Origin of the sequence: Acidocella sp. KAb 2-4, from assembly GCF_020567705.1 — a bacterium.
Classification (GTDB): Bacteria; Pseudomonadota; Alphaproteobacteria; order Acetobacterales; family Acetobacteraceae; genus Acidocella.
The window spans coordinates 1-50,147 of the sequence record NZ_JAJDJU010000020.1 but is presented as its reverse complement, the minus strand read 5'-3'; the positions used below and the strand labels follow the sequence as shown (position 1 = coordinate 50,147).

At 64.0% G+C, this 50,147-nt stretch carries 48 protein-coding genes and 1 tRNA gene; 35 read left to right on the top strand and 14 right to left on the bottom strand.

Annotated features, from left to right (window positions below):
• Nucleotides 1-10 precede the first annotated feature (10 nt).
• Nucleotides 11-1,018 carry a glycosyltransferase family 4 protein gene (locus LI953_RS12300; protein ID WP_370635802.1) on the top strand — a complete coding sequence of 336 codons (1,008 nt, stop codon included), beginning with the start codon at nucleotides 11-13 and terminating at the stop codon, nucleotides 1,016-1,018.
• Between the two features lie 41 nt (nucleotides 1,019-1,059).
• Here LI953_RS12300 and LI953_RS12295 read toward each other — a convergent pair whose 3' ends face one another.
• The 3 genes from LI953_RS12295 to LI953_RS12285 are packed head-to-tail and all read right to left on the bottom strand — an operon-like array spanning nucleotide 1,060 to nucleotide 2,863.
• Nucleotides 1,060-2,184 (bottom strand): 5-(carboxyamino)imidazole ribonucleotide synthase, encoded by a 1,125-nt coding sequence (locus LI953_RS12295; RefSeq protein ID WP_227076379.1) that lies wholly within the window; start codon nucleotides 2,182-2,184, stop codon nucleotides 1,060-1,062.
• Nucleotides 2,181-2,663 (bottom strand): 5-(carboxyamino)imidazole ribonucleotide mutase, encoded by a 483-nt coding sequence (purE, locus tag LI953_RS12290; RefSeq protein ID WP_370635801.1) that lies wholly within the window; start codon nucleotides 2,661-2,663, stop codon nucleotides 2,181-2,183. Before purE ends, LI953_RS12295 begins: the two co-directional genes overlap by 4 nt.
• Nucleotides 2,660-2,863 carry a YdcH family protein gene (locus LI953_RS12285; RefSeq protein WP_227076378.1) on the bottom strand — a complete coding sequence of 68 codons (204 nt, stop codon included), beginning with the start codon at nucleotides 2,861-2,863 and terminating at the stop codon, nucleotides 2,660-2,662. The genes purE and LI953_RS12285 overlap by 4 nt, the downstream gene beginning before the upstream one ends.
• Nucleotides 2,864-3,041: 178 nt before the next feature.
• Here LI953_RS12285 and LI953_RS12280 point away from each other — a divergent pair, with 178 nt between their 5' ends.
• Nucleotides 3,042-3,209, top strand: a complete 168-nt coding sequence (locus LI953_RS12280; protein WP_227076377.1) for a YdcH family protein — start codon at nucleotides 3,042-3,044, stop codon at nucleotides 3,207-3,209.
• Between the two features lie 60 nt (nucleotides 3,210-3,269).
• Here LI953_RS12280 and LI953_RS12275 read toward each other — a convergent pair whose 3' ends face one another.
• Nucleotides 3,270-3,851, bottom strand: a complete 582-nt coding sequence (locus tag LI953_RS12275; RefSeq protein WP_227076376.1) for a DUF1013 domain-containing protein — start codon at nucleotides 3,849-3,851, stop codon at nucleotides 3,270-3,272.
• 130 nt (nucleotides 3,852-3,981) lie between these two features.
• Here LI953_RS12275 and LI953_RS12270 point away from each other — a divergent pair, with 130 nt between their 5' ends.
• Genes LI953_RS12270 through LI953_RS12260 form a run of 3 tightly spaced genes read left to right on the top strand, consistent with a single transcriptional unit; the run spans nucleotide 3,982 to nucleotide 5,101 of the window.
• The gene (locus LI953_RS12270) at nucleotides 3,982-4,179 is read left to right on the top strand and encodes a DUF1192 domain-containing protein (protein WP_227076375.1); all 198 of its coding nucleotides are present in this window, start codon (nucleotides 3,982-3,984) and stop codon (nucleotides 4,177-4,179) included.
• Nucleotides 4,179-4,691, top strand: a complete 513-nt coding sequence (locus LI953_RS12265; RefSeq protein ID WP_227076374.1) for a Smr/MutS family protein — start codon at nucleotides 4,179-4,181, stop codon at nucleotides 4,689-4,691. Before LI953_RS12270 ends, LI953_RS12265 begins: the two co-directional genes overlap by 1 nt.
• Nucleotides 4,688-5,101: a helix-turn-helix domain-containing protein gene (locus tag LI953_RS12260; RefSeq protein WP_227076373.1), complete on the top strand. Its 414-nt coding sequence runs from the start codon at nucleotides 4,688-4,690 to the stop codon at nucleotides 5,099-5,101. The genes LI953_RS12265 and LI953_RS12260 overlap by 4 nt, the downstream gene beginning before the upstream one ends.
• Here the strand turns inward: LI953_RS12260 and LI953_RS12255 are convergent.
• A complete protein-coding gene (locus LI953_RS12255) occupies nucleotides 5,046-5,588 on the bottom strand; it encodes a nucleoside triphosphate pyrophosphatase (RefSeq protein ID WP_255643171.1) in 543 nt (180 codons plus the stop codon). The genes LI953_RS12260 and LI953_RS12255 overlap by 56 nt on opposite strands.
• A gap of 283 nt (nucleotides 5,589-5,871) precedes the next feature.
• On the opposite strand from LI953_RS12255, the gene LI953_RS12250 reads away from it, so the two are divergent.
• From LI953_RS12250 to LI953_RS12240, 3 genes are all read left to right on the top strand, one after another.
• Entirely contained in the window at nucleotides 5,872-7,278 is a 1,407-nt protein-coding gene (locus LI953_RS12250) for an APC family permease (RefSeq protein ID WP_227076371.1), read from the top strand.
• 89 nt (nucleotides 7,279-7,367) lie between these two features.
• Nucleotides 7,368-7,442: transfer RNA gene (locus LI953_RS12245), tRNA-Met, on the top strand.
• A gap of 349 nt (nucleotides 7,443-7,791) precedes the next feature.
• Nucleotides 7,792-9,339, top strand: a complete 1,548-nt coding sequence (locus LI953_RS12240; protein ID WP_227076370.1) for an acetolactate synthase large subunit — start codon at nucleotides 7,792-7,794, stop codon at nucleotides 9,337-9,339.
• On the opposite strand, the gene LI953_RS12235 is transcribed toward LI953_RS12240, so the two are convergent.
• Nucleotides 9,333-10,259: a LysR family transcriptional regulator gene (locus LI953_RS12235; RefSeq protein WP_227076369.1), complete on the bottom strand. Its 927-nt coding sequence runs from the start codon at nucleotides 10,257-10,259 to the stop codon at nucleotides 9,333-9,335. The two genes, LI953_RS12240 and LI953_RS12235, sit on opposite strands and share 7 nt — an antisense overlap.
• Before the next feature lie 79 nt (nucleotides 10,260-10,338).
• Nucleotides 10,339-11,115, bottom strand: coding sequence for an alpha/beta fold hydrolase (locus tag LI953_RS12230; RefSeq protein ID WP_227076368.1), 777 nt, complete (start codon nucleotides 11,113-11,115; stop codon nucleotides 10,339-10,341).
• A gap of 120 nt (nucleotides 11,116-11,235) precedes the next feature.
• Between LI953_RS12230 and LI953_RS12225 the strand changes: the two genes are divergently transcribed.
• From LI953_RS12225 to LI953_RS12130, 20 genes are all read left to right on the top strand, one after another.
• Entirely contained in the window at nucleotides 11,236-11,898 is a 663-nt protein-coding gene (locus LI953_RS12225; protein ID WP_227076367.1) for a GntR family transcriptional regulator, read from the top strand.
• Between the two features lie 62 nt (nucleotides 11,899-11,960).
• Nucleotides 11,961-12,923 (top strand): VOC family protein, encoded by a 963-nt coding sequence (locus tag LI953_RS12220; protein WP_227076366.1) that lies wholly within the window; start codon nucleotides 11,961-11,963, stop codon nucleotides 12,921-12,923.
• Nucleotides 12,920-13,831, top strand: a complete 912-nt coding sequence (locus LI953_RS12215) for an alpha/beta fold hydrolase (RefSeq protein WP_227076365.1) — start codon at nucleotides 12,920-12,922, stop codon at nucleotides 13,829-13,831. The genes LI953_RS12220 and LI953_RS12215 overlap by 4 nt, the downstream gene beginning before the upstream one ends.
• Nucleotides 13,828-14,271, top strand: coding sequence for a lipocalin-like domain-containing protein (locus LI953_RS12210; protein ID WP_227076364.1), 444 nt, complete (start codon nucleotides 13,828-13,830; stop codon nucleotides 14,269-14,271). The genes LI953_RS12215 and LI953_RS12210 overlap by 4 nt, the downstream gene beginning before the upstream one ends.
• Nucleotides 14,244-15,101 (top strand): alpha/beta fold hydrolase, encoded by an 858-nt coding sequence (locus LI953_RS12205; protein WP_304505192.1) that lies wholly within the window; start codon nucleotides 14,244-14,246, stop codon nucleotides 15,099-15,101. The genes LI953_RS12210 and LI953_RS12205 overlap by 28 nt, the downstream gene beginning before the upstream one ends.
• Nucleotides 15,064-16,242 carry an FAD-dependent oxidoreductase gene (locus tag LI953_RS12200; protein WP_227076363.1) on the top strand — a complete coding sequence of 393 codons (1,179 nt, stop codon included), beginning with the start codon at nucleotides 15,064-15,066 and terminating at the stop codon, nucleotides 16,240-16,242. The genes LI953_RS12205 and LI953_RS12200 overlap by 38 nt, the downstream gene beginning before the upstream one ends.
• Before the next feature lie 24 nt (nucleotides 16,243-16,266).
• Nucleotides 16,267-17,280, top strand: a complete 1,014-nt coding sequence (locus tag LI953_RS12195; protein WP_227076362.1) for an ornithine cyclodeaminase family protein — start codon at nucleotides 16,267-16,269, stop codon at nucleotides 17,278-17,280.
• Nucleotides 17,281-17,291: 11 nt separating this feature from the next.
• Complete coding sequence (locus LI953_RS12190) at nucleotides 17,292-18,311, top strand: dihydrodipicolinate synthase family protein (RefSeq protein WP_227076361.1); 1,020 nt, start codon at nucleotides 17,292-17,294, stop codon at nucleotides 18,309-18,311.
• A 10-nt stretch (nucleotides 18,312-18,321) separates the two neighbouring features.
• A complete protein-coding gene (locus tag LI953_RS12185; protein WP_227076360.1) occupies nucleotides 18,322-19,788 on the top strand; it encodes an NAD-dependent succinate-semialdehyde dehydrogenase in 1,467 nt (488 codons plus the stop codon).
• 41 nt (nucleotides 19,789-19,829) lie between these two features.
• Nucleotides 19,830-20,960, top strand: coding sequence for an FAD-dependent oxidoreductase (locus LI953_RS12180; RefSeq protein ID WP_227076359.1), 1,131 nt, complete (start codon nucleotides 19,830-19,832; stop codon nucleotides 20,958-20,960).
• Between the two features lie 2 nt (nucleotides 20,961-20,962).
• On the top strand, nucleotides 20,963-21,787 hold the full coding sequence (locus tag LI953_RS12175) for an SDR family oxidoreductase (RefSeq protein ID WP_227076358.1): 825 nt from the start codon (nucleotides 20,963-20,965) through the stop codon (nucleotides 21,785-21,787).
• Between the two features lies 1 nt (nucleotide 21,788).
• Nucleotides 21,789-23,144 carry a Rieske 2Fe-2S domain-containing protein gene (locus LI953_RS12170; RefSeq protein ID WP_227076357.1) on the top strand — a complete coding sequence of 452 codons (1,356 nt, stop codon included), beginning with the start codon at nucleotides 21,789-21,791 and terminating at the stop codon, nucleotides 23,142-23,144.
• A gap of 7 nt (nucleotides 23,145-23,151) precedes the next feature.
• On the top strand, nucleotides 23,152-23,670 hold the full coding sequence (locus tag LI953_RS12165) for an aromatic-ring-hydroxylating dioxygenase subunit beta (protein ID WP_227076356.1): 519 nt from the start codon (nucleotides 23,152-23,154) through the stop codon (nucleotides 23,668-23,670).
• A 28-nt stretch (nucleotides 23,671-23,698) separates the two neighbouring features.
• Nucleotides 23,699-24,235: a VOC family protein gene (locus LI953_RS12160; RefSeq protein ID WP_227076355.1), complete on the top strand. Its 537-nt coding sequence runs from the start codon at nucleotides 23,699-23,701 to the stop codon at nucleotides 24,233-24,235.
• Nucleotides 24,236-24,262: 27 nt separating this feature from the next.
• On the top strand, nucleotides 24,263-25,312 hold the full coding sequence (locus LI953_RS12155) for a VOC family protein (RefSeq protein WP_227076354.1): 1,050 nt from the start codon (nucleotides 24,263-24,265) through the stop codon (nucleotides 25,310-25,312).
• 194 nt (nucleotides 25,313-25,506) lie between these two features.
• Nucleotides 25,507-27,195: a DUF1302 domain-containing protein gene (locus tag LI953_RS12150; protein WP_227076353.1), complete on the top strand. Its 1,689-nt coding sequence runs from the start codon at nucleotides 25,507-25,509 to the stop codon at nucleotides 27,193-27,195.
• Between the two features lie 11 nt (nucleotides 27,196-27,206).
• Nucleotides 27,207-28,604, top strand: a complete 1,398-nt coding sequence (locus LI953_RS12145; protein WP_227076352.1) for a DUF1329 domain-containing protein — start codon at nucleotides 27,207-27,209, stop codon at nucleotides 28,602-28,604.
• A gap of 144 nt (nucleotides 28,605-28,748) precedes the next feature.
• A complete protein-coding gene (locus LI953_RS12140) occupies nucleotides 28,749-29,786 on the top strand; it encodes a YCF48-related protein (protein WP_227076351.1) in 1,038 nt (345 codons plus the stop codon).
• A 21-nt stretch (nucleotides 29,787-29,807) separates the two neighbouring features.
• Nucleotides 29,808-32,279, top strand: a complete 2,472-nt coding sequence (locus LI953_RS12135; RefSeq protein ID WP_227076350.1) for an RND family transporter — start codon at nucleotides 29,808-29,810, stop codon at nucleotides 32,277-32,279.
• Nucleotides 32,280-32,316: 37 nt separating this feature from the next.
• Nucleotides 32,317-32,634, top strand: a complete 318-nt coding sequence (locus LI953_RS12130; RefSeq protein WP_227076349.1) for a 2Fe-2S iron-sulfur cluster-binding protein — start codon at nucleotides 32,317-32,319, stop codon at nucleotides 32,632-32,634.
• Nucleotides 32,635-32,642: 8 nt separating this feature from the next.
• On the opposite strand, the gene LI953_RS12125 is transcribed toward LI953_RS12130, so the two are convergent.
• The 4 genes from LI953_RS12125 to LI953_RS12110 all read right to left on the bottom strand — a co-directional run bounded on the left by LI953_RS12125 (nucleotide 32,643) and on the right by LI953_RS12110 (nucleotide 37,899).
• Nucleotides 32,643-33,341 (bottom strand): hypothetical protein, encoded by a 699-nt coding sequence (locus LI953_RS12125; RefSeq protein WP_227076348.1) that lies wholly within the window; start codon nucleotides 33,339-33,341, stop codon nucleotides 32,643-32,645.
• Nucleotides 33,338-35,779, bottom strand: coding sequence for a Lon protease family protein (locus tag LI953_RS12120; protein ID WP_370635799.1), 2,442 nt, complete (start codon nucleotides 35,777-35,779; stop codon nucleotides 33,338-33,340). The genes LI953_RS12125 and LI953_RS12120 overlap by 4 nt, the downstream gene beginning before the upstream one ends.
• Before the next feature lie 80 nt (nucleotides 35,780-35,859).
• On the bottom strand, nucleotides 35,860-37,518 hold the full coding sequence (locus LI953_RS12115; protein WP_227076346.1) for a long-chain fatty acid--CoA ligase: 1,659 nt from the start codon (nucleotides 37,516-37,518) through the stop codon (nucleotides 35,860-35,862).
• A 177-nt stretch (nucleotides 37,519-37,695) separates the two neighbouring features.
• Complete coding sequence (locus tag LI953_RS12110) at nucleotides 37,696-37,899, bottom strand: cold-shock protein (protein ID WP_227076345.1); 204 nt, start codon at nucleotides 37,897-37,899, stop codon at nucleotides 37,696-37,698.
• A 326-nt stretch (nucleotides 37,900-38,225) separates the two neighbouring features.
• Here LI953_RS12110 and acs point away from each other — a divergent pair, with 326 nt between their 5' ends.
• Nucleotides 38,226-40,160, top strand: coding sequence for an acetate--CoA ligase (gene acs, locus LI953_RS12105; RefSeq protein ID WP_227076344.1), 1,935 nt, complete (start codon nucleotides 38,226-38,228; stop codon nucleotides 40,158-40,160).
• Between the two features lie 53 nt (nucleotides 40,161-40,213).
• Here the strand turns inward: acs and LI953_RS12100 are convergent, their stop codons facing one another.
• Nucleotides 40,214-41,233, bottom strand: coding sequence for a WD40 repeat domain-containing protein (locus LI953_RS12100; protein ID WP_227076343.1), 1,020 nt, complete (start codon nucleotides 41,231-41,233; stop codon nucleotides 40,214-40,216).
• 163 nt (nucleotides 41,234-41,396) lie between these two features.
• On the opposite strand from LI953_RS12100, the gene LI953_RS12095 reads away from it, so the two are divergent.
• The 6 genes from LI953_RS12095 to LI953_RS12070 all read left to right on the top strand — a co-directional run bounded on the left by LI953_RS12095 (nucleotide 41,397) and on the right by LI953_RS12070 (nucleotide 49,126).
• The gene (locus LI953_RS12095) at nucleotides 41,397-42,743 is read left to right on the top strand and encodes a hypothetical protein (RefSeq protein ID WP_227076382.1); all 1,347 of its coding nucleotides are present in this window, start codon (nucleotides 41,397-41,399) and stop codon (nucleotides 42,741-42,743) included.
• A 268-nt stretch (nucleotides 42,744-43,011) separates the two neighbouring features.
• Entirely contained in the window at nucleotides 43,012-44,388 is a 1,377-nt protein-coding gene (locus LI953_RS12090) for an aspartate aminotransferase family protein (RefSeq protein WP_227076381.1), read from the top strand.
• Nucleotides 44,385-45,752: a glutamine synthetase family protein gene (locus tag LI953_RS12085; RefSeq protein WP_227076342.1), complete on the top strand. Its 1,368-nt coding sequence runs from the start codon at nucleotides 44,385-44,387 to the stop codon at nucleotides 45,750-45,752. Before LI953_RS12090 ends, LI953_RS12085 begins: the two co-directional genes overlap by 4 nt.
• On the top strand, nucleotides 45,749-46,642 hold the full coding sequence (aguB, locus tag LI953_RS12080; protein ID WP_227076341.1) for an N-carbamoylputrescine amidase: 894 nt from the start codon (nucleotides 45,749-45,751) through the stop codon (nucleotides 46,640-46,642). The genes LI953_RS12085 and aguB overlap by 4 nt, the downstream gene beginning before the upstream one ends.
• Complete coding sequence (gene aguA / locus LI953_RS12075) at nucleotides 46,639-47,730, top strand: agmatine deiminase (RefSeq protein WP_227076340.1); 1,092 nt, start codon at nucleotides 46,639-46,641, stop codon at nucleotides 47,728-47,730. Before aguB ends, aguA begins: the two co-directional genes overlap by 4 nt.
• A gap of 10 nt (nucleotides 47,731-47,740) precedes the next feature.
• Nucleotides 47,741-49,126, top strand: coding sequence for an APC family permease (locus LI953_RS12070; RefSeq protein WP_227076339.1), 1,386 nt, complete (start codon nucleotides 47,741-47,743; stop codon nucleotides 49,124-49,126).
• 53 nt (nucleotides 49,127-49,179) lie between these two features.
• Here LI953_RS12070 and alkB read toward each other — a convergent pair whose 3' ends face one another.
• Nucleotides 49,180-49,806: a DNA oxidative demethylase AlkB gene (gene alkB / locus LI953_RS12065; protein ID WP_227076338.1), complete on the bottom strand. Its 627-nt coding sequence runs from the start codon at nucleotides 49,804-49,806 to the stop codon at nucleotides 49,180-49,182.
• A 7-nt stretch (nucleotides 49,807-49,813) separates the two neighbouring features.
• Nucleotides 49,814-50,002: a twin transmembrane helix small protein gene (locus tag LI953_RS12060; RefSeq protein WP_227076337.1), complete on the bottom strand. Its 189-nt coding sequence runs from the start codon at nucleotides 50,000-50,002 to the stop codon at nucleotides 49,814-49,816.
• Between the last annotated feature and the right edge of the window lie 145 nt (nucleotides 50,003-50,147).

Genomic DNA, 50,147 nt, shown 5'->3' with positions numbered 1-50,147 from the left:
GCCCACGCGCATTCTCATCATCTCCGACGCCTGGACCCCGCAGGTGAACGGCGTGGTGCGCACGCTGCGCACGGTGGCCGAGGAGCTGCGCGCCCTGGGCAAGGTGGTCGAGGTGGTGGGGCCGGACCGCTTTTGCACCGTGCCCATGCCAAGCTACCCGGAAATCCGTCTGGCGGTGCGGCCGGGCAAGACACTGGCGCAGATCATCGATGAATTCCGGCCCGAGGCGCTGCACATCGCCACCGAGGGGCCGCTCGGTCTCGCCGCCCGCGCCTATGCCAAGCGCCGCAAGATCGCCTTCACCACCGCCTTCCACACCCGCTTCGCCGAATATCTGAAGGCGCGTACCGGCATCCCCGAATGCATCACCTATGCTTGGCTGCGGCGCTTCCACGGCGCCGGGGCGGCGGTGATGGTCGCCACCCAGTCGCTGCGCGAGGAGCTGGCGGCGCGCGGCTTCACGCATCTGCGCCCGTGGTCGCGCGGGGTCGATCTCACCGCCTTCAGCCCGGTGCCGAAGGAGGAGTGGAACCTGCCGCGCCCGATCTTCCTCTATGTCGGCCGGGTGGCGGTGGAGAAAAACCTGCGCGCCTTCCTGGCGCTCGACCTGCCCGGCTCCAAGCTAGTGGTGGGCGACGGCCCGCAGCGGCGCGAACTCGAAGCCGAATTCCCCAACGCGCATTTCGTCGGCGCGCGGCACGGGGCGGAGCTGGCGCGGGCCTATGCCGGGGCGGATGTGTTCGTGTTCCCCTCGCGCACCGACACCTTCGGCCTGGTGGTGCTGGAGGCCCTGGCCTCCGGCCTGCCGGTGGCGGCCTATCCGGTGACGGGGCCGAAGGATATTCTGGCCGAGGCGGAACAGCCGGTGGGCGCGCTCGACGAAGATCTGCGCGCCGCCTGTCTCAAGGCGCTTGAGATCGACCGCACCCATTGCCGCCCCTTCGCCGAGACCTATTCCTGGCGCGCCTGCGCCGAGCGGTTTCTGGAAAATCTGGTGCCCGTGGGCGGACAGGCTTAAACATTGTTGCCGCCGCCTTTGCAAAAAACGGCGGCAAACTTTTAGTCTTCCAGCCTCAGCGCATCCTCGATGCCAAACGCGCCGGGCAGGCCGCCCTTGGGGAAGAGCCGGTTGAAATGCCCCATCTTGCGCCCCGGCCGGGCCTCGGCCTTGCCGTAATGATGCGGGATCAGCCCCGGCGTGGCCAGGATGCGCGGCCATAGCGCCATGTCCTCCGGCCCGATCAGGTTCTTCATCACCGCGTCGGAATGCCGGGTCGCCGGCGGCAGGGGCAGCCCGGCCACGGCGCGGATATGCATCTCGAACTGGCCGCAGGGGCAGGCATCCATCGTCCAATGCCCGGAATTATGCGGGCGCGGGGCGATCTCGTTCACCAGCAGCCGGCCATCGGCGGTCACGAACATCTCGACGCCCAGCAGGCCGACCAGTTCCAGCGCCTCGGCCACGCGCCGGGCGATGTCCTGCGCCTCGGCGAGCAAATAGGCGGGCAGCGGGGCCGGGGCCAAGGTAAGGTCGAGGATATGGTGCTTGTGGCGATTCTCCACCGCGTCATAGCTCACCACCGTGCCATCCACGCCACGCGCCACCATCACCGAGACTTCCGCCGCGAAAGTGACGAACCCCTCCAGCACCAGTGGCTTCGGGGCCAAGCGCGCGAAGGCCGGGGCCAGATCCTCCGCCGCGCGCAGCAGCGCCTGACCCTTGCCGTCATAGCCGAGCCGCGTGGTTTTCAGCACCGCGGGCAGGCCGAGTTGCGCCGCCGCCGCGTCCAGCCCGGCCTCGTCATGCACCGGCGCATAAGGGGCGGTGGGGATGCCCGCCTCGTTGAGGAAGGCTTTTTCCAGCAGCCGGTCCTGCGAGATGGCGAGGATGCGCGCTCCCGGCCGCACCGGCTTCAGGCTCTCCAGCAGGGCCAGGGAGTCGGCGGGCAGGTTCTCGAACTCGAAGGTGATGACATCCACCGCGCCGGCGAAACGGCGCAGCGCCGTGAGGTCGGCATAATCCGCCACCGTGCTGGCCGCGCTCACCTGCGCGGCGGGGCCGTCCGCCTCGGGGGAGAACACATGCACGCGGTAGCCCAGCCGCGCCGCCGCCATGGCCGACATGCGCCCGAGCTGCCCGCCGCCGATAATGCCGATCACCGCCCCCGGCGCCAGCGCGCTCATTCCACGGTCTCCGGCACGCTCTCGGTCTGCTCGGCGCGCAGCGCGGCCACGCGGGCGCGCAGCGCGGGGTCGGCCAGGGCGAGGATGCTCGCCGCCAGCAGCCCGGCATTGATCGCGCCGGGCTTGCCGATGGCGAGCGTGCCCACTGGCACGCCGCCGGGCATCTGCACGATGGAGAGCAGCGCGTCCTGCCCCTGCATCACGGTGGCGGCCACCGGCACGCCCAGCACCGGCAGGCTGGTCATCGCCGCGGCCATGCCCGGCAGATGCGCCGCGCCGCCCGCCCCGGCGATGATGATCTTCAGCCCCCGCGCCTCGGCGCCGCCGGCATAGTCATAGAGCCGCTTCGGCGTGCGGTGGGCTGACACCACCTTGGCCTCATACGGCACCCCCAGACGCTCCAGCATCTCGGCGGCATGCTGCATCACGGGCCAGTCCGAACGGCTGCCCATGATGATCCCGACCTGCGGCGCGCTCACGCCGTCCAGTCCGGAATCAGGCGGCTCTCCAGCCGCGAGATCTCATCCTTCAGCCCGAGCTTACGCTTCTTCAGCCGCTGCACCTGGAGCTGGTCGAGCGGCCCCAGATCGGTGATGCGGGCGATCACGGTGTCGAGATCCCGGTGTTCGCTGCGCAGCGCGTGCAGGCGGCGCAGCAGGTTGTCTTTGTCAGTCAGCATGGCCGAGCAATAATAGCATTTGCGCCGCACTGAAACCGTAATTTTCGCGCGCCGCGCCCGGAATTCGTGACGATTTTTCACGTGACAATTCCGTGGCGGCGGGGCTAGCCTGCAAAGTCCGGGCGGCTGCCCAGACGGGGGCAGCCCGGATACCGACGTTCATCGCCAAGGAGGCACTATGAACCTGCAATCGCGTCTCGATTCCCTGAAGGGGCGGCACGCCGACCTGGAGACCAAGATCATGGCGGAAGACCGCCGCCCCAGTCCGGACAGCGCCGCGCTCTCCCGCATGAAAATGGAGAAGCTGCGATTGAAAGAAGAGATGGAGCGGTTGAAGACCGGCTGAGACGCCGGACACGAAAAAGGGGGCCGGATGGCCCCCTTGCTTATTTAAGGACAGTTCACCTCAGGACAGCTCGGCGTCCTCGGAGGAAACCGCCGGCTCCGGCACGGTCTGCCCCTCGCGGGCCAGACGCTCATTGGCGGCGGCTACCGCGTCGTTCAGGTCGGACTGCTTGCACAGGCCCAGGATCACCGGGTCGCGCGGCTTGATGTTGGCGGCGTTCCAGTGCGAGCGGTCGCGGATTTTCTGGATGGTGTCCTTGGTGGTGCCGAGCAGCTTGATGATCTGCGCGTCGGTAAGCTGGGGGAAGTTGCGCAGCAGGAAGGCGATGGCGTCCGGCCGGTCGTTGCGCTTGGCCACCGGGGTATAGCGCCCGCCCTTGGGCTTCTTCTGCTGCATTTCCGCCGTCGCCAGCAGCTTCAGCCGCAGCGCCGGGTTGGCCTCGCAGCGCGCGATATCCGCCGCCGTCACCTGCTTGTTCGCCACCGGGTCGTAGCCATTGATGCCCTGGGCCACCTCGCCATCGGCGATGGCCTGGACCTCCAGCGGGTGCATCCCGCAGAAATCGGCGATCTGCTCGAAGGTCAGCGCGGTCTTGTCAATCAACCAGACTGCGGTAGCTTTGGGCATCAGGGGCAGGGGCATGGGTCGTGTTACCTTATTACCGTCGCAGGCGCATTGGCCTGGAACGCAGATAGTTTCGCGCGAGGGCCACGCAAGTTAAAAACTAGCGCGGGGTATGGAACCCGCGCTACCCTTCGGTCAAGATCGAACTATGACATTTCCTGAAGAAGACCTGCCTAAACCGCCGAAAAAGCTGCTCTCTCCGCCGGCGCTCGACCCGCTGGGGGTGGAGGAGCTGACCGCCTATATCGCAGAGCTGGAGGCCGAAATCAGCCGCGTGCGCGCGGCCATCGCCGCCAAACAGGCGCACGCCGCCGCGGCCGCCGCCTTCTTCAAGCCGCGGGATTGATGGCTGGCCGCAAGGGACTCTCGGAGGAGGATCTGCGCCTGTGGGCCGCGTATGGGCGCACGCTCACCCGGCTGATGCCCGGGCGCACCCGTCTGCCGCTGGCGCCCGAGCCGCCAGCCGACCCGCCGCCCAGCCCGGCCCCGGCAGCGCCGCCGCTGCCCCGGCTGGCGCAGCCGCCGCCGCATCTGGGCCTCAACGCCGCCCCTGGCGGGCTCGACAAATCCACCTGGAAGCAGTTCCGCACCGGGCGCATCCGGGCCGAGGCGCGGCTGGACCTGCACGGCCACACCGCCGCGCGCGCGCATCACGAGGTGCTGCATTTCCTGGAGCGCGCGCACGCGGCGCAGCTGCGCTGTGTCGAGATCATCACCGGCAAGGGCGAGATTTTGGCACGCGAGCTGCCGCACTGGCTCAACGCGCCGGGCCTGCGCCCGCGCATCCTGGCGCTTACGCATCCGCACGCGGCCAATACCGGCTCGGTGCGCATCCTGCTGCGCCGGGTGCGGGCATGACCCCGTTTGGCGAGAAACTGCGCGCCCTGCGCCAGGCCCGCGGCGTCACCCAGCGCGAGATGGCGGCGGCGCTGGAAATCTCGCCGCCTTACCTCTCGGCGCTGGAGCATGGCCGGCGCGGCGCCCCCTCGGCCGGACTGATCCACCAGATCTGCCAATATTTCGACCTGATCTGGGATGACGCCGACGAGCTGGTGGCGCTGGCCAAGCTCTCCCGCCCCCGGCTGAAGCTGCATGCGGGCGGGCTCTCGGCGGCGCAAACGGCGCTGGCCAACCGGCTGGCGCGCGAGCTGCGCCATCTCGACGAGCCGACCGTGCGCCAGATCCAGGCGCTGCTCGACCAGACCCGCCCCGCTACCCCGCCAGCACGCCCGCGCCGCGCAAAAACCCGAGCAAAGGCAGCAGGCTGAGCCCGAGAATGGTGAAATAATCGCCCTCGACGCGGGTGAAGAGCTGCGCGCCCAGCCCCTCCAGCCGGTAGGCGCCGACACAGCCCAGCACCGTCTCGCCCTCGGCGGCCAGATAGCGGGCGATAAACGCCTCGCTCAATTCGCGCATGGTGAGCGTCGCCCGCTCGGTATGCGTCCACAAAACCTCGCCGTCGCGCGCCACGCAGGCGGATGTGATGAGCTGGTGCGCCCGCCCCGAGAGGCGGCGCAGATGCAGCGCGGCCTCGGCCAGGTCGGCCGGTTTGTCGAACACCGCGCCCTCGCACACTAGGAGCTGGTCGGCCCCCAGCACCAGCGCGCCGGGCTGCGCCGCCGCCACCGCCTGCGCCTTGGCCGCCGCCAGGGTTTGCGCCAGCGCCTCGGGCGGGCCGGTGAAACCGCGTTTCAGCGCCGCCTCGTCCACGCCGGAGGGGATCGCGGCGAAGGCCAGCCCCGCCCGGCGCAGCATGGCCTGCCGCGCGGCGGAGGTGCTGGCCAGGATCAGCCGGCCCGGCGCCGAGAAACTTTCTTTACTCTCAGTCAAATTTGCCTCCCCGCTGAACAGCCAGCGTAAATTATCGCCAATCCGCGCCCAAAACCCGGCCTGGGCCGGCCCCGCCGTGCTTATTTCCCCGCCGCGCCAAGCACGCAAGACGCCGCTGCCCGTGCAAGCGGCAATCCAGGCACGCGGCTTGCTTCATTTGCGGCACCGGCCGCGCCGTTTGCGGCCCAACGCATGGAGACAGACAATTATGGTAGCCACCACCGATGTCGCCGCGCATACCGCGCCACAATTAAAACGCGGCGCGCTCAGCCGGCTGGAGACGCTCGGCCAGTCGATCGCCAATATCGCGCCGACCATGACCCCGGCGCTTAATATCACCGTCGTCGCCGGGCTGGCCGGCATCAGCTCCTGGGTCTCCTATCTGCTCGCCACCATTGGCTGCGTGTTTGTCGGCGCCTCCATTTCCAGCCTGGCCAAGCGCCACCCGGAGGCAGGGTCTTATTTCGTCTATATCGGCCGCAATTTCGGCCCGGTCGCGGGGGCGCTGGCGGGCTGGGCGATGGTGCTCGCCTATATCGCCACCGCCGTGGCGGTGCTGATCAGCGAGCCGCTGTTCATCAACAACGTGCTCGGCGTGTTCGGCGTCACCCTGCCTTATGCGGCGCAAGTGTTCCTGGCCTTTGCGCTGCTGGCGCTGGTGGTGCTCGCCGGTTACCGTGACATCCAGTTCTCCTCGCGCATGGGGCTGGTGCTGGAGGCCGTGTCCATCGGCATCATCGTGCTCATCACCGCGCTGGTGGTCGGCAAGCATGGCACGGTGATCGACCCGGTGCAGCTCAATTTCAGCAAGATCTCCTTCGGCGGCGTCGCCTCGGCCATGGCCTTCGCGGTGTTCAGCTGGGTCGGGTTCGAGAGTTCGGCCACGCTGGCCAAGGAATCCGCCAATCCGCAGAAGAACATCCCGTATGCGGTGGTGGGCTCGGCCGCCATTGTCGGCATTTTCTTCACCATCATGTCTTATCTGATGGTGATGGGGATGGACGACAACGCCGCCGCCATTGGCGGCTCCGCCTCGCCCTTTGCCGACATGACCAACAAGGCTGGGCTGCCCTGGGCCGCGGGGGTGGTGTATTTCGCCGCCATCATCAGCGCCTTCGCCTGCGCGCTGGCCTGCCTCAACGCCAGCTCGCGCATGTTGTTCTCCATGGGGCGCTACCAATTTCTGCACGGCTCGATGGGGCTGGTGCATAAGCGGCACAAAACCCCGCATATGGCGGTTTACGCCTCGGGCGTGATCGCGGGGCTGGCCATGCTGGCGCTGCTGCCCGAGGGCTTCCTCAACGGCTTCGGCCTTGCCGGCACCATCGCCACTTATGGCTTCGTGGTGGTGTATTTTGGCGTCTGCCTGGCCGCGCCGCTCGACCTCTACCGCGCCGGGGCGCTTAAGCCCACGCATGCGCTCTACGGGCTGATCGGCACGCTGATGATGGGCTTTGTCATCTATTCCAGCGTCTTCCCCTATCCGGCCGCGCCGTTCAACGTGCTGCCGCCGGTCTTCGCGGCCTATCTCGCGGTGGGGCTGGTCTGGTTCCTGGTGCTCAAGGTCAAATCCCCGCAGGTGCTGCGCAGCATCGCCACCGACATGGAGGGCTGAGCCGCAAAAAAGGCCCCGGATGCCATGCCGGGGCCTTTTTCATCGCATTGACTTCCGCGCGCCTTCGCGGTACCGGGCTGGCCAGCGCTGGCGGCGTAGCTCAGTGGTAGAGCAGGGGAATCATAATCCCTTGGTCGGAGGTTCAAATCCTTCCGCCGCTACCAGGTTATTCCTGGACAACGCAAAATTCTCAACGCGATTTCAATGGGTATATCTTGCCTCCGGAGCGCGGGCTGGCGCTTTGTGCGCTGATACGCGCCCCAATACGGCCGGTGCGGCGGGCCATGTTAAACCCGAGCTACGCATTCAGCACCGCCACCAGCCCCAGCACCGGGAAATGCATGGCAAGCTCGGTCACGATCTTGTCCTTGTATCCACCAAACCGTGAGCCACTCATGTCTTGGCGGCAATGTGTCGTTATAAAGCGCGCGTCGCGCGGGCTGGGCATGGGGCTTGCCGGGGCTGGCGCGGGGCGCGTAGCATCCTCGCATATCCGGTGCGCAGGAGGAAACGATGAACGGGGCGCAAACGCTGGTCGCCACCCTGGCGGACCATGAGGTTGAGATCTGCTTCGCCAATCCGGGCACCTCGGAGATGCATTTTCTGGCGGCGCTCGATGGCGGGCGCCTGCGCAGCGTGCTCTGCTTGTTCGAGGGTGTAGCCACCGGCGCCGCCGATGGCTGGTACCGGATGCACGACAAGCCCGCCGCCACGCTTCTGCATCTGGGGCCGGGGCTCGCCAACGGCCTTGCCAATATCCATAACGCGCGGCGGGCTAGTTCGGGCATGGTGAATGTCGTCGGCGAGCACGCGCTGGCGCATCTGAAATACGACCCGCCGCTGACCTCGGATATCGAGGGGCTGGCGCGCCCGCTCAGCCATTGGGTGCGGCGGGTGGACTCGGCCGAGAACATCGCCTGGGACGCCGCCGCCGCGGTGGCGCAGGCGAATGCGCATCCAGGGCGGATCGCCACGCTGATCCTGCCGGGCGATTCCTCCTGGCGCGAGGTGGGCGAGACCGCCGTGCCGCAACGGGCGTTGCCCGCGCCCCAGGCGCCCGATCCGGCGCGGGTGGAGGCGGTGGCGAAGGTGCTGCGCGGCGGCGAGAGCGTGATGCTGGTGCTGGGCAATAAGGCGACGCGCGGGCGGGCGCTGGAGCTGGCCGGGCGCATCGCCGCCGGAACCGGCTGCCGCCTGGCCTCGCAATTCTTCACCGCGCGCATCGAGCGCGGCGCCGGGCGCACGCCGCTGGAGCGCATCCCCTATGCGGTGGCGCAGGCGACGGCGTTTCTCAAGGATGTCCGCCATCTGGTCACGCTGGAGACGCGCGAGCCGGTGGCGTTTTTCAGCTATCCCGGCAAGCCGAGCCTGTTGAAGCCGGAGGGCACGCTGGTGCATCCGCTGGTGGAGGCCGAGGAGGACAGCGCGCTGGGGCTGGAGATGCTGGCCGAGGCGCTGGGCCTGCGCGCCACCCCGCCGCAGCGGCAGGAGCGGGTGGAGACCCCCGCGCCGAGCGGGGCGCTGAACCCGGTGAGCATCGCCCATGCCCTGGCGGCGGCGATGCCGGAGGAGTGTATCCTGGTCGATGAATCCCTCACCACCGGGCGCGAGACGATGGGCCACACCATGGGGGCGCGGCCGCATGATCTGATCAATAATATGGGCGGCTCCATCGGCTACGCCACGCCGGTGGCCACGGGCGCGGCGCTGGCCTGCCCGGCGCGGCGGGTGTTCTGCATCGTGGGCGATGGCAGCGCGATGTACACCATCCAGTCGCTCTGGACCCAGGCGCGCGAGGGGCTGAATGTCACCACCATCATCTTCGCCAACAACCAATATGCGATCCTGAAGGCGGAATACGCGAATATCGGCGCAGGCACGCCAGGGGCGCAGGCCATGGCGATGATCGATATCGACCGTCCCACCATCGACTGGGTGGCGATGGCGCGGAGCATGGGCGTGCCAGGGGTGCGCGTGGATCGCGCGGAGGATTTTCATGCCGCGATGGTGGCCTCGGCGCGCGAGCCGGGGCCACGGCTGATCGAGGTGAAGCTCTACTGAGTGGGCGGTGCGCCGCCGAACAGCTTGGCGGCGAGCGCGAGCAGCCGCTCGCGCAGCCAGCGGTGCGATGGGTCTTCGGTATTGCGCTGGGGCCAGATCATGATTTCGGTGATCGTGATCGGCGGGAAGGGCGGCTCCAGCAGGCGGACATTGAAATGCTGGGTGAAGCCGAGGCCCAGCCGCTCGGGCACCAGGCTGACCAGCCGGGTGCCGGGGAGCAGGAAAAACCCGAGCATGAAGCCGGTGGTGGCCTCGGTGTTCCGCACGATGCCCAGCCGGTCGAGTTCCATTTCTGCCACCGAGGGGAACAGCCCCGGCTGCGTGGCCAGATAGGGCAGGGATTCGAATTGGTCGAGCGTGAGGCGCTCGCCGATCTCGGGATGATGGGCGTCCGCCGCGCAGACATAGCGATCGGAAAACAGCTCTTGATTCGGGAAATCGATGTGGCGGGGGAAGGCCTCGCGCGCGGTGATCAGCAGATCCACCTGGTTCTGGCGCAGATGGTCGATAAAATCGCCGCTGATCGGGCGGATCTGCAGCTTGACGTTGGGGGCCTCGCGCGAGAGCGCGCCCAGCAGGGGCCGCAGAAACACGAAGGTCAGATAGTCGCTGGCGAAGATCGAGAAGGTCCGGTGGTCGGTGGCCGGGTCGAAGCCGCTGCGGCGGGTGAGCGTGGCGCTCACCAGGGCGAGCGCCTCGCGGATCGGCCCAACCAGGCTTTCGGCCACCGGGGTTGGGACCAGATGCCGCCCCTGGCGGATCAGGATGGGATCGTTGAACAGGTTCCGCAGCCGCGCCAGCGTGGCGCTCATGGCTGATTGGCCCACGAAAAGCCGCTCGGCCGCGCGGGTGACGCTGCGCTCCTCGAGCAGCACGTCGAACGCGACCAACAGGTTCAGGTCTATACGGCGAAGGTCCACGGCGCGGCGTCCATCGATCTCATTGATGCCAGTTTAGCCTAGCATCAACGAAATTGACAGCGCCGCCGGGGCGGGCGGCTTAGCGCAGAAAGCCGTCGAGCAGGGTTTGGACGGCGCCGGGGGCTTCGAAATTCACGATATGCCCGGCCCCGGCGACGATTTCGAACTCGGCGCCCGGGATCGCGGCGGCCATTTCGCGCATCGCCGGGACGGGGCCGCCGCCATGGTCATGCTCGGCGGCGATCAGCAGCGTGGGCACGCTGAGCGCGGGCAGGCGCGCTGTGAAATCCATCTCGATGAAGGCGCCGACATAGGCCTGATACCCGGCCACGGTGGTCCGCTTGAACATGGCGCGCAGGGTGGCGTCGGCCTCGGGATGGCGCTGCCGGAAGTCTTCGCTCAGCCAGCGGTCGACGGTGATGTCGGCAAGCTTGTCCATGCCGATTGCGGCCGCCTTGGCTTGCCGTTCGCGCCAGAAGGCGCGGCGGTCGTCGGGTTGGCGCGGGCGGCAGCAGCAGGCGGCGACGCGCGTAACCCGGGCGGGGTGGCTGATGGCCGTGGCAAGCGCCACCGAGCCGCCGAAGCCAAGCCCGACCAGCGCGCTGCGGGTGATGCCGAGATGGTTCCAGAGTTGCGTCAGCCCGGCCACGACGTCTTCAAAGCGGCAGTTGGCGGGCGGCGCCGGGCTATCGCCGTGACCCCAGGGGGCGAAGCTCAGCACGCGGAAGCGCGCGGCCAAGGCATGGGCATGGCGGGACCAGAACCCGATGTCGTTGCCGATGCCGGGGACAAAGGTGACCCAGGGGGTGCCTTCGGGGCCGCGTGTCTCGTAGTGAAAAAGAGGCAGGGAGCTCATGTGTTTCCTCGAAATTTGATGGCGCGGGCCGCATTCGCACCCGCACAAAATTACATTTTTAATCTCATAATTATGAAATACTACTTGTAATTAAAAATCGGGGCAAGTAAGTCTTGGCGCATGGCGAGGAAACCAATTGAAATCGCGGACGCGCTGGAGCGGGCCATTCTGTGCGGCGAATTTGCCGCGGGCGAGCTGATCAACGAGCCGGAACTGGCGACGAAATTTGGTGTGTCGCGCACGCCAGTGCGCGAGGCGCTGCTCAATCTTTCAGCTGCAGGCTTGGTCGAATTGAAACGAGGCACCGGCGCGATCGTGGTCGGCGTGTCGCTGGATACCATTTTCGAGGCTTACGAGGTGCTCGCTAATGCGCTCGGGTTTGCCTGTGCGCTGGCGGCCGAACGGATGACGCCGTTTCAGCGCGCGGCGTTGCAGGATATCGTCGCCGAGATGCGGCGCAATGTGAGCAAGGATGCACGCGAACGCTACATCGTCCTAGACGAGCAATTGCACGAGGCGATCCTTGAAGGTGCGAAGAACGCCATGCTGGCGCGCCAGGTGCGTGAATGCAAACGGCGGATCGCGGCGGTGCGGCAGTTGAGCATGCGCTCGCATGAGAGCGTAGAGCATATCGTGCCGGAGCTGGAGCGGGTGGTGGCGGCGATTGCCGATGGCGACCCGAAAGCGGCGCGCGCGGCGCTCGAGGAGCATATCAATTTACGCGGCAGTGGCGCGCAAAGACTCGTCGCGCATTGGCGGAAGCTGACCGAAAGCGAGGCCTGATTTCTGTTGAGCGGCAGGGCGTGGCGGAAGGCTGCGCCATTGGAAACGGAAAAGGAATAATAATGTCTTATCAACATTTTGGCATTACTGGCATTGAGCGGGTTAAATTCGCCGTCGAGAAATTCGACGATGCTCGCCGTTTTGCCGCGGATTGGGGGCTGCACGCGGCAGACATAACTGATGGCGCCGCAATATTTCGCAGTGCCGATGGCTCCGAGATCGAAATCGTCGCGGCGGATCCGTCGCGCGCTGATCGCTGGCCGGTGGGTGCGCCTAGCGGCATTTGTGAAATCATGTGGGGGGTTGGCGAGGCGGCAAATCTACAGGCGCTTGCTGCCGAGCTTGGGCGGGATCGCAAGGCAGAAATCGGTGCCGATGGCGTGCTGCGTTCGGTGGACGATCTGGGCATCGGGCTTGCCTTCCGTGTCAAGCAACGCCAAGCGGTGGCCTACGATGTTTCCCGCTATAACGCGCCAGGGTACCCCGCGCGGATCGACCAACGCGCCGCGCGCTATGAGTGTGCGCGCCCACATGAGATCAGCCACATCGCCATCGCGGTCAACGATGCTGGCAAATCCTCTAAGTTTTATACCGAACGGCTGGGGTTCAAAGTCTCGGACCGCTATGCGGAGCGCGGCGTGTTCATGCGCTGCAGGGAGAAGGGAAATCATCACGACATCTTCCTGATGAATGGCCGTGATCCCGGTATCCGCTTCAATCATCTTGCGTTCAAGGTGCGCGATATTCATGAGGTGATCGCTGGCGGGCAATATCTTGACGCCAAAGGCTGGACGACCTTCGCGGGGCCGGGACGCCACATCATTTCGTCGGCCAATTTCTGGTACTTCGTCTCCCCATTTGGCGGCTCGTGGGAATATGCCGCCGATGAGGATATGGTAACGGAAGCCTGGCAGCCGCAGGATTTCGCCGCCATTTCCCACATCTTTTCAGAATGGACCTTCGGCTTGGAAAAATCCGATGGCACGCTGCGTGGTCCGATTTCGCTGAGCGCGGCGAGACCATGACGGCGAAAGGCGTCACATCGCTTTGGGTGGATCTGCTCGGCGCGGAAACACGGTTTGTCGGCACGCGGTATCGCACGCGCATTGTCGAGGCGGGGCAGGGGCCGGTGCTGCTGCTGCTGCACGGCACGGGCGGGCATCTCGAGAATTACGCGCGCAACATCATGCCGCTGGCGGAAAATTTCCGGGTCATCGCCTTTGATTTTTTGTGGCATGGCCTTTCCCAGACGGAGGGGTTTGATATCGACATCATGCCGCTGCTGACCGATCAGGTGGTGGATGTGATGGATACGTTGGGCATTGAGCGCGCGGCGATCGAAGGGCAGTCACTGGGGGGGTGGGTCGCGATGCAATTTGCGTTGCGGCATCCGGCGCGGGTGACGCAGCTTGTCTTGACCACGACCATGGGCTACGCGCCTGATGCTGGTGCTATCCCCGGGTATATCGAGCCGGATTGGTCGGCAAATTTGAAGACCTCCTTGGAGGTCCTGCAAAATCCCAGTTTTGAAAACGTCCGTACGCGGATGGTGCGGATTCTGGCGAAGCCGTCGCGCCTCACCGATGAGGCGGTGCGAATCCGCCAGGCCCTGTATCAACGCCCGGCCCTGGCCGAAGTGCAGGCGCGATTTATTGCCGAATATCTTGGCGGTGGGCTGGTGTGGAAGGATGTCGTCACCGATGCGATGGCGCGCCAGATCGCGGCGCCGACGCTGGTATATTGGGGGGGGCAAAACCGGACGCCGCCAGCATTGGGCGAGCATATCGCGCGACAGGTGCAGAACGGCCAATTTCATTGCGCCGCGGATACCGGGCATTGGGCGCAATTTGAAAGCGCCGAGGAACATAACCGCGTGGTCACGGCATTTCTACGCTCAGGTGGCACGCATGTGAACGGACCTATGGCAGCATGATCAATCCGTCTGACCTCATTGGCCGGTGGGACATTATCTCCTGGCTCCAACTTTATGACGACGGCCGCCGGCAGGCCCCGCTGGGCGAGCGGCTCGAGGGCTTCATCCGTTACACACCAGAGGGCGACATGATTTGCATGATCGCTAATGCGGACCGGAAGAATTTTGAAACGGGCGGCCAATGGAATGCCAGCGAGGCGGAGAAGGCCGCGGCTTACAGCTCGATGCTGGCTTATGCGGGGCGTTACCGGGTGGAGGGTGATGCCGTGGTACATGAGGTACAAACCAGCCTGTTTCCCAATTGGAAAGGCGGTGAGCAGCGCCGGCGTATACGGCTTGAGGGGCGCGATGCATTGTTCATCGAGGCGCGGTTGGAAGATCGCACGCCAGAGGCCCGGATAGCGCAATTGGCATGGCGTCGCGCCAACGGGGAGAAGTAACGGCAATGACGAATAATCCTGAAATCGGCCGGATGATCGCGACGGGCGCGACCGAGACGAATTATCACGACCTGGGTAACGGCGCGCCAGTATTGTTGCTGCATGGATCGGGGCCGGGCGTGAGTGCCTGGGCGAACTGGCGCTTGCCGTTGCAGGCGCTCTCAACGCAATTTCGTTGCCTGGCGCCGGATCTTGCGGGATTTGGATATACCACGACGCCGGATGATTTCGTATTTACGCGGCAGGCTTGGCTCGATCAGATCATCGCCTTCTTGGATGCGGCGGGTGTCGAGAAAGCGCATGTAATCGGCAATAGTTTTGGCGGATCGATGGCGCTGGCGCTGGCGATTGCACGGCCCGAGCGCGTGCACCGGCTGGTGTTGATGGGCAGTGTTGGCGTGCCATTTGAGTTGACGGCGGGGTTGGACGCGGTGTGGGGCTATACGCCGTCGTTTGAAAACATGCAGTCGATTATGAGGATTTTTGCCTACAACCAGGCTTTGGTTGGCGATGATCTGGTGCACATGCGCTATGAGGCCAGTATGCGGCCGGGCGTGCAGGAGGCATATGCCCGCATGTTCCCGGCTCCGCGCCAGCGCTGGGTGGACGCGATGTCTCACAGCGAGCCCGATATTCGTGGCATCAAACACAAGACGCTGCTCGTGCATGGACGTGATGACAAGGTGATTCCGCCGTCAACGTCGATGACGATGCTGAACTGGATCGAGAACAGCCAGCTGCATATTTTTGGCCGCTGCGGGCACTGGACGCAGATTGAGCATGCCGCGGAATTTGGGCGGCTCGTCGGTAACTTCCTGGTGGCGGAATAAGATAACCCGAATGGTGGAAACGATGAAGAAACATAATATCCTGGTCGTCGGTGGTGGGGTTGGCGGCATGTCGGCGGCCATCGCGTTGCGTAAGATCGGCGCAGATGTTGAGTTGATCGACATTGATCCGCAATGGCGTGTGTATGGCGCGGGGATCACGATCACCGGCCCAACCTTGCGCGCCTTTAAGGCCATCGGTGTTTACGACGAAATTTCGGAAGTAGCCTATGTGGGAGAGGGAATTCGCGTTTGCGACACGCAAGGTAACCTGATCCGCGATCTGCCCACGCCGATTCCGGCTGAGGCTGGTGTTTGCGGCAGCGGCGGTATCATGCGTCCAGCGTTGCACAAAATCCTGTCACGCCATGTGCTGGAAGCGGGTGTTAAGGTGCGGCTCGGTGTCACGGTTGATGCGTTGATCCAGGATGATTCCGGTGTGGACATCAGCTTTAGCGATGGTACGTATGGACATTATGATCTTGTGATCGGCGCGGATGGCGTGTTTTCGCGCATGCGCTCGCTGATTTTCCCGAATGCGCCCAAGCCGGAATATACCGGCCAGAGCGCTTGGCGCATGGTGGCGAAGAGGCCGCCGCAGATCCATTGCCGCCATTACTTCCTGGGCGGGCCGGTCAAGGTCGGCGTTACGCCGGTTTCGGATGATGAGATGTATCTGTTCCTGTTGGAGCGCACGCCCCAGATCTTCCGCAAGGATGAAGAGCTGAAGGATGGGCTTGCCAATCTTCTGGAGGGTTACGGCGGTATTCTGGCGGAGCTGCGCGGCAATATCAACGATCAGTCGCAAATCGTGTTCCGTCCGCTGGAGGCGTTTGTCCTGCCCGCACCCTGGCATGTTGGCCGCGTGATGCTGATTGGCGACGCCGCGCACCCGACCACGCCGCAGCTTGCCTCCGGTGCGGGAATTGCGGTGGAGGATGCGCTGGTGATCGCGGAGGAGCTGCAGGTGGAGCGGCCAATGGCAGCGACGCTGGAGGCGTTCACCCTGCGGCGCGAGGCGCGGTGCCGGCTGGTGGTATCAAGTTCGATTGAGATCGGGCGTTTGGAGCAGGCGCGCGCACCGGTGGATCAGCAGACCGCGATCGTTGAAAAGGCTCTGGCCAAGCTGGCTGAGCCGATCTGAGCGATTGGAAAGGATGACGATTTTATGAGTACCTCCGGTAACGTCGCCAAGGTCAAGACCAAGTTTATCGGCGATGCCGATGTCGAGGCGCTGGCGGATTGGGCGTCAACCGTCGCAGCGCTGCGCGCGGCCTATGCGGGCGAGATCAAGCCTGACATGGTGCCGCCGCGCACGATGGCCCGTGGTGCGGGCTTCTGGCTGCGGGCGCTGAGCGCCATTTCGCCATCGGGCGCGTATATGGGCTGCAAGCTCATTGCGGCGTCACCGAAGGAGAAGCGGGCCAGCTATCTGATCTCGCTGTTTGATCAGACGACGATGGATCTGGCCGCGCTGGTGGATGGCAACCGCATCACCGGCCTGCGCACGGCGGGCACGGCGGCGGTGGCGGTGGATCTTCTGGCGCCCGCCAAGGCGCTTAAAGTTGCCGTTCTGGGCTCCGGGTTTGAGGCGCGTGGCCTGTTCGAGGCGCTGCTGGCGACGCGCGATGTCGCCGAGGCGCTTGTGTTCAGCCCCACCACGGCGAACCGGGAGAAATTCGCGCAGGGCTTTCGCGATACGCACAAGCTCGCCGTCAGCGCGGTGGCGTCGGCCGAGGCGGCGGTGACCGGGGCGGATGTCGTGCTGGCAGCGGCGCGCAGTTATGATGAGTCGCCGGTGCTGCAAGGCAAGTGGTTGGCGCCGGGCGCTGTGGTGGTGTCGGTGGGTTCGACGCTGCCGGAACAGCGCGAGGTGGATGTGGAAACACTCGCGCGGGCGGCATTGATCGTGGCGGATATGCCGGAGGAGGTGGCGCACGAGACAGGTGATGCGATGGCCGCGCATAAGGCGGGTTGCGATGTCGCGGCCAAGATGGTGCCGCTTTCCGATATCGCCTCGGGCAAGGCGGCGCGGCCAGCGCCTGGCGAGGCAATCGTGGTGTATAAATCCGTCGGCTCTGCGCTCCAGGATATCGTGATTGCCGAAATGATACTTAACCGCGCCGAACAGGCGCAGAGCTTCGTCGAACTGAACGAAAGCGTTCATACAATCATTAAATAGGAGTGGCCGCCATGCCTGCTTATTTCCGTTCCGATGCCCGCGCCTGGGCCCGCGAGCACCTCATCGGGTGTTCGGGCGTCACGATCCCCAGTTTCAGCGCCGATCTCAAACGGCTGAATGAAAAGGGGATCCGCCACGACATCCAGCGCCTGATCGAACTGGGCTTCACCTATACGCTGCTATGCACCGATGTTGTGATCTCGCCGGAGGAGAATGCGGAGTTCACAGCCCTGGCGCGCGACACTGCCGGGAGCAAACTCGGGCTGTTTTTCCATGCCGGTTTCAGCACGCTGGAGGAAAATATCCAGGCGGCGAAGCTGGCGGAGAAGGCGGGAGCTGACATTGTGCTGCTGTCTTATCCGTCGCAGTTCTGGCCGACGACGGAAAAGGAAATCTACGACTATACCAAGGCGTTTTGTGACGCCACGAATTTGGCGGTGATGCTGTTCCCGATTCCGCTCTGGGGGTTTGAGCGCATCCACCCGGCCGGCATGTCGGTGGAATTGATCGGGCGATTGCTCAATGATTGCCCGAATGTGGTGGCGGTGAAATCCGAGCAGGGCTTTCCGCTCGTCGCCGGACTGTGCGAGATGTATCATCATTTCCGCGACCGCACGATCATCAGCTGCCCGATCGAGGGTGATTGCATTCCGCTGATGAGCATGATGCAGTTTCAGTTCTCCGGCACCAGCTATACGCAATGGATGGGTGACTACTTCCCCAAGGCTTTTGATCTCGCCCGCACCGGCAAGTGGGAAGAGGCGATGAAGGAATATTGGCGCGTGCATCCGGCGCGTCAGGCCTCCAGCGCGGCGACTCAGGCGTATATTCCGGGCACCAATTTCATCAACCGCACCAACTGGAAGTATCAGGACTGGCTTGCGGGCTTCAATGGCGGCCCGCTGCGCAGCCCGACACCGCGCATCCCTGACCGGTTCATGAAGTCGCTGCGCGCGGGGCTCGCCGCGTCGGGCTGCTTCGTCACGGATGATCCGGACAGCCAGTTCATGATCGGCCGCTTCCCCTGCTGAGGATTGCAAAATGGAAATTCTGACCGATAAATCCCTCTGGCGCTGTGGCGCATATATTGATGGCCAGTGGGTCGCCGAAACGCCGCATGGCATCTATACTTTGCGCAATCCGGCCACGGGTGAGGCGCTGATTGATCTGCCGCGCTGCAAAGAGACGGAGACTGATCGCGCCATCGAGGCCGCGCACCGGGCGTTTCTCGACTGGCGGAAGACCACGGCCCAGCACCGGGCCAAGGTGATCCGCCGGTGGTATGAGTTGACGCTGGAACATCGTGAGGATCTGGCGAAGATCATCACGCTGGAGGAAGGCAAGCCGCTGACCGAGGCGCGGGGCGAGGTGGATTATGCCGCCTCCTTCCTGGAATGGTTCAGCGAGGAAGCGAAGCGCGTGAATGGCGAGGTGCTGCCAGCCAAGAGCCCGCGCCAGCGCATTGTCGTACTCAAGCAGCCGATTGGCGTGTGTGCGGCGATCACGCCCTGGAATTTTCCCGCGGCGATGATCACCCGCAAGGCCGGGCCCGCGCTTGCGGCCGGGTGCGCGATGGTGGTGAAGCCCGCCAGCCAGACGCCGATGACCGCGCTGGCGCTGGCGGAACTGGCCGAGCGCGCGGGCGTGCCGGCGGGGGTGTTCAGCGTGATCACGGGCAACGACACCCGCGCCATTGGCGGTCGCCTGACCGCGCATCAATTGGTGCGCAAGGTGACCTTCACCGGCTCGACCGAGGTGGGGCGCGTGCTGCTCGCGCAATCCGCCGCGACGATCAAGAAATGTTCTATGGAATTGGGCGGCAATGCGCCGTTCATCATCTTCGACGACGCCGATCTGGACGCGGCGGTCGAGGGCGTGGTCGCCTCCAAATACCGCAATACCGGGCAGGCCTGCATCAGCGCCAACCGCGTGCTGGTGCAGGATGGCGTGTTCGACGCGTTTGCCGACAAGCTGGCGGCGCGCGTGGGGCAACTCAAGGTTGGCAACGGGCTGAGCGAGGGCGTGCAACAGGGGCCGCTGATCGATATGGGCGCGATCGAAAAGGTCGAGAGCCACATCGCCGACGCCGTAGCGAAGGGCGCGAAGGTGCTGGTAGGCGGCAAGCGGCACGATCTGGGCGGCTGCTTCTTTGAACCGACCGTGCTGGCGGATGTGCCGGGCGATGCACTTTTGGCGCATGAGGAGACGTTCGGTCCGGTGGCGCCGCTGTTCCGCTTCAAGACCGATGCCGAGGCGCTGGAATTGGCGAACGCGACCGAATTTGGTCTGGCCGCCTATCTGTTCAGCCGCGACGCCGCGCGCATCTGGAACGCCGCGGAGGGGCTGGAATCGGGCATGGTCGGCATCAATACGGGGCTGATTTCCAACGAGGTGGCGCCGTTTGGCGGTGTGAAGCAGAGCGGTCTTGGCCGCGAGGGTTCGCATATCGGCATCGATGAGTTCCTTGAGGTTAAATACATGTGCTGGGACGGGATCGCGCCGCTATGAGCGGCGCCTAGCATCGTCGGCGCGCGTGGGGGGGAAATAATATGGCCGGTTTATTGTCCAAGGTTTTGATCGTCGGCGGCGGGTTCTCGGGCTTGTCAGCGGCGATCATGCTGCGCCGCCAGGGCGTGCAGGTTGATTTGGTGGAGATCACGCCCGGGTGGACGACCTATGGCGCGGGCATCAGCATTGGTGGGCCGTCATTGCGCGCCTTCCGCACGCTCGGCATCCTGCCGCGCTTTCTGGAAGAAGGCCATGCCAGTGATGGCACCGAGATCCGCACGTCATCCGGCCAGATGATTGCCGAGATCCCGACGCCGCGGGTGGCGGGGGCGGACGTTCCGGGCAATGGCGCCGTGATGCGCCCGGTGTTGGCGAAGATTCTCGGCGACGCTGCGCTGGAGGCGGGTACATCCGTGCGCCTTGGTTGCACGTTCACGGAGATTGCGCCAACGGCTGATCATGTCGATGTTGCCTTCACCGATGGCGAAACAAGGCGCTATGATCTGGTGATCGGCGCAGATGGGCTGCGCTCCAAGCTGCGGGAGGCGGTGTTTCCTGGCGGCCCCCAGCCGCGCTATAGCGGCCAGGGCGTGTGGCGCGCGGTGTTGCCGCGGCTGGCGGGCATCGACAAGACGATCCTGTGGGTCGGGCCGGAAACAAAGGTTGGCGTGAATCCGGTGTCGCGCACCGAGATGTATTTGTTCGTTAACGAGAACCGTCCGGTGAATGAGCGGATTCCCGAGGAGCATTTCGTACCGCTATTGAAGGGGTTGCTGGAACCATTCCCGGCGCCCGAAGTGCAGGCGTTTCGCGCGCAACTCTCGGAAGCCTCGCAGATTCTGTTCCGGCCGCTGGAAGGGATGCTGATGCCCCTGCCCTGGCATGCGGGCCGCGTCGTGCTGATTGGCGACGCCGTGCATGCGACCACGCCGCATCTCGCCGCTGGCGCGGGCATCGGCGTGGAGGATGCCATTGTGTTGGCTGAGGAGCTGGCGCGCGGTGCGGATCTCGCCGCGGCGCTCAAGGCTTTCGAGCAGCGGCGTTGGGAGCGTTGCCGCATGGTCGTGCATAATTCCGGCCGGCTGGGTGAGATAGAGGTGCAGGGCGGCAGCAAGGCCGAGCATGCGGCGCTGATGGTCGAGTCCTTCCGCGCCTTGACGGAGGATATCTAGCCATGCGGCTATTGGAAAATCACAGCGTCCTCATCACGGGGGGCGGTTCCGGGCTTGGTCTTGGTGTGGCGCGGCACTGTCTGGCCGAAGGCGCGCAGCTCGCAGTGATGGACATTTCGGGTGAGAAGCTCGCCGCCTTGCGCGCGGAATTTGGCGATCAGGTGTTGCTGGTCGAGGGGAGTTGCACCCGGGTGGAGGAGCTGGAACGTTGCCGCGCGGCAGTGGCGGCGCGCTTCGGGCGGCTCGATGCGCTGATTGGCGTGCAGGGTATTTTCGATGGCAATATCCGTCTTGCCGATGTGCCGCTGGAGCGGATCGACGGGCTGTTCGACGAGCTGTTCCATGTGAACGTCAAAGGGCATGTCCTCGCCGCACGTGTGTTTTACGACATGCTGCTCGCCGCTGAGGGCGCCATTGTGCTCACCAGTTCCACCGCCGCCTATGCCGCCGATGGCGGCGGTGTGATGTACAGCGCGACCAAGGGGGCCATTCGCAGCATCGTCCATCAGCTGGCGTTTGAGTTCGCGCCAGCAATTCGCGTCAATGGCATCGCGCCGGCGGGCATCGCCAACAGCCAGCTGCGCGGCCCCGCGGCGCTGGGGATGCAGGCGCAGAAGCAATCGGATATTCCCAAGGATGCGTTCCTGGCGAAATTCCGCTCGATTAGTCTGTTGCAGGAACTGCCAACGCCGGAGGACCATGGGTTTCTCTATGCGTTTCTGGCCTCGCGCCAGAATAAACTGGTGACGGGGCAGACCATTGTGGTGGATCAAGGCTTGTTGAACCGCGCCCTGCTAAGCGCGGAACTGCCGAATAAAGGGGGTTGAAATGTATAAATACAATTCCGTCGTCCCCGGCGACGAAAAAAAATACCTGAACGCTCTCTATGATCGCGTTGAGGAGGGACTCAATCAGGGATTGCTACCGGTTGACGTTTTCAACGACGAAAAGGTGTTCCGCGCCGAGATGGAGCGCATCTTCACCCGCACCTGGGTGTTTGTGGGGCATGAGAGCGAGATCCCGAATTCCGGCGATTTCATGCTGCGCAAGGTCGGGCTGGATCAAGTCATTGTCACCCGCGGGTCGAAGGGTGAAATCAATGTGCTCCTCAATCATTGTCGCCACCGCGGCACCGAGGTTTGCCACGAGGACAAGGGCAATGCCACGCATTTCCGCTGCCCCTACCATGGCTGGATATACAAGAATAATGGCGATTTTGTTGGTGCACCGGACATGCGGCAAGCCTATGGCGGCAGGCTCGATGCCAAGAAATGGGGGCTGCTGAAGGCGCCGCGCGTGGACACCATCCACGGGTTGATCTTCACATGCCTGTCGGATGAAGGACCCGGCCTGCGCGAATATCTTGGCGGCGCGGCCTGGATGTTCGATGCGATCTTCGGCTTGCATCCGGATGGTGTGCGGGTTTTGGCGGCGCCGGAGCGCTTCATCGTTCGTGCGGACTGGAAGAGTGGCGCGGAGAATTTCTGCGGTGATGCGTACCATGTCGGCACCGCGCATTATTCGGCGACGGCGTCGAAATTCATACCGGGCGACGTCCGCGAAACCGGCCCGAATGCGCGCGGCTATATGTTTGAAAACGGACACGGCTTCATTGGCCATGCGTTGCGCTCTTGGTTTGGGCCGCCATTCGAATTATGGGGCTATCCCCCCGAGATCCGTGCGCAGTTTGATTTGTCGCATCTTGACGAGACGCAAATCGACATGATCACCAACGTGCCGCCCACAATCAGCACGATCTTCCCGAATATGAGCTATCTGCGTTTCCCGCAGCCAGCCCAGCCGGGTGAGTTCCCGCTGGCTTTCACCAGCATCCGTCTGTGGCAGCCGGTGGCGCCGGGCGTGATGGAGCTGTGGAACTGGATCGTCGATTACAAATTCATGCCGGAGGAATATACCAAACGCTCCTACATCGCGGGTCAGTTTGGTTTTGGCTCGGGCGGTATTTTTGAGCAGGATGATACGGCCGTGTGGGAAGGGATCGCCAAGGTCGGGTCAAGCCCTTGGAGCCGTAAGGAAAAATTGCAGCTGAATTATCAGCAGGTGCGGGTGGAGCCGGACCCGAACTGGAAAGGGCCGGGGAAGTTCTTCAACAGCATTTATGGCGAGTACATGCAGGAAGCCTTCTGGCGCCGTTGGCTCAAAGACATGCGTGAAAGCACATGAGGGGGAGATGGATATGACGAACATGCTAGATCAGGCCACACTTTTCTTCACCGCGCAGAACTTTCTCTCACGCGAAGCGAAGCTGCTCGATGAGCGGCGTTTTGAGGAATGGTTCGAGTTGCTGGATGACGAGATCATCTACGAAGTGCCAAACCGCGAGGTGCGTCTTGCCTTTGCTGATGAGGTACCCGAGGGGGCATTTCGGATTCTCGACAACAAGGCGCTGATCAAGATCCGCGTCGACCGCTTCAACTCTGGCTATTGCTGGTCGGAGAGTCCGCCGTCGCGCACGCTGCGCGTGATCGGCAGCCTAATTGTTAATCAGTCAGGGCAACCTGATATCATTGAGGTGGAAAGCGCGATGCTGCTTTATCGCCAGCGCGGTACGGATATGCCCGGAGACGTGATCCCGGTTCGCCGTCTTGATCAGCTTCGCTTGACGGAGGCTGGCTCTAAACTGCTCAGGCGCCGTGCATTGATTGCCGAGACGGTGCTGCACACGCCCAATCTCGGCGTCTTCCTTTAACCTGAAGCCGGACATCGAAAGGCAGAACATGAGTGAGATTCCAAAATATATCGGACGGCGCTTCGACCAGATCAGCTTCGTCGTGCGTGACCTAGATGAGGCGATGGAATTTTGGCGCAGGACTAACGGGATCGAGGCGTGGGATAAGGCGATCGACCTCGCCAAATCCCAGACAGAGAAGGAATATTGGGGCAAGCCGGGCAACTTCCAGTTCAGCTGCGCCTACGGATTCGCCGGTGATACGCTGATCGAGCTGGCCCGCCATGACGGCGGCGACAGCATCTACAAGGAATGGCTCGACCAGCATGGCGTGGGACCGCACCATGTCGGTTTCCGTTTTGAAGACGAGGCGGAATACAACCGTGCGCAGTCTGATTACCTCGCTGCGGGATTGGTGAAAGCGATGGGCGGATTCTTCAAGGGACCGCATGGCGATTGCCGCTGGTCCTATTGGGATACGCGCAAGCAGATTGGCTGCTACACCGAACTCTATTATCTTACGGGCGAACTCGCCGCACGTCTGGCCCGGCTGAAGGCGGGCGAGGCCGTCAGCATCACCTTCTAATCGATCATTCGGCCGGAGGCCATGCCTTTGGCTCCATCATTCAGATCGATCTTATCCATCACCAAAAAATGTTTGAATTGCGGGGGATGTGCCCGCAGTATTTTCGGCAATACACGGTGCCGGAATACCGGCGATTTGAGGAGTGTCCTGATGACTACAGCACAAAGCCCAATCACCGGGCTTCGCTATATTGCTCTTGCAATGCCGAATTTCGATGAAAGCCTGGAATTTTATACGACGCTTTGGGGGCTTGAGCAGGTCTCGGCCGGCGATGGCGTCGCCTATCTTGGTTCGCCGGTTGATCCCGCGCAATATATCCTGCGTTTGCGCAAGGCGGAGGCGAAGCGGCTCGATGTGGTCGGGCTCGCTGCGGCGTCGCGTGCTGAGGTGGATGCGCTTGGCCAGCGCTTGTCTGCGGCGGGTGTGCGGATCGATCGCGCGCCGGCTGATCTCGGCACGCCGGGCGGTGGTTATGGTCTGCGGTTTTTCGACTGCGAAGGGCGCCTGATCGAAGTTTCCGCCGATGTGGCGCCGCGCAAGATTTCTGGCGCCACGCAGCGCGGCGTGCCGGTCAATCTCGGCCATGTCGTGTTCAACACGCTGACGCTGGAGGCGACCAAGAGCTTCTATGAAACCCATCTCGGCCTGAAGCTGACCGATTGGCTGGAAGATTTCATGTGCTTCCTGCGTTGCAACGGGGCGAAGCATCATATTCTGGCCATCGCCAAGGGGCCGCACGTCGCCCTCAACCATGTTGCTTATGACATGGGCGGTATCGATTCACAGATGCGCGCGACGGGGCGCTTGGTGCGCGCGGGACAGAAGATCGTCTGGGGGCCAGGCCGCCATGGCGCGGGCGACAACACGTTCAGCTATTTCAAGGACCCTGCGGGCAACGTCTGCGAATTTACTGCCGAGATGGAGGGGGTCGACGAGGCGAACTGGAAAGTCCGCCGCTGGGAAACCAAGCCAGAGATGCAAGACCAATGGGGCACAGGCGGGTTGATCACTGACGGCATGATTCCGGCGCAGTTCAATACGCCGGATACAGGGCTGTGGACCCCGGCGCCGGTCTGAGGCGCCGGTGATGGCGCGGCATTCCGCTGTCCGAAAGGCTGGTGGAAGGTTGCGCCCTCAACGCTCGCGTCTTGGGGAGTGGTGTGGGATCTGAATACACAAAAAAACGCAGGCCAAATACGCGGGACATCCGGCCCCGCGGATGCTGAGCAAAAAAAGCAGACCGGACAAGTTGACGGGGAAGGGAGCCTCCAATGACCAGGAACGCCAAAAAACAAACATTACCTCTTGGTGGCCGTGGCAAACATGCCACGAAGACGCGCTTCATGGCGGTGCTTGCGGCCACATCGAGCGCCCTTGCCATGGCGCAATGGCACAGCGCGCATGCGTTGAATCTTTATTCCGCAGGCAATCTGGAGATCAATCTTGATACGACCGTTGAGTACTCGGCGTTTTATCGTGTTAATGATCCGTCGAAGATTCTGCTGGACTCGCCGCGGGCGTTGAATTACAATGATGGCGACCAGAATTTTCAGCATGGCATTGTCGCCAATGAGCTCAGCGTGTTGCCCGTCCTCGATGTCAAGGATGGGAATTATGGCATGCATGTGAGCGGACAGGTTTATCTGAATACGCCTTATCTCGGCACGAATCAGAACGGCTCGCCTTATACGAACAACGCGCTATCGATTGCGAAGAACAACGATTTCACCAGTGCAACGCGCAACGTGAATGGAGAAAATGCTCAGCTTCTCGATGCGTTCGCCTATGGGTCGTTTAATTTTGGCGCCAATAACGGGCAAGAGCTCACGGTAAAGGTCGGCCGACAGACGCTGATCTGGGGGCAGAGCCTGTTCTTCGCCAATAATGGCATCGCTGCCGGGCAGGCGCCGATCAATATTCTCACCGCCGAAAGTGTGCCCAATGCCCAGGCCCAGCAGATTTTCATGCCGGTTGGCCAGGCTGTTGTCACCTATCAGCCGAACCAGATTCTGACCTTTCAGGCCTATTACCAGTTCGAGTGGCGGCAGGATTTCTTCCAGGGCAGTGGTGCGTATTTCAGCAATATCGACTTCTTCGATAAGGGCGGTCAGCGCCTGTTTTTCGCCGCGCCCAATCCATTCTTCCCGGGCGTGTACGTCACGCGCACCCGGGACCTGACGCCCTCGAACGCGAATGGTCAGTTTGGCGCTGCGGCCATGGCCTCGCTCGGTAATTACGATCTTGGGTTGTATGCGTTGCGGTTCGACTCAAAATCACCGGAAGTCTATACCGACGTCACTTCAAACGGTGTGGGCAATATCGGCAAATACTGGCTGGTTTATCCGCGCGATATTCAAATGTTTGGTGCATCGCTCTCGACAACGGTTGGTCCTGTCAACGTCGCCGGGGAAATCTCTGGCCGCAAGAACATGCCGCTGGTGCAGAATCCGTTTCCGCCGCCGGGTGTCGCCAATACGGCCTATCCTGGCAGCGGCAATGCTGGTGCGTTGTATCCGGTGGGCAGCACGGTCGCTGCGCAGGTTTCGGGCATTTACATCACGCCGCCACTGCCGCTCGATCCTGGCGGGATGACGATCATCGGTGAATTCGCGATGAACCATGTCGTCTCGGTTGACTCGGGGAGGAACGATTTGGAGCCGGGCCGGAGCCCGTCCGCTGGCGCGTTCGAGATTGTGGCGACGCCGGCCTATTACGATGTGCTGCCGAATCTTGAGCTGCAATTCCCGATCGGCCTGACCTACAATCTCTTCGGCCGTTCGCAGGTCGATCTGAACATGAATCACGGCACCGGGTCCGTTAGCTTCGGGGTGACGGCGACGTATCGCACGACCTGGATCGCGGGCCTGACCTACAACACCTATCTCGGGCGGCCCGATCCGATCCTCAATCCGCTAGCCGATCGTGGCTATCTCTCGTTCAACATCCAGCATACTTTCTAAATCGGAAAGGCATGAAACATAAGATGAAACGTAATCTGAAAAAATTCCGGTCGACGCTGGTGGGCTGCATTTTCGCCTTCGGTGCGCATGCCGCGCTAGCGGCGGTGACGGCCGATCAGGCCGCGTTGCTGAAGACAACGCTGACGCCGATGGGCGCCGAGCGTGCGGGGAGTGCGGATGGCCTGATCCCCGCCTGGACGGGTGGCTTGACCACGCCGCCGGCTGGGTGGACGCCGGATCAGCCGATGCCGGATCTGTTCGCGAGTGACAAACCAATTGTCACCATCAATGCCAGCAATATGGATCAGTATAAAGACCGGCTAACCCCTGGCGTGATGCAGATGATGAAGCAATATGGCTACAGCATCACCGTGTATCCCACCCACCGCACCGCCGCCGCGCCGCAATGGGTGTATGACAATATTTATCGCAACGCGCTCAACGCCCAGCCGGATCCGGCAGGCGCGCGCATGGGCTTCTCGGGCGCTTATGGCGGTGTTCCATTTCCGATTCCTGATGCTGACCCGAGCCAGGCAGGTGCCGAGATCATGTGGAATCACGAGGCGCGGTGGCAAGGCGTGTCGGTGGTGGAGAATATCGGTGTGATCGTCGTGAGCAATGGCACGATGACGCTCTCAGCCGGCTCGCATTACACGCATGACGAGCCCTATTACGAGGCGAAAGATCCATCTGGCGCGGGGCTCATCGAGCGCGATCTTTATGAATTCACATCGCCGCCCAGCATCAACGGCGAAAAAATCATCCAGTGGCTGTCATCTGATCCGCTGAAGACCCCGACCCAGGCATGGCAGTTGCTGACCGGCCAGGGGCGTGTGCGCAAGGCGCCGGAGTTGTTCTACGACACGCCGGCGACGCAAACAGATGACATCGACAATTACGATGAGTTCTATGTCTTCAACGGTGCGTTGGATAAATATGACTGGAAGCTCATCGGTAAGAAGGAGATGTATATCCCCTATAACAACAACAAGCTGTTTCTGGCGACGACGACGCAGGCCCATGGGCCGCATTTCCTCAATCCAAACCTGGTTCGTTGGGAACTGCATCGCGTTTGGGTTGTCGAGGCGACGCTGCATCCGGGTGAGCGTAACGTGATTGCCAAGCGCGTGTTTTATGTGGACGAGGATACGTGGGACGCCACCCTCGCCGATGAATACGACTCGCATGGACAGCTGTGGAAGACCGAACAACTTTTTACGCTGGACCGTCCTGATCTGCCCGGCACGGTGTTCAGCAATGACGTTGTGTACGATCTGCTGAAGAATGAATATGTGACGTCAGGCGGGCCATGGGGGGATGCGCCGTATAATACGCCGCCGGACTACACGAACTTGCCTTCTCCTAACAAGTTCAACGCCGAATCACTGGCCGCGCAGGCACAGTTCTGACGGCCGGCAGCGCGCTGAACGGGGCCTTGCGCCTCGTTCAGTTGCAAAACGAGGAAGCCTGAAATTGAGGATATCTTGAGCATGGCGTTTGCGGCCTGGAAAACGAGGATCAGAATACTGGCCGCATCTTGCCTGTGCGCCACGATGCTCACGCCCGCCTTTGCGGATACGAGGATTCGCGCGTTGGATGAGGCGTCGATTGTGGTGAAGGCGCCGGATAAGGTTGTGCTGATTGCGATCACGCGGGTTGGCAACCGGCTCGTCGCGGTGGGTGAACATGGTGTCATCACCTACTCGGATGATAATGGCGTCAGCTGGAAGCAGGCGAGCGTGCCGGTGACGGTGACGCTCACCGCCGTAGCCTTCGCCAATGCCACCGAGGGGTGGGCGGTCGGGCATTATGGCGTGATCCTGCATACGGACGACGCGGGCGCGACATGGCAATTGCAGCTGGATGGGATTGAGGCGAACAAGTTGACCATGGCGGCGGCGAAAGCGGCGGTCGCGCAGGGCGATCAATCGCCCCCGGCGCAGCACGCGCTCATGCGCGCAAATATCTTCATGCAGGCAGGCCCCGACAAGCCATTTTTATCGATATGGGCGCCCGATCCCAACGAGGCGATCATCTGCGGCGCCTACCGGATGACAATGAAGACCACGGATGGTGGCAAGACATGGGCTGATTGGAGTCTGCATGTCGATGACCCGTTCAGCCATAACCTCTATGACATCACGCCCGTCGGACAAAATCTTTACATTGTTGGCGAGGGCGGGCTGGTGTTCCGGTCTAGCGATACGGGTGATGATTTTGCCGCCGCAACCAAGCCGAACGCGGCCACGTTGCTCGGCGCCGTGGCGACCGGCGATGGCGGCGTGTTCGCCTTTGGCGTCGCCGGTCAGGCTTATCGCAGCGACGATGGCGGCAGCACCTGGCAGCCGGTAGCCCTGGGCGCGAGCGGCAACCTCACCGCGGCGACAATATTGGCGTCGGGCGCGATCCTGGTCACGGGCGAGGATGGCGGCCTGTTTCTGTCCACCGACCATGCCCATAGTTTCAAGCGTTTATCCCTGGCCCTGCCGATGGAGTTGTTCGGCGCGGCGCAGGCGACCGATGGCGATGTCATCGTGGTGGGCAATCGTGGCGTCATCCGCGTACCCGCGGCGACGTTCAGCCAGAACTGAGATGGAGACTCAAGCGTGGCTATGAATATTGACGATCAGGCGCCGGTGATTGCCGATCTGGCCGATTTCGACCGGCAATCAGGCACGGTGGTTGAGCGCCTGCTGTTCAACAACCGTCTGGTCGTGCTGACGCTTTGCCTGATCGCGACCATCTTCTTCAGCTGGCAGGCGACGCATACGCGCCTCAATGCCAGCTTTGAGAAGATGATCCCGACGCACCAGCCCTTCATCGTCAACTTCCTCAACCATTATGAGGATCTGCAAAGCCAGGGCAATGCCATCCGCATCGTGGTGGAGGCCAACCAGGGCAGCATCATCAACGCGCATTATCTGGCGGTGCTGCAAAAGCTGAATGACGAAATTTTCCTGCTGCCGGGTGTCGACCGCTCTTACATGACCTCGCTCTGGACGCCCTCGACCCGCTGGCTCGCGGTGACGCCGGACGGGCTGGAGGGCGGGCCGGTCATCGACTCCACCTATGACGGCAGCCCCGCACAGCTCGACATCGTGCGCCAGAACATCGCCAAAACCGGGAAGGTCGGCGAGCTCGTCGGTAGCGATTACAAATCAAGCATGATCTACGTGCCGCTGATGAGCACGCAGGACGCCGCCGGCACGCCGCTCGATTACGGCGCGCTCGCCCGCAGGCTCAATGATATCCGCGCGCGTTATGCCCAGCAGGGGGTGACGCTGCACATCGTCGGTTTCGCGATGGTGGTCGGCGACATGATCAACGCCATCGGCGACGTGCTGATCTTCTTCGGCGCCGCCGTGCTGATCGCGACTGGCATCCTGTTCTGGTACACGCGCTGCGTGCGCAGCACGGCGCTGGTGGTGATCGCCTCGATCGTCGCCGTCACCTGGCAGATGGGCATGCTGCCGCTGCTCGGCTTCGACCTCAACCCGTATTCGGTGCTGGTGCCGTTCCTGATCTTCGCCATCGGCATGAGCCATGGCGCGCAGAAGATGAACGGCGTGATGCAGGATATCGGCCGGGGCATGCATCCGCTGGTGGCCGCGCGCTATACCTTCCGCCGCCTGTTCCTCGCCGGTCTGGCGGCCCTCACCTGTGATGCCGCCAGCTTCGCGGTGCTGATGACGATCCGCATCGACGCCATCCGTGAACTCGCCCTGATCGCCAGCATCGGCGTCGCCATCCTGATCTTCACCAACCTGATCATGCTGCCGATGCTGCTCAGCTATACCGGCGTCAGCCGCAAGGCGGCGCTGCGCAGCCTGCGCTATGAGGTTGACGAGGCGGGCGGGCGCGTTCCGCATCCGCTATGGGATTTTCTCGACCTGTTCACCCAACGCCGTTACGCCGCCCTGGCCATCATGGTCGCGGTCGGGCTGGGCGGCGCAGGCTGGGTGGTCGGCAGCCGCGTGCAGGTGGGCGATCTCACCCAGGGCGCCCCGGAGCTACGCCAGAGCTCGCAGTATAACCAGGACAATGCCTATATCGTCCACCACTACACCAATGGCAGCGACACCATGGTCGTGCTGGTCGATACCCAGCCCTATCAGTGCAACACCTTCAAGACGATCTCGGTGCTGGATGATCTGGAATGGCGGCTGAACCAGATGCCGCAGGTGCAATCCACCTCGTCGATCGCGTCATTCAGCCAGATGGCGACGATGCTGATGACCGAGAACGCGCCGAAATGGTATGCGATCATCCGCAACCAGCAAGCGATTGACGATCTCGCCCCTTATGTGCCGACCTCGCTGGAGAATTTCTCCTGCACCTTCGACCCCGTTTACGTCTCGCTCACCGACCACAAGGCGGCGACGCTGAAGGCGGTGGTCAACGCGGTGCAGAACTTCGCGGCGGACCCGCGCAACCAGGCGCCGACCTTCAAGATCTCGCTCGCCGGCGGCAATGCGGGCATCGAGGCGGCGACCAACATCGTCATCGAGCAGGCAAATAACCAGATGCTGTATCTGGTCTACGCCACGGTGATCATCTTCTGCTATATCGCCTTCCGCTCCTGGCGCGCGGTGCTGTGCGCGGTGCTGCCGCTGGTGCTCACCTCCATTCTGGCACAGGCGCTGATGGTCATGCTCGGCATCGGCATCAAGGTGGCGACGCTGCCGGTGATCGCGCTTGGCGTCGGCATCGGCGTCGATTACGCGCTCTACGTGCTCAGCATCACGCTCAAGCAGCTGCGCGCGGGGGCCTCGCTGTCTGATGCCTATCACCGCACCTTGCTGTTTACCGGCAAGGTGGTGCTGCTCACCGGCTTCACCCTGGCCGTCGGTGTCGTCACCTGGGTCCTCGCCCCCATCAAATTCCAGGCGGATATGGGCCTGTTGCTTGCCTTCATGTTCGTGCTCAACATGCTCGGCGCTCTCATCCTCCTGCCGTCCCTGGCGTATTTCCTGCTGCCACGGGGCAGTTTCCAGCCTGCGGCGGCGGTTGCCGCCCGGCCCAGCGCCACCGCGCCAGCGGCGCAGACGGACCCGGCGGCGCAGCGCCGCGAAGAGCTGGCTTAACTTATCAGTGGTGCATTTATTGAAGGAGACTATCCAAGTGCTCGAAATCACGGTCACCACTCGCGCGGGGACGACCACGGCGATCAACGCCCATGCGGGCGTGTCGCTGATGGAAGCCCTGCGCTCTGGCGGCGAAGACGAGTTGCAGGCGATCTGCGGCGGTAGCTGTTCCTGCGCCACCTGCCATGTCTATATCGACCCCGCTTTCGCCACGAAGTTGCCCCCGCCCGGCCCGGACGAGGACGATTTGCTGGACAGTTCGGAGCACCGCACGGCGCAGTCGCGCCTCTCCTGTCAGATCCGGCTGACGGATGAGATGAGCGGGTTGCGGGTGAGCATCGCTCCCGAGGGCTGAGGCCTGCGTTAGCCCTGGCGCTGCAGCACCAGTACCGGCACGCGCCGCCGGGTCGCCAGTGCCAGCAGCGTGTCATCGGCCAGGGCGTGGCGGCTGACCACGAGCAGCCGCCCCTCCGGCAGTGGCCCGGCATGGCCGTGCAGATCAAACCGCATGGCCCGGTCCCCCGCCGCCTCGGCCAATGCCGCGGCGACATCCAGGGCCGGATCTTCGGCCGATGCCGCCAGGGCGATCACTGGCCCGCGCCGCGGCTTCGGCTCGCCGGGCACGATCAACACCGCCGCGGCGTGGCGCAGCGCTTCGTCCAGCATCAGGGCGCAGGATTCGCCGAGACATTCGGCATAGCGCAGTACCGCGATGTCCTCGGCCGGGTGGAAGCCGTCTGCCGCCTCGTCCCGCACCAGCTCGAAGCGCCCCGCCGCCCCGCCGGCGGCGCGCTGAAACAGCCGGCGCGCGGCGGCGGCGGCGATGTCGAGTTCCGCCGTCGTGCGTTCGGGGTCGAGCTTGCGCCATTCGCGCTCCAGCGGGCGGAATTCACGCGCGAAGGGCAGGCCCGCCAGATTGGCGAGGCCCGGGTCGGCGATGAAGCGCCCGAGCAGCTCCAGCCCCATCGCCGCAGCCAGTTCCCCGGCCAGGGCGATGGCCGCCTGGTCGGTGGCGCTGCGGTGCAGGTCGATGACCACCCGCTTATAGTGCCAGCGTGTCATGGCGCGTTGGCCTCCGGCTTGGCGCCGCCCGCTTTCGCTTCGGGCTCGCCGAAATGCTGGCGGATCTTGGCGAATGCCTTCAGCCGCGCCTCCACCCGCCCGTTCACGCTATCGGCCGGATAGGCGCCATCGTCGCCGCGCGCCCCGGCGTGCAGCCCGGTGAGCAGGGCGATGCCTTCATCCGCCGTGGTGATCGGGTAGATCGCGAATTGCCCGGCCTTGCAGGCCTCCACCACATCGGGCCGCAGCATCAGGTGGCGGACATTGGCGACCGGGATCGCCACGCCCTGGGTGCCGGTGAGGCCGCGCTTGCGGCAGATGTCGAAGAACCCCTCGATCTTCTCGTTCACCCCGCCGATCGCCTGGATCTCGCCATGCTGGTTGATCGAGCCGGTGACCGCGATATCCTGGCGCAGCGGGGCCTCGGCCAAGGCCGAGAGCAGGCAATACAGCTCGGCCGAGGAGGCGCTATCCCCCTCCACCCCGCCATAGGATTGCTCGAACACCAGGCTGGCGAAGAGCGACATCGGCGCGTCCAGCGCGAAGCGCCCGGCCAGGAAGCCGGAGAGGATGAGCACGCCCTTGGAGTGGATCGGCCCGCCCAGCTTCACCTCGCGCTCGATATCCACCACCGCGCCCGCGCCGGGGCGCACGCGGCAGGTGATGCGCGTCGGCCGCCCGAAGCGGGAGCCGCCGAGTTCCATCACGCTCAGCCCGTTGATCTGCCCGGTCTGCGCGCCGCTGGTCTCGATCAGCGCGATTTTGTCCAGGATCATCTCCTGGTCACGGTCGCGGATGCGCGAGGCGCGCCAAACCTGCTGCTCCCAGGCGTGCGCCACGTCCTGCGCCTCGATCTGCGCGCGCCCGGCCTCGGCGGCCCAATAATCGGCCTCGACGATCAGGTTGCGGATCTGCTCGGTGACGAGCGTGAGCTTACCGGAATCATCGGCCAGCCGCGCGGCCTGCTCGATCACCACGCCAACCGCCCCGCGCTGCAGGGGGCGCAGCTTATCCTGCGCCGCGATGGCGGCGATCAGCTTGGCATAGGCCGCCTCGTTCTCGGCTGAGCGCTCGAAATCATCCTCGAAATCCGCCAGGATCTTGAAATGCTCGGCGAATTCGGGGTCGTAGGCGGCGAGCAGGTAATACAGCATGCGCTCGCCGAACAGCACGATCTTGAGGTCGAGCGGAATCGGGTCCGGGTCCAGCGTTACCGTGCTGGCGAAGCCGAGGAAATGGCTGACATCCTCGATCACGATTTCGCCGCGCTTGAGCATGCGCTTGAGCGCCGGCCAGCTGAACGGCTCGGTGAGCAAGCCGCGCATGTCGATGAGCAGATAGCCGCCATTGGCGCGGTGCAGCGCGCCCGGCTTGAGCAGGCGGAAATTGGTGACGAGCGCGCCTTGGGTCGGCAGATATTCGATGCGCCCGGTGAGGTTGCCGAGCGTCGGGTGTAATTCCTGCACGATCGGCACGCCCGCCTGCGCCGGATCGTTGGTCACGAACACGTTCACCTCATAACGCTCAAACAGCCCGCCCGGCGCGGCGTTGGGGGCGGGGCCGTCCTCGCCCTCGCTCTTGGCCACGAACATGCCGACATTCTCGACCAGATCGCGCCGCACCGCCTCCAGATGCTCCTGCACCGGCGGCAATTCGGCGAATTTCGCCTTGGTCTCGTCGATCAGCCGGCCGACGGCGAAGTTCGCGGTGTCGCGGTTGAGTTTGCGCACCTCGTCGCGCCGCACCTTCTCCCAGGCGGGCATTTGCTGCACGATGTGCTCAAGGTCCTTTTCCAGCTCGTGGATGGAGTCCTCGACCTGCTTGCGGTCGGCCTCGGCCCAGGTATGGAATTCATCGGGCGAGACAACCTGCCCGTTCTTCGCCGGGGCGAAGGCGAAGCCCAGCGGCGTGCGCAGCAGCACCAGCCCCTTGGCCGCCGCCTTCCCGTTCAGTTCCTTGAAGGCGTCGGCCTGTTTGCGTTGAAACGCCTCATCCATGGCGCCGCGGCGTTTCTGGTAATCTTCGCTCTCGAAGGTGGCGGGCAGCGTCGCCTTCAGGTCGTCGATCAGCTCCTTCAACGCGCTGCGCAGTTTCACGGCCTGTCCGGCGGGCAGGCGGATCGCCACCGGCTTATGCGGCGCGGCGAAATTGTTCACATACACCCAATCGGGCGGGGCCGGGCGCTTGGCGGCGGCGTCGCGCAGCATGGTCTCCACCGCCTGCTGCATGCCCTGGCCAGGATGCCCGATGGCAACCAGGTTGAAGCCTGGCTTGGCGATGGCGCCGCCAAGCCGCACCGCGCCGAGCGCGCGCTCCTGCCCGGTGAAGCCGTCAAGCGGCGTCAGCTCAGCGGTGGAACCGAAGGCGAGCCCGGCGAGATCGGCGCTCCGGCGCAGCTTGTCCGGCGGCAAGGGGGTGACGGGGCTGGTGTCGCTCAACATGTTTCTCCCGGCGTGGCGCGTCAGCGCTCTTGGTCAGCGCTTATAACCTTGCGCCGGGCGCGGCGATTTGACCAGGATCAAGCGGGCTTGGCCTTTGCCGCCTCCTCGGCCACAAGCTCCTTTTTCGACAGCTTGCCAACCATGGTCTTGGGCAGGTTGTCGCGGATCTCGACCTTTTTCGGCATCTCGATCGGGTTCAGCTTGTCGCGCAGAAAATCGCGAATCTCCTCCGCCGTGGCGCTCATGCCGGGGCGCAGCGTGACATAGAGCTTGGGGCTCTGGCCGCGATAAGCGTCGGGAATGCCGATGGCCACGGCGTCCTGTACGGCTTGGTGCTGATAGGCGGCCTCCTCGATCACGCGCGGATACACGTTGAAGCCGCCGCACAAGATCACGTCCTTTATGCGATCGACGATGAACAGATAACCATCTTCGTCGAGATAGCCGATGTCCCCGGTGCGGAACGTGCCATCGGTGAACACATAGGCGGTTTCTTCGGGTTTGTTGTAATAGCCGCGCATCACCTGCGGCCCGCGGGCACAGATCTCGCCGCGCTCGCCTTGCGGCAGGATCTTCTCCGGATGCGCCGGATCGCGGATCTCCAGCACCGTGCCCGGCACGGCGGGGCCGACGCTGCCAGGCTTGACCAGCGCCTCGCGCGAGAGCGTGAGCACTGGCGACGTCTCGCTCAGCCCGTATCCTTCCAGGATCCGGCTCTGGGAGAGGCGCTCGAAGCGCTCCATCACCTCAACCGAGAGCGGCGCGCCACCTGAGACGCAGAATTTGACGAAGCTGAGATCGGTGCGCCCGGCCTGTTCGGCGGCGTTGCCGATGGCGGTGAACAGCGTTGGCACGCCCGGCAGAATGGTGGGCCGCCGCCGGTAGATCAGCTGCATCAGGGGCTTCGCCTCGGGACGCGGCAGCAGCAGCAGTTCGGCGCCGATCGAGAGGCCGAGATTCATCACCGCCGTCATCGCGAATACATGAAAGAACGGTAGCACGCCCAGCACCCGCTCGGCCCCTGGCACGATCTGCGGCATCGCCGCCTGCACCTGCTGCACATTCACGGTCACATTGGCGTGGGTGAGCATCGCCGCCTTCGGCGTGCCCGTGGTGCCGCCGGTGAATTGCAGCACCGCGATATCCCGCGCCGGGTCGATCTGCACCGGGGTGGGCGTGGCGGCGGCGCCAAGCAGCGTGGTGAACTCCACATAAGGCGCGCCGGCCGGGATCTTCGCCAGCTCCTTGCCGCGCAGCAGCCGCAGCGCAAGCCCCTTGGCCCAGGGCAGCGCCCGCGCCAGCCGGCAGATGACGACGCGCTTGAGCAGCCCGCCGCCGACAAGCCCGGCAATTTTCTCGTAAATCGGCGAGGCGTCGAGCGTCACCAGCATCCCCACGCCGCAATCACGCAGAATCGTCTCCATTTCATGCGCGGTGTAGAGCGGGTTGATGTTCACCACCGTGCCGCCCGCCTTGAGGATGGCGAAATACATGATCACGGAATAGGGCGTGTTGGGCAGGCACAGCCCGACATTCACGCCCTTGCCGACGCCCAGCGCCTGCAGGCCGGCGGCGGCGCGGTTGGCGAGCGCGCCGATCTCGTCATAGCGGTAGCGGCGGCCGAGAAAATCGATGGCGTGGTGTTGCCCAAAGCGCCGCACCGCCACATCCAGCAGCGTGCCCGCGGGCATGGGGGTGAAGCCTTGCGCCATGTCCGGCGCATTGAGGTTCTGCATCGTTCCCTCGGTCTCGTTTTTGTCGTTGCCGTCGGCGGGGATTAAGCTCCCCTATAGGTAAGTATAATGCCGTGGAGGTTTTGGCTTTGCAAGAGCCGCGCGCAGGCTAAGAGACGCGCAAAAGCACCGAGGTTGTGCCAGCCCCGGTGCTCAAAAGCCGTTTTGTGGCTGCGCCGGTCAGACCGGTTTGAGATTGATCGCGGCTGCCTTGCCGCGCTCCATGGCGATTTCGTAGGAGATTTTCTGCCCCTCGTTGAGCCCGCGCATGCCGGCGGATTGCACCGCGGTGATATGCACAAACACGTCCTTGCCGCCATCCTGCGGCACGATGAAGCCATAGCCTTTGGTGGTGTTGAACCACTTAACGGTACCGGTCGCCATTACGTCTCGTCGCTCCTCAAAAAAATTTGCTCCGCAGCCATGCTGCCGCGGAGGACAACCGGGCCCTGCTCGTCTTGCCTGCATCCGGTCCGGGGGAGCGCGTATTCAAGTCAAGCCGCAGTCGATTGCGGGTGAAAATTGACGCAGAAACATGCGGCATTGTCAACGATTGGTTGAGGAATTCCGCGCTTTTGCCGGGCGCCGCCGAAGCTGACATCGCGCTGCAACATTACGCCCCCGCTTGTTGTCCCGGATTGGACCACTCTTTCGATTTCGCCCAGGCTTTGCCATAGTGCGGTAAGACCAGAATCAAAACGGAGGGAAGAATGTCGGACGCCGATATCGTGCCAGTGAAGCCGGAGATCGCCGCGAGCGCGCTGATCACGCGCGACCAATACGAGCTGATGGAAGCCCGCGCCAAGGCCGAGCCCGATGCCTTCTGGGCCGAGCAGGCCAAGCGCATCGCCTGGATGAAGGCGCCGACCAAGATCAAAAACACCTCCTTCCACGGCGATGTCTCGATCAAATGGTTTGAGGATGGCACGCTGAACGCCGCCGCCAACTGTCTCGACCGCCACCTCGCCGAGCGCGGCGATCAGGTGGCGATCATCTGGGAAGGCGACGACCCGAACATGTCGGCCAAGGTCACCTATCGCGAATTGCACGAAAAGGTCTGCCGCCTGGCCAACGCGCTCACCGCCCAGGGCGTGAAGAAGGGCGATGTGGTGACGATCTATCTGCCGATGGTGGTGGAGGCCGCGGTGGCGCTGCTCGCCTGCGCGCGCGTCGGCGCGGTTCACTCCGTGGTGTTTGGCGGCTTCTCGCCCGACAGCCTCGCCAACCGCATCCAGGACTGCAACTCGGTGGCGCTGATCACCGCCGATGAGGGCCGCCGCGGCGGGCGCAAGGTGGCGCTGAAGACGAATGCCGACGAGGCGCTGAAGACCTGTCCGAGCGTGAAGACCGTGATCGTCGCCAAGATCACCGGCGGCGAGGTGGCGATGCAGGCCGGGCGCGATGTGTGGTATGAGGACATCTGCGCCGCCGCCGCGCCCACACATCAGGCCGCGGAGATGAACGCCGAGGACCCGCTGTTCATCCTCTACACCTCCGGCTCCACCGGCAAGCCCAAGGGCGTGCTGCACACCACTGGCGGCTACATGGTGTGGGCGAGCTTCACGCATCAATATGTGTTCGACTACCACCCCGGCGAGATTTACTGGTGCACCGCCGATGTGGGCTGGGTCACGGGCCACACCTATATCGTCTACGGCCCGCTCGCCAACGGCGCGACCACGCTGATGTTCGAGGGCGTGCCGAACTATCCGAGCACCTCGCGCTTCTGGGAGGTCATCGACAAGCACCAGGTCAACATCTTCTACACCGCCCCCACCGCCATCCGCGCCCTGATGCGCGACGGCGAGGCTCCGGTGAAGAAGACCTCCCGCCAATCGCTGCGCGTCCTCGGCTCGGTCGGCGAGCCGATCAACCCCGAGGCCTGGCATTGGTACGACCGCGTGGTCGGCGAGCATCGCTGCCCGATCGTGGATACCTGGTGGCAGACGGAGACCGGCGGCATTCTGATCTCGCCGCTGCCCGGCGCCACCGACCTGAAGCCCGGCTCCGCCACCCTGCCGCTGCCCGGCGTGAAGCCTATGCTGGTGGATGGCGAGGGCAACGAATTGCACGGCGCCACCGAGGGCAATCTCTGCATCGCCGATTCCTGGCCCGGCCAGATGCGCACCGTGTATGGCGACCACGCCCGTTTCGTGCAGACCTATTTCTCCACCTTCAAAGGGCTGTATTTCACGGGTGACGGCGCCCGCCGCGACGAGGATGGCTATTACTGGATCACCGGCCGCGTGGACGACGTGATCAACGTCTCCGGCCACCGCATGGGCACGGCCGAGATCGAGTCCGCCCTGGTGGCGCATGAGGCGGTGGCCGAGGCCGCCGTGGTCGGCTACCCGCACGACCTCAAGGGCCAGGGCATCTATGCCTATGTCACCCTGGTGGCCGATGTGGAGCCCACCGAGGCGCTGCGCAAGGAGCTGGTGACCTGGGTGCGCAAGGAAATCGGGCCGATCGCGGCGCCGGATGTGATCCAGTGGGCGCCGGGCCTGCCGAAGACCCGCTCGGGCAAGATCATGCGCCGCATCCTGCGCAAGATCGCCGCCAACGAGACCGACAGCCTGGGCGACACCTCAACCCTGGCCGACCCGGCCGTGGTCACCGACCTCGTGAGCAACCGCGCGGGCTGAGCCCCGCGGACGCATCACGGGCTTATCAGGCCGGGGGCTGCCCCCCGGCCTTTTTATTTGGTGGCGAAATCCACCAGCGCGGCGAAGCCGGTTTCGGTGCCGATCGCCAGTTGCGCGCCGTTGGCGTTCCAAGCCAGCGCCGAGACGGCCCCGCGCCCCGGCCCGCACACGGGCAGCACCTGTTCGCGGTTGATGTCGATCATCAGCACCATGCCGGTATCGAACCCTGCGGCCACCACCTCGTATTCCGGATGGCAGGCCACGCGTTTCACGATGCCGTCGCCCATGCCCAGCTCCTTGGGCGCCTTGCCCATCGGCCCGCCGCCGAAGAACGGCCACAGCACCACGCTTTCCGCCCCGGCGGTGGCCAGCCAGCGGCCGGATTTGGTGAAGCTGAGCGACTCCGTCTTGCTCGGATAGCCGGACATGCGCATGTGCTTGCCCTCGGGCAGCGTCCAGCCATGCAGCGCGTTTTCCTGCATCATCGTCACCACCGCCTCGCCATTGGGGTGCATGACGATGCCGGTATGGCTGCCCTTCCACTCCAGCACCTTCGGCGCCGAGGCCGAGGCGGTGAACCACAGCGACGCGCCATTGTAATGCGAGGTGGCGAGGCGCTTGCCCTTGGCGTCGAAGGCCAGGCCGGTGACGGTGGAGGGGTGCGCCAGTTCGCGCAGCTTGTCGCCGGCTGGGCTGAGCAGATGCACAATCTTGCCCACCGCCGCGGCGAGATAGCTGGTCTTGCCGGTGAAGGCGGCGACATGCTCGACCCATTTGGAGCCGAATTTTTGCACTTGCGTGGCCTCGCCGGCCTGCGTGCGCATCAGCCGCCCGTCATCGCCACCAGAGAGGAAGCCGCCGAGCGGATGCGCGCACAGGCTGAGCACCGCCCCCTGATGCGCGGCGACGGCGGTGAATTCGCCCCCAGCCCCCAGGCGCAACGTGCCATCGCCCAGCGCAAAGGCGGGCTGGGCGGTGGCGGGGTCGAAACACGCGGCGGTGACGTAGGCGCCGAATGCGGTGCTTTGCCCCCTGTTATTCAAAAGTTGATCGAGATCATTAGTATCAGACATGATTTGTGATTAAGTGCCCAAGGCTGGCGTTTCCTGCAAGTGCAAGATAAAGTGCGGCCATCCTGGGGGCGCTGTTCGGCCCTGGCCGCGGCGCCGCTAGAAAACATAAAGTCCAAATCAAGGGCACACTAAAAGGCGCAAACAGGAGGCCGAAGTGAAGAAGATGTATATGTCGAGGCTCGCGGCGGGCGGGTTCATCCTTTCGGCGGGCGTGCTGGCGGCGCATCCGGCCGCGGCCATTCCGTCCTTCGCGGCGCAGACGGGCCTGCCTTGCTCCGCCTGTCATATCGGCTTTCCGCAGCTCACACCGTTTGGCCGTACCTTCAAAATGGAAGCCTATGTGCTTGGGGATCAGAATTTCCCCAACATCAAGAATTTCTCCGCCATGGTCCAGGGCGGCTTCACGCATCTCAAGGATAAGGTGCCTGGTGGCCTCGCCCCTGATTATCCGAGCAACGATGCCTGGTCGATCCAGCAGACCAGCCTGTTCTTCGGTGGCGTGCTGGACAAGCCGCTCGGCCTCGGCGCCTTCGTGCAGGGCACGTTTGACGGTGTTGCCCACCAATTCCACTGGGACAACACCGATATCCGCCTCGCCCAGCATGCCGTGCTGTTGGGCACGCCGCTGGTCTATGGCGTCACCTTCAACAACAACCCGTCGATGACGGATTTGTGGAACACCCTGCCCGCCTGGGGCTATCCGTTCATTCCCCCGGCGCTGGGCGCCAGCCCGACGGCCTCGCTGCAGATCAGCAATCTCGCGCAGTCGGTGGTGGGGTTTGGCGGGTATACAGGCATCAATCTGACCCCGGCGAATTTGCTCTACGGCGAGATCGATCTTTACAAATCCCTGCCTGACCACACCGCCTTCGCGCTGGGCGCCGGGCCGGCGAACGGCATCGCCGGGGTAACGCCGTATTGGCGACTCGCCTATCAGCACAGCGTCGGCGAGAATTCGATCGAGGTCGGCGCTTCCGGGCTGTGGGATCACCCCTATCCGGGCGGGTTGAAGCACGGGCCGACCGATACCCTCACCGATGCCGGGCTGGATATGCAGTTCCAGCACATTGAGGCTCAGCAGGCGCTCTCACTGCAGGCTTCCTGGTTCCATGAATGGCAGCATTGGGGCGCGAGCTATCCGCTCGGCAACACCGCCAACCTCAACGACCATCTGGACGTGGAGACGGTGACCCTCTCCTATCTGTGGCATCAGATGTTCGGCGCCACTGAAGCGTTTAACAATATTTCCGGCAACGGCGACGCCGGCCTTTATAATGCCGGCTCCGCCAACGCCAACGGCAAGCCGACCACCGACAGCTTCACCACCGAGTTGGATTATTATCCGTTCAACCGCGGCGGGCCGGCCATCTTCCCCTGGGCCAACGCGAAAGTCTTTGTTGAATACACCTTCTATCCCCAGTTCAACGGGCTCTCGCGCAATTACGACGGCAATGGCCGCTCCGCCTCGGCCAATGACGTGCTGTTCACCGGTATCTGGCTGGTGTTCTGAGCCATTGTGCAGATGCGAAAAGCCGACGCGTAACGCGCCGGCAGTATCTTTCACAAATAAATCTTGAAAGCCATTGGCGGCCATGCGAAGCTATCCGCATGGTCGTCTACGCCACATGCCCGGAACCTCAGCGCAAGATGGAGTTGCTGCGGCTGTGCGCGCGTATCGGATTCAGCCCGCCCCGCGTCTGAAAATCTCTGGTTGTAACCCGTGCGCTGTGGACAGCCAGCGGGTGCTGGCGATTCAAACTGACCAATGGGGAAACATCATGCTCGACAATATCGACGCCGTGAATCTGCAAGATCTCGACGCGGCTCATCATTTCCATCCGTTCACCGACCACAAAGACCTGCATGCCCGCGGCGTGCGCGTCATCACCTCGGCCGAAGGCGTGTTCCTGCACGACGCCAAGGGCAATAAGATTCTCGACGCCATGGCCGGTCTGTGGTGCGTGGCCGCCGGCTATGGCCGGAGCGAGCTGGTCGAGGCCGCCGCCAAGCAGATGACGAAGCTGCCTTATTACAACACCTTCTTCAAAACCACGAACGAGCCCGCCGTGATGCTGGCCACCAAGCTGGCTCAGATCGCGCCTGAGGGCATGAATCACGCCTTCTTCGCCTGCTCCGGCTCCGAAGCGGTGGACAGCGCCCTGCGCACCGCGCGCGTCTATTGGCAGACGCTTGGCAAGCCGCAGAAGAAGATCATCATCGGCCGCGAATACGGCTATCACGGCTCCACCACGCTCGGCGCCTCGGCCGGCGGCATGGTGGACATGCACCGCCAGGCCGGCGACATGCCGAATTTCCGGCACATCCTGCCGCCTTATTGGTATGGCAAGGGCGGGCAGATGAGCCCGGAGGAATTCGGCATCTACGCCGCCCGCCAGCTGGAGGCCAAGATCAAGGAGCTGGGCGCCGAGAATGTCGCCGCCTTCATCGGCGAGCCGATCCAGGGTGCTGGCGGCGTGATCATTCCGCCCGAGACCTACTGGCCGGAAGTGAACCGCATCTGCAAGGAAAACGACATCCTGCTGATCGCCGATGAAGTGATCTGCGGCTTTGGCCGCACCGGCAAGATGTTCGGCTCCGATTATTTCGGCATCAAGCCGGATATGATGACCCTGGCCAAGGGCATCACCTCGGGCTATCTGCCGCTCTCGGCGGTGATGCTGCATGACCGCGTGGCCGAGGTGATGATCAACGATGCCGGGGAATATTATCACGGCTTCACCTATTCGGGGCATCCGGTTTCCTGCGCCGTGGCGCTGAAGAATATCGAAATCCTGGAGAACGAGAAGCTGGTGGCCGGGGCCGCCGCCAAGGGCGAGACGCTGCGCGCCAAGCTGGCCGAGGCGCTGGCCGACAACCCGATCGTCGGCGAGATCCGTGGCGTCGGCCTGATCGGCGCGATCGAGCTGACCGCCGATAAGCGCACGCGCAAATTCTTCGAGAAGAATGGCCGCGTCGGCGGCATCTGCCGCGATTTCTGTTTCGCCAACGGGGTGATCATGCGCGCCGTGCGCGACACCATGGTGTTCTCGCCGCCGCTCACCATCAATGACGACGAGATCGACATGATGGTTGAGCTGGCCAAGAAATCCATTGGCCAGACCTATGATGCCGTGAAGTCAGAGGTGGCGTCATGAGCGCCCGGCACGAGGTTGATATCGCGGCTAAAACCGCGCTGATGGCGCAGAGCGATTTCGTCGAGGCGTTTGTCGTCGATGTGAATGGCGTGCTGCGCGGCAAGTGGCTGCAGCCGGGCAAGTCGAAATGCCTGTTCGGCCCCGGCTTGTCGATTCCGCGTTCGGTGTTCCTTCTGGATATCTGGGGCAATGACGTGCTCGAAGGCGGGATCGCCCAGGATACCGGCGATCCGGACGGGCTGTGCACCGCCGTGCCGCACACCATCACGCGCATGCCCTGGGCCGAAGGCAACACCGCGCAGGCGCTGCTGACGATGCGCGAGCCTGATGGCGGTTATTTCTGCCTCGACCCGCGCGGCGTGCTGTCGCGCGTGCTCGACCGCTACAAGGCCGCCGGCCTCACCCCCGCGCTGGGGGTGGAGCTGGAATTCTACCTCGTCAATCCGGGCCAGACCGGGGCGCTGAAAATCGCCCCGCGCGGCGCCGACGAATCCGGCTGGCGCGGCTGGCAGGTGGATGCGGTGGGCCTCAGCGAGATCCGTGAATACGAGCCGATCCTGCGCGAGATGATGGCCGCGGCCCGGTTTCAGGATATCGAGATCGAGACCCTGATCTCCGAGAACGGCCCTGGCCAGTTCGAGGTGACGCTGAAATATAGCGACGACGCCCTGCGCATGGCCGACAACGCCACCATGTTCAAGCGCAGCATCAAGGAGATCGCGCGCAAGCACGGCCTCACCGCTACCTTCATGGCCAAACCCTATGGCCATTGCGCGGGCTCGGGCATGCATGTGCATATGTCGATCCTCGACGCCCAGGGGCATAACATCTTCGAGGGCACGCCCGAGCGCGGCTCCGATCGCCTCTATCACGCCGTGGGCGGCATCATCCGCACCATGCCTGACACGATGATCACCCTCGCCCCGCACGCCAATTCCTACCGGCGTTTCGCCCCTGGCGTGCATGCGCCAACCTATGGCGATTGGGGCCATGACAACCGCATGGCGGCGCTGCGCGTGATCACCGCCGACCCCTCGGCCTCGCGCGTCGAGCATCGTGTCGCCGGGGCGGATTGCAACCCCTATCTCGCCTTCGCCTCGCTGCTTGGCTCGGCGCTGCTCGGGCTGGAGACCAAGGCCGATCCCGGGCCTGAAACCTTCGGCCTCAACCGGAGCCCGCACGCGCCGCCGCTGCCCATCGCCTGGTCGAGCGCGGTGGAGAAATTCGCTGATTCCACCGCCATCGCGGATATCTTTGGCGCCGAGTTCCAGCGGCTCTACATTGCCTGTAAGCGGCAGGAGATCAGCGAGATGCGCAAGCGTATCTCCGATGTCGAATACGACGCGTATCTGAAGCACGTATGAGGCAGGTCACCGTCGCGGCCACGCAGATGGCCTGCACCCCGCACGCGGATGAGAACATCGCGCGGGCGGAAACGCTGATCCGCGCCGCCGCGGCGCGGGGAGCGCAGATCGTCCTGATCCAGGAGTTGTTTGAGACTCCCTATTTCTGTCAGGACCAGATCTACGACTTCCTGCAACTGGCGACGCCCTTGGAGGAAAACGCCGCGGTGCGCCGTCTCGCGCCGCTGGCCAAAGAGCTGGGCGTTGTGCTGCCCGTCTCCGTGTATGAGCGCGCCGGGCAGAGCCGCTTCAACACCGTCGTCATTATCGACGCCGATGGCGAGGTGCTCGGCCATTACCGCAAGGCGCATATCCCGGACGGACCCGGCTATTCCGAGAAGTTCTACTTCTCGCCGGGCGATACCGGGTTCAAGGTGTGGCAGACCAAACATGCCCGGATCGGCGTTGGCATCTGCTGGGACCAGTGGTTCCCCGAATGCGCCCGCGCCATGGCGCTGATGGGGGCGGAGCTGCTGTTCTACCCCACCGCCATCGGCTCCGAGCCGCAGGATGCCAGCCTCGATTCCGCGGGGCATTGGCAGCGCACGATGCAGGGCCACGCGGCGGCGAATCTCACGCCGCTGATCGCCTCCAACCGCATCGGCACCGAGAAGGGGCAAAAAGGCACGCAGCTCACATTCTACGGCTCCTCCTTCATCGCCGGGCCGACCGGCGAGAAAGTGGCGGAAGCCAACCGCACGGATGAGACGGTGCTGGCCGCCCGCTTCGATCTCGACGCCATCGCCCAGCAGCGCGCCTCCTGGGGCGTGTTCCGCGACCGCCGGCCGGAGCTGTATGCGCCGCTGCTCACCCTCGATGGCCAGACGCGCCATAAGGCGGTGAGCTCATGACCACGCCGCGCGCGGCGGGGTTTCATATGCCGGCGGAATGGGCGCCGCATGCGGGGTGCTGGATGATCTGGCCCGAGCGCCCGGATAATTGGCGCCTCGGCGCCAAACCGGCGCAAGCGGCGTTCATCGCCGTGGCCAGCGCCATCGCCCGGTTTGAGCCGGTGACGATGCTGGCCAGCGCCCGGCAATATGAGAATGCCCGCGCCACCTTGCCGCCCGAGATTCGGGTGCTGGAGATGTCGAGCAACGATTCCTGGTGCCGCGATGTCGGCCCCAGCTTCCTGCGCGGGCCAAATGGCGAGCTTGGCGGCGTGGACTGGATCTTCAACGCCTGGGGCGGACTCAAGGGGGGGCTCTATTTCCCGTGGGATCTCGACGATCAGATCGCCGGCAAGATCCTGGGGCTGGAGCGCGCGCGGCGGTTCCGCGCGCCGCGGGTGCTTGAGGGCGGCGCGATCCACGTTGACGGCGAAGGCACGGTGCTGGTGGCCGAGCAATGCGTGCTGAACGAAAACCGCAACGAAGGCATCACCCGCGCGGCGATGGAGGCGATGCTGCGTGACTATCTCGGCGTGTCGCAGATCATCTGGCTCGGCAACGGCGTGCCGGGCGATGAGACGGACGGGCATGTCGACAACCTCGCCTGTTTCGTGACGCCGGGGAAGGTGCTCCTTTCCTGGTGCGACGATCCGGCCGACCCGCATCACGCCGTCTCGCGCGATGCCGAGGCGCGGCTCAAGGTGGCGCGTGATGCCAAAGGCCGGGCGCTGGAAGTGGTGCGCATGCCCATGCCCACGCCCATGTTCATCACGGCGGAGGAAGCCGCCGGGGTGGACGCCACCCTGAGCGGCATGAATCGCGCCGCCGGCGAGCGCCTCGCCGCCTCCTACGTGAATTTCTACATCGCCAATGGCGCGATTATTGCACCGGCGTTCGGCGTGGAGACCGATGCGGCCGCGCATGGTGTGTTGGCCCGGCTGTTTCCGGAACGGGAGATTGTTATGGTGCCGGCGCGAGAAATTCTGCTAGGTGGAGGCAATATTCATTGCATTACCCAACAGCAACCCAAGATCAACGACAAAGTTTAAGGGAGCAGACATGACGACCCAACCCACCCAGCTCAAGGCTGGCGCTCTTTCCTTCTTTGAATCCATAATCATGGGCGTGGCCGGATCGGCCCCGGCATACTCGATCGCCGTGGCCATTGCCGGCCTGCTCGGCACGGCGGGCACGATCGCGCCCAACGCCCTGCTGATCTTCGCCGTGCCCATGCTCGGCATCGCCGTGGCCTATAAGGGCCTGACCGCGAAAATGGTGAATGCGGGCGCGGCCTATGAGTGGACCAAAACCACATTTGGTGAATTTTTCGGCTATTTCTCGGGCTGGGCGCTGCTGATTGCCGCCATGGTGTTCATGGTCACCGGCTCGGTCCCGCTCGGCACCGCCACCATCGACCTGTTCGATCCCAACCTCGCGAGCAATGTGTGGCTCACCACCGGCATTGGCGCGGTGTGGTTCCTCGTCATCGCCTTTGTACTGATCTCGGGCATCGAGCTGACGAGCCAGATCCAGGTGGTGATGAGCACCATCGAGCTCGGCATTCTGTTTGTCATCTCCATTGCGGCTTATGTCCACACGGCCGGGCATGCGGCCAATCCGTTCTCCTGGTCCTGGTTCGGCTTCAATTACGATGCGCCGACCTTCGCCGCCTCCGCGCTGATCGTGGTGTTCCTCTATTGGGGCTGGGACGTGACCTCCAACCTCTCCGAGGAAACGCGCGGCCATGAGCAAAACGCGGCGGGCAAGGGCGGCTTCCTCTCCATCTTCGCCACCATCGCCTCGTTCGTCGCCTTCACCGTGGCGGCGCTGATGATGTTCTCGCTCAAGGACTCCTCGGGCTATTCCGACAACCTGATCTTCCACGTGGCCCAGGAGGCGGGCCTGGGCGTCTGGGGCGGCTACGCGGCCACGCTGGCGCTGGTGCTGTCCTCGGTGGCGACGCTGGAAACCACCATGCTGCAATTCTCGCGCACCCTGTTCGCCATGGGCCGCGACCATGCGCTGCCGCCCTTCTTCGGCCAGGTGCATGAGCGCACGGTGACCCCGGTGCGCACCATGTATCTGCTGATCGTGGTCGGCCTGGCGCTGATCTTCATCTCCAGCTTCATGCCGTCAGTCTCCACCATCCTCAACGACTCGGTGAGCGCCATCGCCGTGCAGGTCTGCTATTATTACGGCCTCGCCGGGCTGGTCTGCGCCTGGGTGTACCGCGACCAGATCGGCAAATCGCTGGGCAACACGCTGCAATACGTGGTGTATCCCGCGCTGAGCGCCATCTCCCTGTTCGGGCTGGGGCTGTATGCGCTCACCACCTTCAACCTCACGGTCAAGATCGTGGGCATTGGCGGTTTGGTGATCGGCATCCTGTTCTACCGTCCCTCGGGTTACGGCAAGCGCGTGGCCGACATCGTGGCCGAGGAATAAGCCGCGCCACATCACGCCGCACGAAACCGGGGCCCTCGCGCCCCGGTTTTTTGTTATAGCGCCTTGCGGAAGGTCAGGTTGAGCCGCGCGGCGCCGAGCAGATTGTGGCTGCCCGCGCGCACCGGCGCCACGCCATGGAAGTTGAGCCGCGCGGCCCCGCCCCAGACCACCACATCGCCGCTCTGTAACGAGAGCCGTGCCGGCTTGTCGGTCCTGGCCGCGCCGCCCCACAGAAACACCGCCGCCAGCCCGAGCGAGACGGAGACGATCGGCGCGCTCATATCCGCCTCGTCCCGGTCCTGGTGCAGCGCCATCTTGGCGCCAGGGGCGTAGCGGTTGATCAGGCAGACATCCGGGGTGAAGCCTGGGAAACCCGCCTGCGCCGCCGCCGCGCGCGCCAGGGTCAGGAACGGTTCGGGCAAGTTTGGCCAAGGTTGGCCGGTCAGCGGGTCGCGCCGTTCGTAGCGGTAGCCGCGCGCATCGCTCACCCAGCCCGCCGCCCCGCAATTCGTCATCGTCACCGACATCTTCCGCCCGCCCGGCGTGGCCACGGCGCGCAGCGGCGAGATTTCCGCCACCGCCAGCGCGGCGCGGATCAGCCCGACCTCCTCGTCCAGGGCGAAGCCAGGCAGATACGCCAGCCCTGGCGGCGGCGCGGCGCCGAACAGGTCCGGCGTCATCGGCGGCTCACCCCGCGAGCATCAGCGCCACCACCAGCGCCACCGCCACGGCCTGCAAAATCACACGCCACCGCATCAGCGTGTTGGAGCGCCGCGGGTCACGGTCCGGGTTCGCCATGCCGAGCGCCCCGGTCAGCATCACCGCCACCACAGCCAGCATATCGGCCGCCAGCAGGCCCAGGAGAATCATTTTCATGCCCTCAATATAGCGGCGCGAGCAGCTTTGCCCACCATGCTGGTTGACTTCGCGGCCAATCCCACCTCAGTTCCGGGCATGCGTTTCGCCACCCTCCTCGCCGTTCTGCTCCTGCTCGCGGCCGGCTCCGGCGCCCCGGCGCGGG

Bases quoted from the DNA above. Each gene is read 5' to 3' on its own strand.
- LI953_RS12060 (WP_227076337.1), bottom strand. From the start codon at position 50,002: ATGAAAATGATTCTCCTGGGCCTGCTGGCGGCCGATATGCTGGCTGTG.
- LI953_RS12180 (WP_227076359.1), top strand. From the start codon at position 19,830: ATGGCCGGTTTATTGTCCAAGGTTTTGATCGTCGGCGGCGGGTTCTCG.
- LI953_RS12255 (WP_255643171.1), bottom strand. From the start codon at position 5,588: ATGCTGCGCCGGGCGGGGCTGGCCTTCGCCGCGATCCCCTCCGGCGTG.
- LI953_RS12280 (WP_227076377.1), top strand. From the start codon at position 3,042: ATGAACCTGCAATCGCGTCTCGATTCCCTGAAGGGGCGGCACGCCGAC.
- LI953_RS12265 (WP_227076374.1), top strand. From the start codon at position 4,179: ATGGCTGGCCGCAAGGGACTCTCGGAGGAGGATCTGCGCCTGTGGGCC.
- LI953_RS12070 (WP_227076339.1), top strand. From the start codon at position 47,741: ATGACGACCCAACCCACCCAGCTCAAGGCTGGCGCTCTTTCCTTCTTT.
- LI953_RS12165 (WP_227076356.1), top strand. From the start codon at position 23,152: ATGGATATGACGAACATGCTAGATCAGGCCACACTTTTCTTCACCGCG.
- LI953_RS12275 (WP_227076376.1), bottom strand. From the start codon at position 3,851: ATGCCCCTGCCCCTGATGCCCAAAGCTACCGCAGTCTGGTTGATTGAC.
- LI953_RS12215 (WP_227076365.1), top strand. From the start codon at position 12,920: ATGACGGCGAAAGGCGTCACATCGCTTTGGGTGGATCTGCTCGGCGCG.
- LI953_RS12295 (WP_227076379.1), bottom strand. From the start codon at position 2,184: ATGAGCGCGCTGGCGCCGGGGGCGGTGATCGGCATTATCGGCGGCGGG.
- LI953_RS12250 (WP_227076371.1), top strand. From the start codon at position 5,872: ATGGTAGCCACCACCGATGTCGCCGCGCATACCGCGCCACAATTAAAA.
- LI953_RS12240 (WP_227076370.1), top strand. From the start codon at position 7,792: ATGAACGGGGCGCAAACGCTGGTCGCCACCCTGGCGGACCATGAGGTT.
- LI953_RS12145 (WP_227076352.1), top strand. From the start codon at position 27,207: ATGAAACATAAGATGAAACGTAATCTGAAAAAATTCCGGTCGACGCTG.
- LI953_RS12195 (WP_227076362.1), top strand. From the start codon at position 16,267: ATGAGTACCTCCGGTAACGTCGCCAAGGTCAAGACCAAGTTTATCGGC.
- LI953_RS12270 (WP_227076375.1), top strand. From the start codon at position 3,982: ATGACATTTCCTGAAGAAGACCTGCCTAAACCGCCGAAAAAGCTGCTC.
- LI953_RS12185 (WP_227076360.1), top strand. From the start codon at position 18,322: ATGGAAATTCTGACCGATAAATCCCTCTGGCGCTGTGGCGCATATATT.
- LI953_RS12220 (WP_227076366.1), top strand. From the start codon at position 11,961: ATGTCTTATCAACATTTTGGCATTACTGGCATTGAGCGGGTTAAATTC.
- LI953_RS12205 (WP_304505192.1), top strand. From the start codon at position 14,244: ATGGCGTCGCGCCAACGGGGAGAAGTAACGGCAATGACGAATAATCCT.
- LI953_RS12285 (WP_227076378.1), bottom strand. From the start codon at position 2,863: ATGCTGACTGACAAAGACAACCTGCTGCGCCGCCTGCACGCGCTGCGC.
- LI953_RS12125 (WP_227076348.1), bottom strand. From the start codon at position 33,341: ATGACACGCTGGCACTATAAGCGGGTGGTCATCGACCTGCACCGCAGC.
- aguA (WP_227076340.1), top strand. From the start codon at position 46,639: ATGACCACGCCGCGCGCGGCGGGGTTTCATATGCCGGCGGAATGGGCG.
- LI953_RS12225 (WP_227076367.1), top strand. From the start codon at position 11,236: ATGGCGAGGAAACCAATTGAAATCGCGGACGCGCTGGAGCGGGCCATT.
- LI953_RS12110 (WP_227076345.1), bottom strand. From the start codon at position 37,899: ATGGCGACCGGTACCGTTAAGTGGTTCAACACCACCAAAGGCTATGGC.
- LI953_RS12150 (WP_227076353.1), top strand. From the start codon at position 25,507: ATGACCAGGAACGCCAAAAAACAAACATTACCTCTTGGTGGCCGTGGC.
- aguB (WP_227076341.1), top strand. From the start codon at position 45,749: ATGAGGCAGGTCACCGTCGCGGCCACGCAGATGGCCTGCACCCCGCAC.
- LI953_RS12230 (WP_227076368.1), bottom strand. From the start codon at position 11,115: ATGAGCTCCCTGCCTCTTTTTCACTACGAGACACGCGGCCCCGAAGGC.
- LI953_RS12115 (WP_227076346.1), bottom strand. From the start codon at position 37,518: ATGCAGAACCTCAATGCGCCGGACATGGCGCAAGGCTTCACCCCCATG.
- LI953_RS12100 (WP_227076343.1), bottom strand. From the start codon at position 41,233: ATGTCTGATACTAATGATCTCGATCAACTTTTGAATAACAGGGGGCAA.
- LI953_RS12175 (WP_227076358.1), top strand. From the start codon at position 20,963: ATGCGGCTATTGGAAAATCACAGCGTCCTCATCACGGGGGGCGGTTCC.
- LI953_RS12135 (WP_227076350.1), top strand. From the start codon at position 29,808: ATGAATATTGACGATCAGGCGCCGGTGATTGCCGATCTGGCCGATTTC.
- LI953_RS12160 (WP_227076355.1), top strand. From the start codon at position 23,699: ATGAGTGAGATTCCAAAATATATCGGACGGCGCTTCGACCAGATCAGC.
- LI953_RS12090 (WP_227076381.1), top strand. From the start codon at position 43,012: ATGCTCGACAATATCGACGCCGTGAATCTGCAAGATCTCGACGCGGCT.
- LI953_RS12170 (WP_227076357.1), top strand. From the start codon at position 21,789: ATGTATAAATACAATTCCGTCGTCCCCGGCGACGAAAAAAAATACCTG.
- acs (WP_227076344.1), top strand. From the start codon at position 38,226: ATGTCGGACGCCGATATCGTGCCAGTGAAGCCGGAGATCGCCGCGAGC.
- LI953_RS12190 (WP_227076361.1), top strand. From the start codon at position 17,292: ATGCCTGCTTATTTCCGTTCCGATGCCCGCGCCTGGGCCCGCGAGCAC.
- LI953_RS12140 (WP_227076351.1), top strand. From the start codon at position 28,749: ATGCTCACGCCCGCCTTTGCGGATACGAGGATTCGCGCGTTGGATGAG.
- LI953_RS12210 (WP_227076364.1), top strand. From the start codon at position 13,828: ATGATCAATCCGTCTGACCTCATTGGCCGGTGGGACATTATCTCCTGG.
- LI953_RS12085 (WP_227076342.1), top strand. From the start codon at position 44,385: ATGAGCGCCCGGCACGAGGTTGATATCGCGGCTAAAACCGCGCTGATG.
- LI953_RS12095 (WP_227076382.1), top strand. From the start codon at position 41,397: ATGTATATGTCGAGGCTCGCGGCGGGCGGGTTCATCCTTTCGGCGGGC.
- LI953_RS12260 (WP_227076373.1), top strand. From the start codon at position 4,688: ATGACCCCGTTTGGCGAGAAACTGCGCGCCCTGCGCCAGGCCCGCGGC.
- alkB (WP_227076338.1), bottom strand. From the start codon at position 49,806: ATGACGCCGGACCTGTTCGGCGCCGCGCCGCCGCCAGGGCTGGCGTAT.